The sequence below is a fragment of the Pelomonas caseinilytica genome (assembly GCF_021353235.1).
In the GTDB taxonomy this organism is placed as follows: domain Bacteria; phylum Pseudomonadota; class Gammaproteobacteria; order Burkholderiales; family Burkholderiaceae_C; genus Pelomonas; species Pelomonas caseinilytica.
Genome location: NZ_JAJTWT010000009.1, coordinates 1 through 55718, shown reverse-complemented (window position 1 = coordinate 55718; position 55718 = coordinate 1). Strand labels below are relative to the sequence as shown.

The window sequence follows — 55718 nt, the reverse complement described above, 5'->3', positions numbered from 1 at the left end:
GGACAGTTCGCGCTCGATGTAGAAGCACTCGGGCGCCTTGATGTCCTCGAGGTTGATGCCGCCGAGCGTCGGCTCCATGGCCGCGATGATGTCGACGAGCTTGTCGGGGTCGCGCTCGGCCAGCTCGATGTCGAAGACGTCGATGCCGGCGAACTTCTTGAAGAGGCAGCCCTTGCCTTCCATGACCGGCTTGGCGGCCAGCGGGCCGATGTCGCCCAAGCCCAGCACGGCCGTGCCGTTGGTGATGACGCCGACGAGATTGCCGCGCGACGTGAACTCGGCGGCCTGCGACGGATCGCGCTCGATGTCCAGGCAGGGATACGCGACGCCCGGCGAGTAGGCCAGCGACAGGTCGCGCTGGTTGCTCAGGGCCTTGGTCGGCGTGACCGAAATCTTGCCGCGCGTCGGGCTGCGGTGATATTCGCGGGCGGCGTCGCGCAGCGCGGCTTCGGCAGGCGACAAGGGTGCGTTGTTCTTTTCCATGGCAGCGGGTTTCCAGAGGGGAACCCGCAAGGTTACGCCGCGTTTCAGCGGCCCGCGATGCCGGTTTGCTGGCGATCCATGCCGAGGCCGACATCAGGCGGTTCCCGCGGCGGCGCACAGGGCGCCGCCGTGGGGCTCATGACGCCAGCTTCAGCCGGCCGCGCGCTGGCTCAGGATCTCGAAGGCGGGCAGGGTCTTGCCCTCAAGCACCTCCAGGAAGGCGCCGCCGCCGGTGGAGATGTAGCCCACGTCCTTCTCGATGCCGTACTTGGCGATGGCCGCCAGGGTGTCGCCGCCGCCGGCGATGCTGAAGGCCACGCTCTCGGCGATGGCGCGGGCGATGGCTTCGGTGCCATGGGAGAAGGCCGGGAACTCGAAGACGCCGACCGGCCCGTTCCACACGATGGTGCCCGCGGCCTTGAGCTTGTCGGCCAGCTTGGCGGCGGTCTTGGGGCCGATGTCGAGGATGAGGTCGTCGTCCTCGACGTCGGTGGCCGCCTTCACGGAAGCCGTCGCGCCGGCGGCGAAGGTCTTGGCCGTGACCACGTCCTCGGGGATGGGCACCTCGGCGCCGCGCGCCGCCATCGCGGCCATCACGGCCTTGGCCTGGTCGACGAGGTCGGGCTCGGCCAGCGACTTGCCGATCTTCAGGCCCGCGGCCAGCATGAAGGTGTTGGCGATGCCGCCGCCGACGACGAGGCCGTCGACGTTCTTGGACAGGCTCTGCAGGATGGTCAGCTTGGTGGAGACCTTGGAGCCGGCGACGATGGCGACGAGCGGACGCCGCGGGTTGGCCAGGGCCTTGGTGATGGCGTCGATCTCGGCCGCCAGCAGCGGGCCGGCACAGGCGACCTTGGCGTACTTGGCGATGCCGTAGGTGGTGGCCTCGGCGCGGTGGGCGGTACCGAAGGCGTCGTGCACGAAGATGTCGCACAGGGCCGCGAGCTTCTTCGACAGCTCCTCGCTGCACTTCTTCTCGCCCTTGTTGACGCGGCAGTTCTCCAGCAGCACCAGCTCGCCCGGCGCGACGGCCACGCCATCGACCCAGTCGGCCTTGAGTGGCACCGGCCGGCCCAGCAGCTCGGCCATGCGCTCGGCCACGGGGGCGAGGGAGTCCTCGGGCTTGAACTCGCCCTCGGTCGGGCGGCCGAGGTGGGAGGTGACCATGACGGCCGCGCCGGCGTCCAGCGCCATCTTGATGGCCGGCAGCGAGGCGCGGATGCGGGTGTCCTCGGTGATCTTGCCGTGGTCGTCCAGCGGCACGTTGAGGTCGGCGCGGATGAAGACGCGCTGGCCGGCCACCTTGCCGGCGGCGATCAGGTCGGAGAAGCGGATGACGTTCATGGTCGGGCGGTGCAGTTGAGGAAAACTGCCGCGATTCTCGCCTCTGCTCACCAGCCGAGGCCCAGGCGCAGCGGCAGCAGCACCGCCATGCCCACGAGGATGGTGCCGAGGATGCCCTTGCGCCAGAAGTAGTAGGCCGTGGCGGCGACGGCTGCCGGCCAGCGCGCGTCCTGCCAGGTGGTGATGACGTGGCCCTGGGTCATGAAGACCTCGGGGGCGACGACGGCCACCAGCGCCGCCAGCGGCGCCACCTTGAGCAGCTCGCGCAGCCAGTCGGGGATGGGCAGGGGCTCGTCGCCGATGAGGAAGAACCCGCGCGTCAGCACCGTCACGGCCGCGAGGCCGACGAGGGCGATCCAGGTCATGGGCTCGCTCATGCCCGGCCCCTTCGCGCGTCCAGCCACCAGCCCACCGCACCGGCGGCCACGATGGCGCACAGGATGTTGAGCTTGAGCGGCAAGTTGTAGGTCGCGACGGACACCGCGCCGGCCGTGACCGCCACCCACCAGAGCACGCGTTCGGTCAGCAGCGAGTAGGACAGGCCCAGCAGGGCGAGCACGCCGGCGAAGCCGATGCCCCAGTGGGCCGGGATGCGGTCGGCCAGCAGGATGCCGGCGAAGGAGGCGGCCTGCCAGGTCGGCCAGTTGACCGCCACGCCGCCCCAGAAGTAACGCCGCTGTCCCGGGCCTGGGCGCGGCTCGGGATAACGCCTCACGAAGTAGACGAAGTTCAGGTCCGCGGCGAAATAGCCGTGCAGCAAGCGCTGGAGCCGCGGCAGGTGGCCGAAGTAGTTGCGCCACTGGGCGCTGAAAATGACAAAGCGCAGGTTGACGCAGAAGGCTGTGGCCAGCAGCACCCACAGCGGGGCGCCGGAGGCGATCAGCGGCAGGGCCGTCAGCTGGGCGCTGCCGGCGAACACCAGCAGCGACATGCCCATGGCCAGCGGCAGGGCCAGTCCGCTCTTGATCATGGTCACGCCGGTCACCAGGCCCCAGGCGGCCAGTCCCAGCGATGGCGAAGCCATGTCGCGCGCACCGGTACGGAAATCAGGGTCGGCCGCCAGCGCGCGCAGCCTGCTCGTGAAGCTCATCCCGCCATTGTGGCGGCGTGCTCCCCCCCCCCAAAAAACAGGCGGCGCAACGCGCCCGCCGCCCCTCCAGCGGCCGCCGTGGAACTGGCTTTGCCAGGCCACTGGCGGCGCCCCCTTGAGGGGGCCGGCGAAGCCGGTAGGGGGTGGTCAATTCATCTTCCGGACTTTGCCGCTGCCGGCGATGGAGGAGCTGATCTCGGGCGAACCGACGTACTTCACGTCGCCGCTGCCGGCGATGGACACGTTCAGCCGCTTGGTGGCCTGCACGAGGGCGTCGCCGCTGCCGGCGATGCTGACCTTGACTTCCTCGGCCGCCAGTTCCGCGGCCTTGACGTCGCCGCTGCCGGCGATGGAGACGTTGGCATTGCCGCAGCGCCCGGCGGCGATGATGTTGCCGCTGCCGCTGACCTTCATGCCCAGGCGTTCGGCGTCCAGGCCGGCGAAGCGGATGTCGCCCGAGCCGGCGATGGCGGCGTCGACGCCGGCGGTCTTCATCGCCTCGACCTTGATGGTGCCCGAGCCGGCCACCGAGACGGCGCGCAGGGCCGGCATCTCGATGGTGAAGCTCGGCGTGGTCGAGGTCTGCAGGTTGTAGCCCTTCTTGGGCTGGATCTCCAGCGTGCGCCCCTTGCCGCCGTCGACGACGCGGGTCTCGATGTAGGGCAGCAGGTTGCGGTCGGCCTTGACCTCGACCTTGTTGGACGAGCCTTGGCGGATGACGATGTTGAAGCCGCTGACCGTGGAGACGCCGTCGAAGGCGCCCGGGTCGCGGGCTTCGGTGGCGATGTCGCCGTTGCCCTGGACACGCTCACCGCTGTTCCAGCTCCAGGCCCCGGCGGGGACGGCGAGCACGGCGGCGAGGGTGGCGAGGCCGAAGGCGAAGTGGCGGCGGTTCGGGGTCATGGCGGGCTCCATCGGGATTGCGATGGCCGCATCTTGCCGCCGTTAGGGCGCCGCGCCAGGGCCGACGCGACGATGCGCAGGATCGTGGGGCTGAAATGCAGCTGGCCCGGGCTGCTCAGTGGGCCTTGGGCTTGTCGGCGGCTTTGTCGGCCGGCTTGTCGGCAGGCTTGGCCTCGGCCTCCTCGGCGGCCGGCTTGGCCTGGCCGGGGCGCGGCACGACCGGGGCGATGCCCTCGATCTTGTTCTCGCGCATGTACTCGTCCATCTCCCGCCAGCCGGCGTAGACCGCCGCCTTCTGGGCCTTGGGATTGAGCAGGTAGCAGTCCTCGATCGCCCGCAGGGCGTGCCGACAGGCGCCGCCGATGGCCTTGGCATCGGCCTCCTTGGCGGCGGCAACCTTGACGGGGTCGTCGATGCCCAGCTGCTCGCAGGCCGACAGGACCGCGAGCAGGGGCAGGGCGAGGAGGAGGCGCTTCATCCTGACTGGTATCGGCAGCCCGCGCGGCAACTTGAGTCAGGCCGCCCGGCCCTGGGCCATGGCCATCAGCCGGGCGACGCGTTCCTCGGTGGACGGGTGGGTGGAGAACAGGCCCCGCAAGCCGCCGCCGGACAGCGGGTTCATGATCATCATCTGCGCCGTCTCGGGGTGGGCCTCGGCCGGCGCGAGCGGGATGCCCTGGGCGTAGTGGTGGATCTTCTGCAGCGCCGAGGCCAGGGCCGCCGGGTCGCCGGAGAGTTCGGCGCCCCCGCGGTCGGCCTCGAACTCGCGCGCGCGGCTGATGGCCATCTGGATGAGGCTGGCCGCCAGCGGCGCGAGCAGGGCCACGGCCAGGCCGGCCAGCGGGTTGGCGGGGCGGCCGTTCTCGTCGCGTCCGCCGAAGATCGTGGCGAAGTTGGCCAGCATGGAGATGGCGCCGGCCATCGTGGCGCTGACCGTGCTGATCAGGATGTCGCGGTGGGCGACGTGGGCCAGCTCGTGCGCCATGACGCCGCGCAGTTCGCGCTCGGACAGCAGGCGCAGGATGCCGGTCGTGGCGGCCACGGCGGCATGCTCGGGGTTGCGGCCGGTGGCGAAGGCGTTGGGCGCCTCCTCGTCGATGAGGTAGACCTTGGGCGCCGGCAGGCCGCCGCGCGCGGCCAGCTCCTGCACCAGCCGGTAGAACTGCGGCGCGCTGCCCGCGTCGACCTCGCGGGCGTTGTACATCCTCAGCACCATGTCGGCCGAGAACCAGTAGCTGAAGAAGTTCATGCCCACGGCCAGCGCCAGGGCGACCAGCATGCCGGTACGCCCGCCGACCATGGCGCCGACGGCCATGAACAGCGCCGTGATGGCGGCCATCAGGATGGCGGTCTTCACGAGGTTGAACATCGCGGCGGGCTCCAGGAAATGAGGGTGACGTGGCAGATGGTGCCACGCCCGCGGGGTTTCAAGCCGCGCCGAAGCGTTCGCCCACGGCCATGGGCCGGGACTGCAGGAAGGCCGCCGCCGGGCCGCGCTTGCCACCAGCGCGCTGCAGTTCAGTCAGCCGCAGCGCGCCCTCGCCGCAGGCGACGACCGGTCCCGTGGCGATGACCTCGCCGGGCTGGCCGCGGCCCTCGACGACCTCGGCACGCCAGACCTTGACGGCCTCGCCGGCCAGAGTGGCCACGCCGCCGGGGAAGGGGTCGAAGGCGCGCAGCCGCCGCTCGATCTCGGCGGCAGGCCGCGTCCAGTCGATGGCGGCTTCGGCCTTCTCGATCTTGTGCGCATAGGTCACGCCCTCGGCCGGCTGGGGCGTGTGCGGCAGGCCGCCGCAGGCGGCCATCTCCAGGGCCTCGACGATGAGCCGCCCGCCCAGGGCGGCCAGGCGGTCGTGCAGGGTCGCGGTGGTGTCATCGGGGCGGATGGCCAGGCGCTCGACGACGCACATCGCCCCGGTGTCCAGGCCCGCATCCATCTGCATGATGGTGATGCCGGTCTCGGCGTCGCCGGCCTCGATGGCGCGATGGATGGGCGCCGCGCCGCGCCAGCGCGGCAGCAGCGAGGCGTGGATGTTGAGGCAGCCCTGCGCCGGCAGGTCCAGCACCCACTGCGGCAGGATGAGGCCGTAGGCGGCCACGACCATGAGGTCGGGCGCCGCGGCCTGCAGGGCCTCCCGCGCCGCGGCGGCATCGGCCGCGTACTTGCCGTCGAGCCTGAGCCCCTGCGGCTGCGTCACCGGGATGCCCGCGGCGAGGGCCCGCTGCTTGACCGGCGAGGCCTGCAGCTTCATGCCGCGGCCGGCGGGCCGGTCGGGCTGGGTCAGCACCAACGGAACGGTGAAACCCCCGGCGAGAAGGGCGTCGAGGGCGACGGCGGCGAACTCCGGCGTGCCGGCGAAGACGATGCGCATGGCCCGCTCAGAGGCGCTGCAGGCGCTTGCGCGATTCAGCCTCCTCCTCGCGCGTCTTCTTGATCATCTTGGTCTTGATGCGGTCGCGCTTGAGGGGGCTGAGGTATTCGACGAAGACCTTGCCCATGAGGTGGTCCATCTCGTGCTGCACGCAGACGGCCAGCAGCCCGTCGGCGTCGAACTCGTAGGCCTCGCCGTCGCGGTTGGTGGCGCGCACCGTGACCTCGGCGTGGCGGGGCACCTTGTCGTAGATCTGGGGCACGGACAGGCAGCCCTCCTCGCCCTCGACCATGCGCTCGCTCATCTTGATGATCTCGGGGTTGATGAGCACGCGGGGGGTGTCGCGGTCCTGGGAGGTGTCGATGACGATGACGCGCTCGTGCACGTCGACCTGCGTCGCGGCCAGGCCGACGCCGTCGGCGGCGTACATGGTTTCCAGCATGTCGTCGACGAGCTGGCGGATGCGGGCGTCCACCTCGGCGACGGGCTTGGCGACGGTGTGCAGGCGCGGGTCGGGGTAGCGGAGGATGTGCAGTTGTGCCATGGGTGTGGGCCCGCGGCCACGGCCGATGCTTTGTAAGCACTCGCAAGCGGGGGCCGGCCGGGTTGAATGCGGGCAGAATCACCCGGATTTTCGCCGATCCGGCAATCCCCTCGGAGACCGCGCCCGATGCCCGCAGCACGCCCCGCCCCCCTCGCCGTCACTGCCGTCCTTTCAGCCTGCCTGACCCTCGCGACGGCCACGGCCTGGGCCCAAGCCAGCAAGCTGCCCGTCACCCCCGAGCAGCGCCGGGTGGCCGACCAGGTCGCCGCCGCGGGCGTGCCGCTGTCGGAACTGGCGCCTTCCGCGCCCGACACCTACACCGTCAAGCCCGGTGACACGCTCTGGGACATCTCCAAGCTCTTCCTGAAGAGCCCCTGGCGCTGGCCCGAGCTCTGGGGCATGAACCGCGAGCAGATCCGCAATCCCCACCTGATCTACCCGGGGCAGATGCTGGTGCTGGTCAAGGTCGACGGCCGCGCCCGGCTGGAGTTCGGCCAGCGCGTCGGTGCCGGTGCCGCGAACGACACCGTCAAGCTGAGCCCGCAGATGCGCATCTCGGCGCTGGACGCCAATCCCATCCCGACCATCCCGCTGGCCCTGATCCAGCCCTTCCTGACCGACACGGTCGTCTTCGACACCGACGAGCTGGCCAAGGCGCCGCGCATCGTCGCCGCCCAGGAGGGTCATGTCGTGCTCGGCCAGGGCGACCTGGCCTATGCCCGCGGCGACTTCGGCGGCGCGACCGACTTCCGCATCTTCCGCAACTCCCGCCCGCTGATCGATCCGGCCACCCGCGAGATCCTCGGCTACGAGGCTCCCTACGTCGGCACGGCCGACCTGATCCGCCCCGCCGAGGACCGCCCGCGCGCCGACGGCAACACCGACGTCATCCCGGCCACGCTCAAGATCCGCCTGACCAAGCAGGAGGTCGGCATCGGCGACCGCCTCGCCCCGGCACCGCAGCGCAACCTGGACCGCTACGTGCCGCATGCGCCCGACAAGGCCCTCGCGGGTCAGATCGTGGCGCTCTACGGCGACGCGCTGAACGCGGGCCAGAACCAGATCGTGGCCCTGAACCGCGGCAAGCGCGACGGCGTCGAGCGCGGCCACGTCTTCGCCCTGTGGCGCGACGGCCCGGTCGTGCGCGACACCACGGCCGAGAAGGCCGAGGCCATCAAGCTGCCCGACGAACGCCACGGCATCCTGTTCGTCTTCGAGGTCTACGAGCGCGTGTCCTATGCGCTCATCATCTCCGTGCAGCAGCCGGTCAAGGCCGGCGACCGCTTCACCCAGCCCTGACGGCCGGCGCGCCATGGCGGACCGCGGCGAGCTGGCCGCCTGGCTGCGGCTGACCGAGAGCCTCGGCGCCGGCCCCGTCCGCCGGCTGCTGGCCATGGCGGGCAGCCCCGAGGCGGTGTTCGAGCTGCCTGCAGCCGCGCTCGAGCAGGTGCTGTCGCCCCGGCAGCGCCAGGCCCTGGCTGCACCGCCCGAGCACCTCGCCGAGCTGATGGTTCAGGCCGAAGCCTGGCTGGCCGAGGCGGGCCACGGCCTGCTCGCCCTCGGCGACGCCGACTACCCGGCGCCGCTGCTCGCCACCGCCGACCCGCCGCTGCTGCTGTGGCTGCAGGGCCGAAGGGAGCTGCTGGGCACGCCGTCGCTGGCCATCGTCGGCAGCCGCAACCCGACGGCCCAGGGCGGCGACAACGCCCGGGCCTTCGCCCGTGCCCTCGCCGCGGCGGGCTACACCATCGTCTCCGGCCTAGCCCTGGGCGTGGACGCCGCCGCCCATGAGGGCGCCCTGGACGCCGGCGGCGCCACTATCGCCGTCGTCGGCACCGGGCTGGACCAGGTCTACCCGCGCCGCAACGAGGAACTCGCCGCACGGCTGCTCGCCGCCGGCGGCCTCATCGTCAGCGAGTATTCGCTGGGCACGCCGGTCATGCAGGCCAACTTCCCGCGGCGCAACCGCATCATCGCGGGCCTGTCGCGGGGCTGCCTCGTCGTCGAGGCGGCCGTGCAGTCGGGCTCGCTGATCACCGCAAGGCTGGCCGTCGAGGCGGGGCGCGAGGTCTTCGCCATCCCGGGCTCCATCCATTCGCCGCAGTCGCGCGGCTGCCATGCCCTGATCCGCCAGGGCGCCAAGCTGGTGGAGTCCGCCGAGGACGTGCTGGAGGAGCTGCCCGCACCGGGCACGCCGCGCGCGCCGAAGGCGCCGACGGAGCCCGCGCCAGAGCCGCCCCACGGCCAGCAGGCCCTGCTGGACGCCATGGGCTTCGACCCGGTCAGCCTGGACGCGCTGATGGCCCGCTGCGGCTGGCCGGCAGCCGAGCTGAGCGCCGCCTTGCTCGAACTCGAACTGGAGGGTCGGGTGGCACGGCTGGCCGGCCAGCTCTACCAGCGGCGCGGCCTGGGATAGCGAGCTTAACCGCCGATATCAGAGGCGGAACCGAGGGGTTATTCGCGGCCGATGCCGCTGGATCGCTGGGCTATCATCCCCTCACCATGTTCGATGTCCTGGTTTATCTCTACGAGACCTACTGGCGCCCGGACGCCTGCCCCGACCATGCGCAACTGACGCGCAAGCTGTCGGCCGTGGGCTTCGAGAACGACGAAATCCAGGAGGCCCTCAACTGGCTCGACGGCCTGGCCGCCGCGGGCGACGCCTACCAGGGCGAGCAGGGCGCGCTGTCGATGCGCGTCTATTCCGCTGCCGAGGTGGAGCACCTGGGAGAGGCCTCCATCGGCTTCATCAGCTTCCTGGAATCGGCCGGCGTCCTGCCCGGCCCGATGCGCGAGATGGTGATCGACCGCGCCATGGCCATCGGCGGCAACGCCATGGACCTCGAAGACCTGAAGATCATCGTGCTGATGGTGTTCTGGAGCCTGGGCGAGGAGCCCGACGCCCTCATCCTCGACGAGCTCTTCGTCGCCCCGGAAGACCGGCTGATCCACTAGGGCCGACCGGCCCTGCGGACCACAACGGCGCCACCGGCGCCGTTTGTCATTTCAGCGATCCATCCCGAGTTCACTGCATTCACGGCGCGTGAACCGACTGGGCTTGCCGGCGTTCAGCCGGAGCAAGACCGGGCGAGGGGCTTGTTTCACTTCAGAAGTTGCCCGGGGTCGGCATCCAGCTTGGCCAGGGCCTTGCGGGTGGCCTGCACGGTCAGGGCTTCGTCCTGGGCCGGCAGCAGCAGGCCGGCCTGCAGGAAGGCGGCCATGCGGTTCAGCGAGAACAGCACGCCGCGGCCCTTGGGCGTGACGAACAGGGCCAGCTGCTTGCGCAGACCGCGCCAGGCGAGCTGCACCTGCTCGTTGCGCCCGCGGTAGTCGAGCATGAACCAGCCGCCCACCTGCAGCTCGCGCGCCCAGGCGACCATGGCCGGCGTCGGCGCCGAGCCGCCCTCGGCCACCACTTCCATGCCGTCGGACTCGTGGCCCGAGAGGTCGCGCACCAGCATCTCGTCGACGTGGCTGTCGCCCTCGATGTCCTCGGGCAGCATGGCTTCCAGCGTCTCGAGCTGGTCCATCAGTTCGTCCAGGCGCTCGCGCGGGATGGCCGCCGTCTTGGCGGTGAAGGCCGCCGCCAGGGCGTTGTTGAGCTGGCGCACGTGCTCGTCCTGCTTGTCGATGGCCAGGCCGGCGTGGCTCATGCCGTCGCGCAGGGTCTTGAGCAGGGGCGGCAGGCGGCGGATGACCTCGGCCCGCTCCTCGCGAGATGACTTGGCGCTCGCGCTCCAGATCAGGTCGGCCGCGGCGCGCTTCATGGACTTGGTGACGTCGGCCTGGGCGCCGGAGCGCACGGCCGTGACGGCCAGCACGTCGGCCCAGACGTGGAAGAGGAAGTCGCGCACGCCGTCCTGCACCGGCACCTCGGACAGCATCTTGCGCAGCTCGATGGTGTACTGGATGGCCAGGGTCTCGCGCTGCTCGACCTGCTGGGCCAGGGACACGCCGCGCTTGGAGGCCTGGTTCTCGTTTTCGAAGTAGTGGTCGAGGAACTTCTCGAACTCGGTCAGCACGGTGGCGAAGACGCGCCGACCGGTGTCGGGGTAGGCCTCGACGACCTGCACCACGCGCTTGATCTCGCGCTCCAGCGCGTCGTTGCTGGCGCGCTCGGCGCCGGGGCCGCTGCTCTGGGCGGTGTTGAAGCCCATGACGCAGGCGCCCATGCGGTCGATGAGCCGGCGCGCCGGATGGTCGGCCGCCGCGAAGAAGTCAGGTTCGCTGACGGCCACGCGCAGCACCGGCATCTGCAGCCGCGCGAACCACACCCGGACCGTCGCGGGAATGCGCTCCTCGGTCAGGATGCTCTGGAACATCATCGCCACGATCTCGATGGTGGCGCGTTCGGCCGGCGTGCTGGCCGCCTGCTTCAGGACCTGCTTGAAGGCCTGGTTGCGGGCGCCGATCTCCTCGAGCGCCCGGGGGGCGCTCTGGGCGGTGGTCTCGGCCCCGCTGGCCGAGGCGGCTGGTGCCGGCCGGCGTTGCAGCGATTCCTGGGCGTGCCGGATGGCGCCCATCAGCCGCGGCGAGGCGGGAGCCGACGGAACGGCCGGCGGGGCATCGGCCAGGGAAGGCCGCGCGCCGCCCTCGCCGCCCCCGGTGATCGGCCCGCCGCCCGACCCGCCCGATGCACCGGGCTGGCCGACGCCGGCCAGGCTGGGCTTGCCGCCGCCCGGCCGGGCCGGGACCTGGCTCTTCGTGACGGGAAAGCCCGGCACGTGGCGAGCCAGCACGCGCTGCAGCTGCGCCATGACCTCCTCGGCCTGGCTGCTGGCCTTGCTGCGCGGGGCCTGCACCTCGTCGGGCCCGGCCACGCCCGGTGCCGGCGGCGCGAGCCCCGCGGCGGCGGCGGGCGGCGTGGGCGAAGGCGCGGCCGCAGGCGGCACCGGCACCGCGGGCGCTGCGGCCGGAGCCGTGCGGCGGATGAAAGGGCGCAGGTCGACCTCGGGCAGCACCTTCTGGGCGATCAGCCAACGGTTGGTCTCGTGGTAGGCCTCGCTGATGAGCTGGGCAAACTCCTCGTGCAGCTCATGGTGCAGCAGCTGCCAGATGTTGGCGTCCAGCCCCACGCGCGACCAGGCGTCGAGCGCGATGCGGGCCACGACGTGGGCGCGCAGCAGGTCCAGCGGCTCCAGATCGTCGTGGGCCTCCAGGGCCTGCATGCGGGTGCGCAGGTCGGTGAACTCCCAGGTGGCGCGGTCCATCATGACCAGGGCCAGGCGCGAGCTGGTGATCTCGCGCTCGATGGTCGAGTCATCGACCAGGCTCATCTTCAGCGACGAGGCGGCGGCCGTGTCGTGCTCGCGTCCGCTCTCGGAGACGCCATGGACGGCGGCGTGGCGCAGCGCGCCGACGACGGCCATCTGCCAGTTGGGGCCGAGCTTCTGCCAGGCCTGCACCGCGTCGCGCCGCGCCAGCATGATGGCGTGCGGAGCGCCCTGCGACAGCAACTGGCCGGCGCCCTGGCCGACGGCCGCGACCAGCGGCGTCATGCCGCGCACCAGGGCTTCGAGGTAGACGCGCCGTGCCTGGGTGGCCAGGGCCTGGTTGCGGGCGGCGGTCATGGGAGACAGTGGGCTGCGCGTCGGGAGTTGGGCTTCGCAGTCACTCTACACGACGGCCCCGGCATTCGGGTCGTTGGGGTCGTCGCGATTGACGCCAGTCTTCACCAGGTCCTCGCGCTTGACACCCAGCCACATCGCGATGGCCGCGGCCACGAAGACCGAGGAGTAGATGCCGAACAGGATGCCGATGGTCAGCGCGACGGCGAAGTAGTGCAGCGTCGGGCCGCCGAAGAGCAGCATGGAGATCACCATCAGCTGGGTGCAGCCGTGGGTGATGATGGTGCGGCTCATCGTGGAGGTGATGGCGTGGTCGATCACCTCGTGGGTGTTCATCTTGCGGAACTTGCGGAAAGCCTCGCGCACCCGGTCGAAGATGACCACCGACTCGTTGACCGAGTAGCCCAGCACCGCCAGCACCGCCGCCAGCACCGCCAGCGAGAACTCCCACTGGAAGAAGGCGAAGAAGCCCAGGATGATGACCACGTCGTGCAGGTTGGCGATGATGCCCGCCAGCGCGAACTTCCATTCGAAGCGGATGGCCAGGTAGATCATGATGCCGGCCACCGTGACGGCCAGGGCCTTGGCGGCGTCCTGGGCCAGCTCGGCGCCCACCGCGGGGCCGACCACCTCGGAACGCGACAGCTTGAGGGGCTCCGTGCCGTTGGCCGCCGTGCAGACCTGCTTGCTGACCTGCTCGCCCTGCGGCGTGACCTGCTGCTGCTGGCTGACGGTGCCCGACTCGGCCTTGCACAGCTCGCCGAAGACGCGGCCGACCAGCTCCGTCTGCTTGACGTCGCCGCGCACCGGCAGGCGGATCATGACGTCGCGCGAGGAGCCGAAGTTCTGCACCTGCACCTCGCCGAAGCCCATCTTCTCGACGACCTGGCGGGTCTTCTCGATCTCGGCGGCCTGCGGGTAGGCCACCTCGATGACGGTGCCGCCGGTGAACTCGATGGAGAAATGCAGGTGGCGCGTGAACAGGAAGAACACGGCGGCGGCGAAGGTGATGAAGGAGATGGCGTTGAAGATCAACGCATGCTTCATCAGCGGCAGGTCGCGCTTGATGCGAAAGAGTTCCATCGTTTGCTTTCTCAGGCCTTGGCGGCCACGTCGGTCGTCTCGGCTTCAGGCTTCCAGACCTGGCCGATGGACACGCTCTTGAGCTTCTTCTGGCGGCCGTACCAAAGGTTCACGAGGCCGCGCGAGAACACGACGGACGAGAACATCGAGGTCAGGATGCCGAGGCAGTGCACCACCGCGAAGCCCTTGATCGGGCCGGAGCCGAACACCAGCAGCGCCACGCCGGCGATCAGCGTCGTGACGTTGGAGTCCAGGATGGTGGCCCAGGCCCGCTCGTAGCCGAGGTGGATGGCCTGCTGCGGCGTGGCGCCGCCGCGCAGTTCCTCGCGCACGCGCTCGTTGATCAGCACGTTGGAGTCGATGGCCATGCCCAGCACCAGGGCGATGGCCGCGATGCCCGGCAGGGACAGCGTGGCCTGCATCAGCGACAGCGCCGCCACCAGCAGCAGCAGGTTGAAGCCCAGCGCCAGCGACGAGAACACGCCGAAGAGCATGTAGTAGACGCACATGAACGCCGCCACGGCGACGAAGCCCCAGGTGACGCTGGCGATGCCCTTCTCGATGTTCTCCTTGCCCAGGCTCGGGCCGATGGTGCGCTCCTCGATGATCTCCATCGGCGCGGCCAGCGAGCCGGCGCGCAGCAGCAGGGCCGTGTCGCTGGCCTCCTGCGTCGTCATCGCACCGGAGATCTGGAAGCGGTTGCCGAGCTCGGAGTTGATCTTGGGCGCCGTCACGACCTCGCCCTTGCCCTTCTCGAACAGCAGGATGGCCATGCGCTTGCCGATGTTCTCGCGCGAGGTGTCCTTCATGATCCGCGCGCCCTTGGCGTCGACGGTCAGGTGCACGGCGGGGTTGTGGTTCTCGTCGAAGCCGGGCTGGGCGTCGTTCAGGCTGTCGCCGGTCAGGATGACCTGGCGCTTGACGATGATGGGCCCGAAGCCGCGGTCCATGAAGCGCTCGGTGCCGAAGGGCACGGGGCCGTTGCCCTTGAGGGCCTCCAGCGCCTCGGCGCTGTCGTCCACCATGCGCAGCTCCAGCGTCGCGGTGCGGCCGATGATGTCCTTGGCCTTGGCCGTGTCCTGCACGCCTGGCAACTGCACGACGACGCGGTCCAGGCCCTGCTGCTGGATGACGGGCTCGGCCACGCCCAGTTCGTTGACGCGGTTGTGCAGGGTGGTGATGTTCTGCTTGAGCGCGGCCTCCTGGACGGCCACCTGCGCCTTGGGGCTGAGGGTGCCAGCCAGCTGCAGCTCGCTGCCTTCGCCCTGGGGTGTCCAGGTCACCTCGGGCACCTGGGCCTGCAGCAGCGCGATGGCGGCGGCGCGCTGCTCGGCGTCGCGGAAGGCGATCAGCACCGCATTGCCCTCGCGGGTGATGCCGGCGTGGCGGATGTTCTTCTCGCGCAGCTGGGCGCGCACGTCGCCGGTCAGGGCCTCGGCCTTCTTGGTGAGGGCCGCCTTCATGTCGACCTGCATCAGGAAGTGCACGCCGCCGCGCAGGTCCAGGCCCAGGTACATCGGGTTGGCATGCAGGGCCGACAGCCATTGCGGCGACCGCGACAGCAGGTTGAGCGCGACGATGTAGGTCGGCTCGGCCGGATCGGGATTCAGCGCCTTGTTGATGGCGTCCTTGGCCTTGAGCTGCGTGTCGGTGTCGCCGAAGCGAGCCTTGATGGAATTGCCGTCGAACTGGACGTAGTCCGCCTTGACGCCGGCCTGCTGCAGCGCGGACTCGATGCGGTCCTGCAAGGCGCTGTCGACCTTGACGGTGACCTTGGCGCTGGAGACCTGCACCGCGGGCGCCTCGCCGAAGAGGTTGGGCAGCGTGTAGAGGGTGCCGATCAGCAGCGCGACGAGCAGGATCGCGTACTTCCAGAGCGGATAGCGGTTCATGGGGAAAACGTCCTTGTCGGCGTCGGGCGGCACCCGGAGGTGGCGCCGGGCAGGCTTACTTCAAGCTGCCCTTAGGGAGAACCTGGGTGATGGCGCCGCGCTGGACCTGCAGCTCGACGCCGTTGGCCACTTCGAGGTGCACGAAGTTGTCGCCCAGCTTGCTGATCTTGCCGATGACGCCGCCGGCCGTGACGACTTCGTCGCCCTTGGCCAGGGCCTCGATCATGGCCTTCTGCTCCTTCTGGCGCTTCATCTGCGGCCGGATCATGACGAAGTAGAGGACGACGAACATCAGCACCAGCGGCAGCATGCCGAGGAGGCCGTTCTCGGGGCTGGCGGCGGCCGGGGCGGCCTGGGCGTAGGCGTTGGAGATGAACACGATGATTTCCTAGGGTGGGGGCGGACATGGGCCGCCGCAAAGCAACCTTGAATTCTAGTGCCCGGCCGCCCCGGCACCGGGCAAGGCTGCCCCGCCGCCCGGCGCCCTGATAACCTGCGCCGGCCGCGGCCCGCCGCCGCGGCACGCCCAACCGAGCGGAGCCTTCGATTACGAAATGCCCACGAGGATGCTGCCAGAGCGCCTGACCCTGCGCCGCCTGCTGACCCTGCCCTATGCCGCGCTCGTGCTGGCGCTGGCCTTGCTGATGGGCCTGCTGTCGTGGCGGGCCGGGCGTGACACCGTGGACAGCCTGTCGGCGCAGCTCCTCGTCGAGGCGGTCGGCCGCATCGCGGTCTCGCTGGAACGCCATGTCGGCGGCGCCGACGCCGTGCTGGAGGCAGCCTTCCCGACCGGCGTGGCCGCGCCCGACCGCCTGGACACCGAGGCCGGCGCCCTGCGCGAACGCTTCTGGCTGGCCACCTCGGTGCACCGCGACCCGAACAACTACGTCTACTACGGCAACCGCCAGGGTCAATTCATCGGCCTATGGCGCTTCTCCGAACAAGAGGCCGAGCTGCGCCGGCGCCCCCGCGGCGAAGGCCCGCGCACCCTCTACCGCCTCAGCGGCATCGCCGGCCCGCTGCGCTCGCCGGTCACCGAGGACAAGGTGTTCGAGCCGCGCGAACGCCCCTGGTATGCCACCGCCATGGCCCACCCCTCGGCCCTGGGCTGGACGCCCGTCTACGTGGACTTCCGCACCCAGGACCTCATCGTCACGCGCACCAAGCGGGTGGCCAACGACGTCGGCGAACCGGAGGGCGTCGCGGCGACCGACCTGCCGCTGAGGCAGGTCACCGCCCTGCTGTCGCGGCTGTCGCTCAGCGAGAACGCGGTCGCCATGGTCGTCGAGGCCGACGGGCAGCTCGTCGGCGTGTCGCGCGGCGCCCACCTCAAGGCGCTGGATGCCGCCGGGCACGAGCGGTTGAACGCCCGCCAAAGCCCGGACGGCCTCGTGGCCGCGGCCTACGCCGCCGTGCGCGAGCGCGGCCTCGGCAAGGCCGCCGACGCCGCCGCCACGACGCCGCGCACGCTCAGCTTCAAGGATGGCGACGGCCGCTCGGTGCAGGTCGGCTATGCGCGTGTCGACCCTGTGCTGGGGCTGGACTGGCTCATCATCGCCGCCGTTCCCCGCGCCGACTTCCTGGCCGGCGCGCGGCAGGGCATCGTGCAGGCCGCCGTGCTGGCCGGCCTGGCCACCGTCACGGCCCTGGGGGTGGGCTGGGCGGTGCTCGGCCTCGTCACGCGCCAGCTGCGCCAGCTCGCCGAGGCGGCCCGCCGCGTCGGCGATGGCCAGCCCGCCGGGTCCGCAGAGCCCGTCGAGACCGCGCTGGCGGGCCGGCGCGACGAGATCGGCGAGCTGGCGCGCAGCATCGCCGACATGCAGCGCCGGCTGCTGACCGACCCGCTCACCGGCCTGTCCAACCGGGGCGCCATCGTGCGCCACGTCGACGACCGCATCCTGCAGCAGCGCCGCCGCGGCGACCGCTGGCCCTTCGCCACCCTGGTGGTGGACGTCGTCCGCCTCAAGGACATCAACCACCGTTTCGGCCGGGGCGTGGGCGATGCGGTGCTGAGAGAGGTGGGCCAGCGCCTGCGCGCCGGCGTGCGCAGCGGCGACCTCGTCGCCCGCTACGCCGGCGACGAGTTCGTGCTGCTGCTCGAATCTGTCGAGGACCGGGCCGACGCCGAAGCCGCCCGGCTGCACCTCGAGACCGCCCTGAGCCAGCCGCTCCAGGACATCGCCGCCGGCGCACCGCCCGGACACGCCGTCAGCGTCAGCATCGGCGTGGCCGTCTACCCGGACGACGGCCAGGACAGCGAGTCGCTGCTGCGCCACGCCGAAACCGACATGCTTGCCCGCCAACGAGCCGCCCATGCCCCCGACGCCTGACCTCGCCGACCTGCGCCGCCACGCCGTCGCGCGCAGCCTCTTCACGCCGACGACGCTGATGCAGGCCGTGCAGCGCCTCGGCGGCTTCGTGCAGGCCGACCCGCTGCGTGCCCCGGCACGCGCCCAGGACCTCACGCTGCGCCACCGCGTCAAGGGCTACCGCGCCGGCGACCTGGAGCGGCGCTACCCGCGCCTGCCGCTGCAGGAGGACTTCTTCATCAACTACGGCTTCGTCACGCCCGAGCTGCGCGCGCTGATGCATCCGCGCACGACGCACCGGGTCTGGGACAAGGCGCGCTGGAAGCTCGCCCGCGCCGTGCTGGCCGAGGTGGAACGTCTGGGCGAGGCCCATCCGGCCGAGGTCGACGCGGCCCTGGGCCATGGCCCGGTGAAGAACTGGTTCGGCGGCAACAGCCGGCTGTCCACCGAACTGCTCGACGGCCTGCACTACCGCGGCCACCTGGACGTCGTGCGGCGCGACAGCGGCACGCGGGTCTACCGCCTGGCCCCTGCCTGGGAGCCCCACCCCGACCCCCAGCAGGCCATGGACGCCCTGGCCGACGTGCTGGTGCAGAAGTACGCCCCGCTGCCCGCGGGCAGCCTGTCGCAGCTGATCAACATGCTTTTCCACGGCGCTCACCAGTGGCAGGCGCTGCGCAAGCCCACCTTCGCACGCGCCCGCGAGCGCCTGTCGCACGCGCGGGTCGAGGGCGTGGACTGGTATTGGCCGGCGGGCGAAGACCCGACACGCGGCTGGCGCATCCCCTCGCAGGTGCGGCTGCTGGCGCCCTTCGACCCGGTCGTCTGGGACCGCCGCCGCTTCGAGCTGCTGTGGGGCTGGGCCTACCGCTTCGAGGCCTACACCCCGGCCGCCAAGCGGGTGCGCGGCCACTACGCCCTGCCCCTGCTGTGGCGCGACCAGGTCATCGGCTGGGCCAACGCCGCCGTGCGCGACGGCCGCCTGCAGGTGGACTGCGGCTACGTCGCCGGCCGGGCGCCGCGTGAGGCGGGGTTCAGGGCCGCGCTGGAGGAAGAGGTCGGGAGGATGGCGGTGTTTCTGGGAGCTGAAGTGCCGTGAGCTTGGCAAGGGGCTCACGGTAAGCAGCTGCCGCTGGCTTGCATCCGCTTAAGGGGCGCACTGCGGGCCCAGGGCTATCCTTCGCGTGGTCAGATGTTGGGCAGAAATCGTTAACGTCCGCATACGACACCACGTTAGATTGCTCGTGAACATATACCTACGCTATGTCCTTGCTGGGCTACCTGCCATCGTCACCTTTGGTGGCTGGCAACTGGCGGTGTGGGCCTACGAGCACTTTGGATGTTCCGGCAATCTCAAAGCTCTCGCTCCCTGCTTCGCGGGCGGTGTCAATCTTCTTCCGTTGCTTGGCATCGGCCTTTTCTGGTGTCAATTGCTGCTCTGGGTGGCCGTGCCAATCTCGCTCTGGCTCATGCTTTGGGTCTATTCACGTCATCATGTTCAGCGCCGCGGCTCTCCAAACTAACCATGCTTTCAAGCGGTCGCGCCAACCGCACGCTGCTTAAGTCAAAGGTTGAACGTCGGCTTCGGGGCGCTTCATCAGGCCTTGCGCTGTCTCCGCCCAGGATCGCCCGCCGCCCCGGCGCACTCCCCCAAACACCGCCGCGGCCCGTCGCACCCTCCCCTGGCTACAGTCCGCCGCCATGCTCCTCGACATCGGCCCGCTGCGCCGCAATCTTCCGTTCCGCCGCCTCTTCGCCAGCCAGTTCATTTCGGGCCTGGGCACCATGGTCAGCTATGTGGCCGTGCCCTGGCAGCTCTACGAGCTGACGCGCTCCAACGCCCAGGTCGGGCTGCTGGGACTGGTGCAGTTGATCCCCGTCGTCGTCTGCGGCCTGCTGGGCGGCGCGGTGGCGGACCGTGTGGACCGCAAGCGGCTGCTGCTGGCCTCCGAGGCCTTGATGGCCCTGTGCCTGGCCGGTCTGCTCGCCAACGCGCTGAGCGCCACGCCCAGCGTGCTGGCCATCTACGCGCTGGTGGCCGTGCTCCAGGGCGCCAGCGGCTTCCATCGCCCGGCGCTGGAGGCGCTGACGCAGAAGCTGGCCCGGCCCGAGGAGTTCGCGGCCGTGGCGGCGCTGTCGTCGGTGCGCGGCACGGTGGGCATGGTGGCCGGCCCGGCCCTGGCGGGGCTGATGCTGGCGAAATGGGGCGCCGTGGGCGCCTATGCCTTCGACCTTGCGACCTTCCTGGCCGCGCTGTTCTTCATCTCGCGCATCCCGCGCGAGGCCATAGGCATGGTCGACGCGCCCGCCGACCGGCCCCACCTGCTGGCCGACCTGGCCGAGGGCCTGCGCTTCGCCTGGGCACGGCCCGAGCTGATGGGCACCTACATCGTCGACATCGTCGCGATGGCCTTCGCCTTCCCCGTCGCCCTGTTCCCGGCCATGGCGGCGGCCGACGGGCGCACCGAGTCGGTGGGCTGGCTGCTGTCGGCCATGTCGGTCGGTGCCCTCGTCATCGGCCTGTTCAGCGGCTGGACCGGCAAGGTCGGCCGCCACGGCCGCGCCGTCGTCATCGCGGCGGCCGTCTGGGCCCTGGGCATCGTCGCCCTGGGCGTGGCGCCCAGCCTGCTGCTCGGCCTGGTTTGCCTGGCCGTGGCCGGCGCGGCCGACATGGTCAGCGGCGTGTTCCGCGGCACGATCTGGAACGAGACCATCCCGAACCCGCTGCGCGGGCGGCTGGCCGGCATCGAGATGATCAGCTACCTGACCGGCCCGCTGGTCGGCAATGCGCGGGCCGGCTTCATGGCCGACGCCTGGGGCGTGGCGCCGGCCATCTGGATGGGCGGTGCCATCTGCCTTGCCGGCGTCATCGCCACCGGCTTCCTGCTGCCGCGCTTCTGGGCCTACCGCAGCATGACGGCCGCTAGACGTTGACCGTCTTCATCTGCATCTCGGGATAGCGCGTGCCGGCCACGGCATGGGCTTCCAGCAGCGCGGCCAGGCGCGCGCGCCGGGCGTCGTCGAGATGGATGCGGGCGGCCAGCGCGTTCTCGTCCAGCCGGGCGATGCTGCGCGTGCCGGGGATGGGCACGATGTCTTCGCCCTGGTCAAGCAGCCAGGCCAGCGCGAGCTGGGCCGGCGTGTAACTCCATTCGGCGGCCAGGGCCTTCAGGGCATCGGCCAGCGCGAGGTTGTGCTCGAGGTTGTCGCCCTGGAAGCGCGGATGGATGCGGCGGCGGTCGTCGGGCGCGAGCTGCTCGGCCGAGCGGATGGCGCCGGTGAGGAAGCCGCGGCCCAGCGGGCTGTAGGGCACCAGGGCGATGCCGAGCTGGCGGCAGGTGGGCAGGACCTCGGCCTCGACGTCGCGCGTCCACAGCGAATACTCCGTCTGCACCGCCGCGATGGGGTGCACGGCGTGGGCGCGGCGGATGGTGGCGGCCGAGGCTTCGGACAGCCCCAGGTGCCTGACCTTGCCGGCCTTGACCAGCTCGGCCATGGCGCCCACGGTCTCCTCGATGGGCACGGTCTTGTCGACGCGGTGCTGGTAGTAGAGGTCGATGTGGTCCACGCCCAGCCGGTCGAGGCTGGCGTCGCAGGCCTGGCGCACGTAGGCGGGGCTGCCGTCGATGCGCACGACCGTGCCGTCAGCGGCCCGCACGTGGCCGAACTTGGTGGCGACGACGACCTCGTCGCGGCGCTCGGCCAGCAGCCGCGCCAGCAAGCTTTCGTTGGCACCGACGCCGTACATGTCGGCCGTGTCGAGGAAGTCGATGCCGATGTCCAGGGCATGGTGCAGCACTGCCAGCGACTGGGCGTCGTCGGCGGGGCCGTAGAAATCGGACATGCCCATGCAGCCCAGGCCGAGGGCCGAGACCTCGGGGCCTGCCGAGCCGAGGCGGCGGCGGGGAAGATTCGATGACGTCATGAGGACTCCTTGGATGAAGCGTCGAGGGATGCCGACAGCTTAGGAAAAGGGCGCCGGGCCGCACAGCACGAATCTCGCGCCGTCTTGCCCGATCCTCCGAAACCTGGCCGCGCGCCGGCCCCGCCAAGGCAAAGGGTTTGCACAATGGCCTGCATGCCCACCGACGACGACCTGCCGACCCTGCGCGAACGCGCCATCGCCCTGGCCCTCGCCCGCGCCCCGGGCGACGGCCTGCACGAGACGCCCCTGCCCGGGCTGCGGCTGATCCGCGCCAGCGCGCCGGCGTTGCCGGTGCCGGCAATCTACGAACCCGGCCTCGTCCTCGTGCTGCAGGGCCGCAAGCAGGCCCGCCAGGGCGACCGGGTCGTGCAGTACGACGCCATGCAATGCCTGCTCGTGCCGGTGACGGCACTGCCGCGGGGCCAGGTCGTCGAGGCCAGCCCCGACAAGCCTTACCTCTGCCTGCGCCTGAGCTGCGAGACCCAGGCCCTGGCCGAACTGCTGCTCGATGCCGACCTGCCTTCGGCGGCCGAGGGCGATGCCGGCCTCCAGGTGGCCCCGGTGACCGCGCCGCTGCTGGAGGCCGCGCTGCGGCTGCTGCGCCTGCTGGACACGCCGGCCGACCTGAAGACGCTGGCGCCCCTGGTGCAGCGCGAGATCCTCTACCGCGTGCTGACCGGGCCGCTGGGGCCGCGGCTGCGCGCCCTGGCCCAGGGCGACGGCATGGCCCGGCGCCTGAACCGCGTCATCGAGCAGCTGACCCGCCGCTTCGCCGAGCCGCTGTCCATCGACGAACTGGCCGGCCTGGCGCACATGAGCCCGTCCACCCTGCATCTGCGCTTCAAGCAGCTGACGGCGCTGTCGCCCCTGCAGTTCCAGAAGACGCTGCGCCTGCAGCACGCGCGCCGGCTGATGCTGTCCGACGGGCTGGACGCCGCCAGCGCCGCCCACCGCGTCGGCTACGAGAGCGCCTCGCAATTCAGCCGCGAATACCGGCGCCTGTTCGGCGCGCCGCCGCGTGCAGATTTGGCACGAAAGCGCGAGACGGCCCAGGCCTGAGCGGGCCGCCACGGCGGGTTGACGAGGATCAATTCGGCACCGGCGCCAGGCGCGCAGCATGGCTCCCATGCCGACATCCCGCCCCACCCCTTCCTCGCCCGCCTCGCAACGCAACGCCCGCCGCCCCGCCACGCGCCGTGTGGCCGCCGGCGACACCCCGCCGCGGCTCGACGCCGCCGCCCTCGAGCGCGACCGCGTCGGCCGCGCGCTGGCCCGGCGCGACGCGATCGAGTCCGAGACCCTGGCCGAACTGGTGCGGCGACATCACCAAGCCGAGAGCAGCCCCGACGCCCTGGCCCGCGACCTCGGCACGCTGCTGGACGGCTGCTCCCCCGACGAGCGCCGACACCTGCGCCGCGCGCTGCGCCAGCACGAGGAAGCCGTGGCGCCGCCCGCCGACGTGGACGCCGACAGCGAGCTCAGCCCCGGCTGGCGCCAGGGCGCCTACCCCTACAAGAACCTGCTCTCCCGCAAGGCCTACGAGCGGCAGAAGTACCGGCTGCAGGTCGAGCTGCTCAAGCTGCAGGCCTGGGTCAAGGAGACCGGCGCGCGCGTCGTCATCCTGTTCGAGGGCCGCGACGCCGCCGGCAAGGGCGGCACCATCAAGCGCTTCATGGAGCACCTCAACCCCCGGGGCGCCCGCGTCGTGGCGCTGGAAAAGCCCAGCGAGGTCGAGCGCGGCCAGTGGTACTTCCAGCGCTACGTGAACCACCTGCCCACGGCCGGCGAGATCGTGCTGTTCGACCGCAGCTGGTACAACCGCGCCGGCGTCGAGCGCGTCATGGGCTTCTGCAGCGAGGGCGAATACCAGGAATTCCTGCGCCAGACGCCGGAGTTCGAGCGCCAGCTGGTGCGCTCGGGCATCCACCTCTTCAAGTTCTGGTTCTCGGTCAGCCGCGACGAGCAGCGCCGCCGCTTCAAGGAGCGCAAGCTGCACCCGCTCAAGCAGTGGAAGCTCAGCCCCATCGACATGGCGTCGCTGGACAAGTGGGACGACTACACCCGCGCCAAGGAGGCGATGTTCCTGCACTGCGACACGTCGGACGCGCCGTGGACGGTGATCAAGAGCGATTGCAAGAAGCGCGCGCGCCTCAACGCCCTGCGCTTCGTGCTCAACCGCCTGCCCTATGCCGAACGCGACCTCGAACGCATCGGTGCCGTGGACCCGCTCATCGTCGGCCGGCCGGCGCTGGTGTCGATCGCGGGCGACGATTTGTTGGCACCCGGCGGCGGCGGTTGACCGCCACGGCGGCGGCGGCCGTCGCTAGAATGTGCGGCTTCCGAGGAGCGTTGCAACCTCAGCACCCCGTGAGGCCAGGCTCGGAACCAGACACTTCTGCAACCGCGCTCACCCGCTGACCACTGGTCGGGGTGAGGCCTGAGCCCCATCTCGACCCCGTCAGCGGCTTCACATCCTGAAGGAGCCGACATGACCGCCAACCTGCCCGCCCACATCGTCAAGGACCTGTCGCTGGCCGACTGGGGCCGCAAGGAAATCAAGATCGCCGAGCACGAGATGCCGGCGCTAATGGCCATCCGCAAGGAATACGCCGCCACCCAGCCCCTCAAGGGCGCGCGCATCGCCGGCTCCCTGCACATGACCATCCAGACTGCGGTGCTGGTGGAGACGCTGCAGGCGCTTGGAGCGGAAGTGCGCTGGGCCTCGTGCAACATCTTCTCGACCCAGGACCACGCCGCGGCGGCCCTGGCCGTCAAGGGCACGCCGGTGTTCGCCTACAAGGGCGAGACGCTGGAGGACTACTGGGACTACACCCACCGCATCTTCGAGTTCGGCACCCCGGGCACGGCCGGCGAAGGCCCCAACATGATCCTGGACGACGGCGGCGATGCGACGCTGCTGATGCACCTGGGCCAGAAGGCCGAGAAGGACCTCTCCGTGCTCGCCAACCCTGGCAGCGAGGAAGAGCGCATCCTGTTCGCCGCCATCAAGGCCAGGATCGCCCAGGACCCGAGCTGGTACACGCGCAAGAGCGCCGAGATCATCGGCGTGACCGAGGAGACGACGACCGGCGTGCACCGCCTGAAGGAAATGGCCGCCAAGGGCACGCTGCTGTTCCGCGCCATCAACGTCAACGACTCCGTCACCAAGAGCAAGTTCGACAACCTCTACGGCTGCCGCGAGAGCCTGGTGGACGGCATCAAGCGCGCCACCGACGTGATGGTGGCCGGCAAGATCGCCGTGGTGGCCGGCTACGGCGACGTGGGCAAGGGCTCGGCCCAGGCGCTGCGCGCGCTGTCGGCGCAAGTGTGGGTGACCGAGATCGATCCCATCTGCGCCCTGCAGGCCGCGATGGAGGGCTACCGCGTCGTCACCATGGAGTTCGCCGCCGACAAGGCCGACATCTTCGTGACCACGACCGGCAACAAGAGCGTCATCCGCCACGAGCACATGGCCGCGATGAAGAACAACGCCATCGTCTGCAACATCGGCCACTTCGACAACGAGATCGACGTCGCCTCGCTCGAGAAGTACGAGTGGGAGGAGATCAAGCCCCAGGTCGACCACGTCATCTTCCCCGACGGCAAGCGCATCATCCTGCTGGCCAAGGGGCGCCTCGTGAACCTGGGCTGCGGCACGGGTCATCCGAGCTATGTGATGAGCAGCTCCTTCGCGAACCAGACCATCGCGCAGATCGAGCTCTTCGCCCACAAGGAGCGCTACGCCGCCGGCCAGGTCTACGTGCTGCCCAAGCACCTGGATGAAAAGGTGGCCCGGCTGCAGCTGAGCACGCTGAATGCGCAACTGACGGAGCTGACGGAAGAGCAGGCGGCTTACATCGGCGTTCCGAAGGCTGGCCCGTATAAGCCCGACACTTATCGCTATTAACAAATAGCTACGTCAGCAGGGAGGTCTGCTTGAGCGCTACAACGGCAAGAAAATCAAAGCTCTTAATTGTTCTGGGAAATGGTTTCACGATAGATCTTTTGAGTCATCTTGGATTAAGAGAGAGCATCAATACGCTCAACCTCTTTTCAAGAGGTGCCGAGGTCCCATCGCCTGATGGCCTACCAGTTGGTTTTTTGTCGAGCCGACATTGCCCAGAGCTCTGTGGAGCCTTGGCGCGCGCCCGTACATGGAGCAGGCCGCAGCAATTTCGCTTATCGAACGGATTCTTTGCGCCGCCCAAGCTTTTGTCGCCCACGAAAAAAAAGGCTCATTCCTAGAGCGGGACGCGACGCTTCGCACTAACTTTACATATCTGCGTGCATACTGCGAACTCGCTTACTACTTGCGTCATCTTTTCCTTATGTATGACGCGGAACTGAAGAGCGCCCCGGACGCAAGCAAAATAACATCGTGGCCTTGGGCGGACTTTTTACAGCGCGCCCACAACAATGTCGATATCGAAGAAATCGTAATTGTCACCTTCAACTACGATCTATTCCTTGAACATACACTCGATCTACTTGGCATTTCATACGAGTATGAAGGCATTACCACGACGACACCTTCCAGCGCCAAAGTAAGGTTATACAAACCTCACGGCTCTATCAACTTTGTGGCGCCTCCACTACCGGCAGGAAGCGCAATGCCTCCCAGAGAAATCGACTACAAGCTGGCCGAAGATTTCTCAATCCAGCGCCCGCTAATGGTTGATAATACAAGCCCCCAAAACCACTGGCTTCGGTATTCAATTATTCCGCCGGCAGGCGACAGTGCACGCATAAAGTACACATGGGTGCAAGCGTTACAAGCGAGCCTGCAAGCACGTCTAGCCAGCTTTGCGGATACTGATCGCCTGGTAATCTGCGGCCTTTCTTACTGGCACGTGGATCGTGCCGAGATCGACGGTATGCTTGCAAAGCTGGACTTGAATGTTGATGCAATATCAATCAATCCCAGACCATCAGAGGCACTGGACGGCGTACTCTCCTCCTTGTTTGTAAATTACTCCTGCTTCCCAACGAGCAGCTCTTTAAGGAAGGTAAAGATATGAGCGCACTATTAGCACGCACTTCGAACGCCATGTCGATCGCCGCTTTTTGGGAGCTGCATCAGAATAAAAAATTTAATTTCGATCCCCCTTACCAACGGCGGAGTGTATGGGGTCCAGATAGGCAAGGATTTTTTGTCGATAGCTTGCTTCGAAATTATCCGATGCCGCCGATATTCTTGCATCAGCACATTGACACAATTACCGGCGCCACATCTTATGATGTCGTGGATGGGAAGCAGCGCCTTCAGTCAATCATTCGCTTTATCGAAGGTCTGATCAATGTTATCAATGAGTCAGAACAAGACTCGGATGCAGCATTTGTTGGGCGCTTCTTTTCGGATCTTGATGCGCCGGAATTAATCACATATAAGAAAAACTTTTGGCGATATCAAATTCCGGTCGAGTATATAGACACCGTTGAAGACAACGTATTAAATGAAGTATTCGATCGACTTAATCGCAATGGCGCCCCTCTGAGCAAACAAGAGCTCAGAAATGCAAAATACCATGACAGCGAATTCTCATCGCTAGTTAGAGAGCTTTCCCAGGGCCCATTTTGGGCGCCTTTGCTTAACCCGATAGCGGATAGGAACAGATTTGAGCATGAAGAATTCATATCGGATCTGATCTTTTTGCTATGGAAGGATGGCGTACAAAACACGGAAGGCCAAGCCTTCGACAATCTTTATACCGACGCTGTCAACAGCATTGACGGTCCACAACTACAGACCATCAAACAGGAATTCATCGATCTTACCGATTGGCTCGCCACACTAAACCTTGACTATGACAGTTTAGGAATCAGGGGCATCAGCCATTTGTACGGACTCTGGAGTCTTGGATATACCCTTCAACAGCGGAACGTTCCTGGTTCTACTATTTCCGCACGGCTGGTCACATTCTTACAGCAAGCAAAATCATCAGCACCTTCAGACAACCAAGCGGCAAAAGACTATTTCTACTCCACCAATTCAAGAACCCGTTCCCGAGTTCAACGGCTGAAGAGGCTGAAGGCATTGCTTAACGGAACAGGTCAAGAGTTGGAACAAGCCCAGTTAGTCATTTAGCCGGAACAGAATGCGTGCTGACCAACTCCTCGTCGCCCAAGGCCTGGCGCCCACGCGCTCGGCTGCCCAGCGCCTCATCCAGCACGGCGCGGCCGAATGGGCGTCGCCCATCGGCTGGGCTGCGCTGAAGAAGGCCGGCGAGGACCTGCCCGAGACGGCGCAGCTGCGCGTCACCGACGACGCCGAGCTGCGCTACGCCTCGCGCGGCGGACTCAAGCTGGAAGGCGCGCTGCAGCGCACCGGCCTCGACGTGGCCGGGCACACGGTGCTGGACGTCGGCCAAAGCACCGGCGGCTTCACCGACTGCCTGCTGGCTCATGGCGCCCGCCATGTCGTCGGCGTGGACGTGGGCCACGGCCAGCTCAGCCCGCGGCTGCAGGCCGACCCGCGCGTCACGGCGCTGGAGGGCGTGCACGTGCGCGAGCTCGACGTGCTGCGCCCGCACGCGCCGACCGGCGGCTTCACCGTCATCGTCGGCGACCTGAGCTTCATCTCCATGGTGGCCAGCCTGCCCGAGCTGCTGCCCTGGCTGGAGGTGCACGGCCATCTGCTCGTGCTGGTCAAGCCGCAGTTCGAGCTGGGGCCGCAGGCCCTGGGCAAGGGCGGGCTCGTCAAGGACGAGGCCGACTACGCCCGGCTCGAGGCGCGCGTGCGCCTGGCCTGCACGGCCCTCGGCCTCAAGGTGCTGGACTATTTCGACAGCCCCATCGCTGGCGGCGATGGCAACCGCGAATTCTTCCTGTGGGCGTCCCGATGACCACTCCGATCTCCTTCGAATTCTTCCCCCCCAACACGCCCGTCGGCGTGGACAAGCTCAAGGCCGTCGTGCAGGAGCTCGGCGCCCTGAAGCCGCAGTACTTCAGCGTCACCTACGGCGCCGGCGGCTCCACGCGCGACAAGACTCTGTCGGCCGTGATGGACATCGCCGCGGCGGGCTTCGAGGCCGCACCGCATCTCTCCTGCGTGGGCTCCACGCGCGAGAACATCGCCGAGATCCTGGCCACCTACCGCGCGCAGAACATCCGCCGCGTCGTCGCCCTGCGCGGCGACCTGCCCAGCGGCACGGCCACGGCGGGCGAGTTCCGCTACGCCAGCGAGCTGGTGGCCTTCATCCGCGAGACGCAAGGGCCTGACTGGCACATCGAGGTGGCAGCCTACCCGGAGGTGCACCCGCAGCAGCGTTATGCCGCCCGCGACCTGCAGCACTTCGCCGACAAGATGAAGGCCGGCGCCGACGGCGCCATTACCCAGTTCTTCTTCAACGCCGACGCCTACTTCCACTTCGTGGAGGAGGCGCGCAAGCTCGGCGTCACCCAGCCCATCGTGCCGGGCATCATGCCCTTCCACAACTACGGCCGCATTGCCCAGTTCGCCCAGCGCGACGGCATCGACATCCCCCGCTGGGTGCAGATGAAGATGGAAGGCTTCATGGACGACACGGCCGGCATCCGCGCCTTCGGCCTGGACGTGATCACGCGGCTGTGCGAGCGCCTCATCGACGGGGGCGCACCGGGCCTGCACTTCTACACGCTCAACCAGTCGCCACTGGTGCTGGAGCTGTGCCGGCGCCTGGGGCTGGGCGCCCGCTGAAGGGGCTGGGCGCCGGCCCGCTCAGCGCGTCGCGCGGCCGGGCATCGCCTCCAGCGCTTCCAGCAGCACCCGCACCCGGGGCGGCTGCAGGCGTGAGGTCGGCAGTACGACGCTGATGGGCATGGCCGGCGGCCGGTTCCGGGGCAGCAGTTCCACCAGCTCGCCCCGCGCGATGGCGTCGACCACCATGTTGTCGGGCACCTGGGCCAGGCCCAGGCCCAGCACCGCCGCGGCGACGATGCCTTCGCCGTCGTTGACCTCCACGCTCGGCGTGGGGAGCAGGCTGACGGCCTGACGGCCGTTGCGGAACTGCCAGGGCCGCTGCCGGCCCGAGCTCGGCAGCCGGAAGACGATGGCCCCGTGGCCGGCCAGCTGGTCCAGGCGCAGCGGCTCGCCGCGCTCGGCCAGGTAGGCGGGGCTGGCGACCAGCAGCAGGTGCTGGGCGTCGAAGCGGCGGGCCACCAGGCGCGAATCCTGCAGCTCGCCGACGCGGATGGCCGCGTCCAGCCCGTCGCGCACCAGGTCGGCATAGCTGTCCTGCAGGCGCAGGTCCAGGCGCAGCTCGGGATGCCGGCGCAGCAGGGCATTGAGCACCGGCATCAGCACCTTGCGGCCGTAGGTGACCGGCGCGTCCAGGCGCAGCGTGCCGCCCACCGTCGCCCGCGTGCCCGCGGCATCGGCCTGCAAGTCGTCCAGCTCCGACAGCACGCGCTCGCAGCGGCGGAACAGGCGCTCGCCGTCGGGCGTCAGCGTCACCTGCCGCGTCGTCCGGTGGAAGAGGCGCACGCCGAGCGACGCCTCCAGCCGAGCCACGCTCTTGGCCACGGTGGACGGCGTGCCGCCGAGGTCGCGGGCCGCGGCGGCGAAGCTGCCGCGCCGGGCGGTCTGGGCAAAGGCGATCAGGGGCTGGAGGCCTTGCATGCGTGGTGATTGAGGAAATCTTGTCCTCAATGTTAGTCAGTTCGCGCCACTTCTCGCCGCAGTCGGCGCTGCGCACACTGCGGCTCCCTGACCACCCACTCCGACGGAGCCCACATGTATGTCGCTGAACAGACCCCTCCCCGCCCGACCGAACTCCCCGGCATCGCCCATGTGACCTGGGCCGGCATCGACGACGGGCTCGAACAACTCTCCGTGTGGCGGCAGAGCATGGCTCCCGGCACCGCCACGCCGCCGCACGTGCACGACTGCGACGAGGTCGTGTTCTGCCTGGGCGGCAGCGGCGAGCTGCACATCGACGGGCAGGCCCTGCGCATCGATGCCAGCAGCGTCCTGCGCCTGCCCGGGGGCCGGCCTCACCAGATCTTCAACACCGGCAGCGTGCCGCTGGAGACGCTGGCCGTCTTCGCCCGGACGCCCGTCCCCACGCGCTGGCCCGAAGGCGGCGAACTGCCCCTGCCCTGGCGCAGCTGAAGGCCCGCGCGGCGCTGTTGCCGCCACGCCGCGCCGATTCCACATCTTCTTGACCCAACACAAAGCGGCCCTCGAGCGGGCCGCAGGCCACCAGCCAAGTTGAGTTGCATCAAGTCCGCGGGGGCCCGGCGGGCTTGCAATGGCGTCCATCGGGGCACGTCCCCATCCACAGGAGCCTTAGATGTTCAAGAAGATCGCCATCCTTGCCGCCGCCGTCGCTGCCTTCGCCGCCCCCACGCTCGCCTCCGCCGAAGAAGGCCCGCTGCTCGTCCGCGTGCGCGCCCTCAACCTGCACTCGGCCAACAAGGACAGCACGGGCCTGGGCCTGACGGTCAACAACAAGACCTTCCCCGAGATCGACTTCAGCTACTTCATCACGCCCAACGTCGCGGCCGAGCTGATCCTGACCTACCCGCAAAAGCACACCGTCTACTCCAACGGCACCGAGATCGGCTCGCTCAAGCACCTGCCGCCCACGCTGACGCTGCAGTACCACTTCCTGCCCACCGGCACGGTCCGCCCCTACGTCGGCGCCGGCGTCAACTACACCAACTTCTCCGGCGTCCACTTCGCACCGGCCGTCGAGACCGCCCTGCACCCCGGCATCAAGCACAACAGCTGGGGCCTGGCCTGGCAGGCCGGCCTGGACATCGCCATCGCCAAGAACACCTACCTGAACCTCGACGTCAAGAAGGTCGACATCCAGACGACCATCTACTCCAGCGGCGCCGAAGCCGGCAAGTTCAAGGTCAACCCGACCCTGGCCAGCGTCGGCCTGGGCTGGCGTTTCTGAGCAAGGGGCGGCCACCCGCCGCCTCCTGCCCGGGCGCTGGCCTACCAGCCAGTGCCTGATCCGACGAAGCGGCGACCATCCTCGCCGCTTCGTTTCCTTTTGGACGCTTCGCCTCGGACAGTCCGGCCGCGAACGCCTCAATAGCGCTGATCGCGCCCCAGTCGCCGCAGCGTCGATTTCTGCAGGCGCCCGTCCGCCCCGAAGAGGCTGACCAGCTCCAGGCGCTGCGGCCCCGCCCGCTGGGTCGTGACGTGCAGATGGCGCAGCAGGCGCCGCCCCGAGTCGAAGCGGGTGTCGTCGTCGGCGCGGCCGACGCGGGCCTCGACGTCGGCCACCGTCAGGCCGGGCGCCAGCGCCAGGGCTGCATGCACCCAGTCGTCATGCAGTTCGCGCAGGCCCGGCTCGGGCGGCGCGGGCGGGTCGTCCATGGCTTCGAGCAGCACGCGCGTGTCGTCGGGCCAGCTCGCGTCGCCCAGCGGCACCCGGAACATGCGCTCGCGCAGGGCGAAGCCCCAGTCGTAGTCCTGGCCGCCGCCATCGCGCAGGCCGTGCAGCAGGCCCGCGCTGACGCTCAGCCAGCGCTCGCCGTGCATCAGGGTCACGGCGAACACCGGCCGGTCGGCGAAGTTGCTCGGGCTCCACTCCGGGTCGTCGCACTCATCGAAGGCGAAGGACAGCAGCCGGGCCAGGCCGACGAGGCCGCGCGCGACGCCGCTGTCGAAGCCGACGCGGCACTGCAGCCTCAGGTCGCCCAGGCGGCGCTCGCCGGGCGGCAGGCCAGGCGTGCGGATGTCCGGCCGCCAGGTCACGCGGCCATCCGGCAGGCGGCTGCGCACTTCGGTGCGCGGGTCCAGCGCATGCCAGGCGGGGTCGATGACGAAGCGGTCTTCTTCGTCCAGCGGCACCGGCAGGCGCCCCGCCGGCGTCACCAGGGCCAGGTCCAGCTGCGCCGCCTGCTCGGCCCGGGTGCGCGCATAGACGCGGATCTTCAACGGCGCCGCGGGCGCGAGGGCGTGGAACTTCTCGAACAGCGTCTCGGCCTTGAAAAGCTGGGCCAGCGTCTTCTTCTCGCGGGCGATGGCCGATTCGCCCTGCACCTGCACGCGGCCGAGCTCGGTCTCGGGAGGCGGGGCGCTCGCCGGGAGGGCCAGCGCACCGGCCAGCACGGCGAGCGCCCACACCGCCACGCAGGCTCCCCGTCAAGCCGCCGCGAAGGCGTCCCGCGTCAGGTTCTCGGGCGCCTGGCCACCGGCCCGGCAGGCCACGTCGTCCTCGATGCGCACGCCGCCATAACGCGACAGCCGCTCGACAGCGTCCCAGTCGACCTGGGCCGCGTGCGGCGACGCGCGCAGCTCGCGCAGCAGCATCGGGATGAAGTACAGGCCCGGCTCGATGGTCACCACCATGCCGGGCTGCAGGCGGCGCGTCAGGCGCAGGTAGCGGTGGCCCTCGGGCTTGTCGGCCACGCCGCCTGTCTCGCCGGCCATGAAGCCGCCGACGTCGTGCACCTGCAGGCCCAGCAGGTGGCCGATGCCGTGGGGGAAGAAGGCGTGGGTCACGCGCTGCTCGACCATGGCCTCCTCGCTCATCTTCACGAGGCCTGCGCCACGCAGCAGGCGGGCCGTGCGGCGGTGGGCGCTGAGGTGGATGTCCCGATAGTCCACGCCCTCGCGGACTTCGTCGACGAGGCCGAGCTGCTCGGCCTCCATGGCCGCGACGAGGGCGGCGAACTCGTCGTGCCCGGGCGCCGCCCAGGTGCGGGTGATGTCGCTGGCATAACCGTTCACCTGCGCACCGGCATCGATGAGGAAGCTGCGCGCCTCCGCCGGCGGGCTCTCGTCCTGGTACTGGTAGTGCAGCACCGCCGAATGCTCATTGAGGCCGACGATGTTGCCGTAGGGCAGGTCGCGATCGGTGTGGCCGCAGGCGACGAGGTAGGCCCGGTGGATGGCAGCCTCGCTCTCGCCGCGCAGGAAGGCCGCGCGGGCCGCCAGGTGCCCGGGCACGGCGCGGCGCTGGGCGGCGCGCATCTGCTCCAGCTCGTAGGGCGTCTTGGTGCCGCGGGCCCAGTGCAGCAGGTTGAGCAGCGGCTCGGGGTTGTTCGGCGCCAATCCGGGCAGGGCCGCATCCGCCTCGCCGAGGATGGCGGTACGCGGCGTGACGCAATCGGCCAGGGCCGCTGCGGCCTGGCCGGGCTCGCGGATGACGACCAGCTCCACGGCATCCACCCACTCGCCGCCGGGCGCGCTCGGCGGCACATGCCAGTAGTCGTCGGGCTGGTGGTAGACCACGCGCGGCCGCTTGCCGGGCCGCACGGCCAGCCAGCAGTGCGGGTGCTGGGTCAGCGGCAGCCAATGCTTGAAATGCGGATTGGGCTGGAAGAGATAGGGCCGGTCGTCGAGGAAGGCGTACTTCTCGATGCCGGCGGCGACCAGCAGCGTGTCGTGGCCCGTGCGCTCGAGGGCGGACTCGGCCTGGCGCTGCAGCGTGCCAAGGTGGTCGGTGTAGAGGCTCATGTGCCGCTCCTCGCGCTCACTTGCGGACGTAGGTGAGCTTCCTGGTGCCCCCATCACAGCTGCCGATGACCTTCGCCTCGCCCACCTTGTCGTTCTCGACGGCCGCGATCTCGTAGCCCTTGACGCCCTTCTCGTCGAGCTTGGCCGCAATCTCGGCCTTGAGTTCGTCGCAGGGCTTGGGAGCGGCGTGGGCGGCTGAGCCCAGCAGGGCGGCGGCGGAGAGGATCAGCGAGGCGGGCTTGGACATGGGATGAGGGCGGCTCGTGGAGGTGGAGTCGGGATTGTGGGGTAGCCCTGTGACCCGGCGGGTTGTGTTGTCAGTTGCTTTTGCCGAGAGCCTCAGGACTCGCTGCAAAAGCTACCAACAGCGTCTCCTCGACGCACCCGTCCCCTCCAGCCCCTCAACGCAGCCCGCTCACCTGCGCCTCCTTCGGCGCACTGATCACATACTCCGCCGTGAACCGCAGGCTCTGTCCCGCCGCGAGCGGCAGCTCCCACATCACCAGCCCGGGCTGCTTGCGCCAGGCCTGCGTCGCGGGCGCCGGGCTGAACTGGGTCTGCACCTTGATGTCCTCGTGCTGGGACACCGGCGCGGCCTCGACAAGCTGCAGCGTGATCGGCGACGACCCGGCGGCGTGCCGGTTCTCGACCATCCAGGCCCGGGCATAGCGGTGCTCGGCGCGGGCGCCGATGAAGCCGGTGTTGCCGGCATTGCGCTGCTCGGGTTCCACCTGGACCCGCACCGCCTCGTCCCGGCCGAAGGGCAGTTCCAGCCGCTCGTCACTGCCTGCGACATCGAGCGTGCTGCCGCCCACCAGCGCGCCGTCGCGCACCAGCTGCAGCGCGCCGCGCGGCCAGGCGCCGGCGGGCTTGGGGGCGTCCGCCACCAGGTAGGCCGCGGCCTCGCCCTGCGGTTGCACCCGCGTCAGCACCCGGGCCTGGATCTTCTCGCTGCCGAGGCCCAGGCTGGAGCGCTGGGTGCCGCTGTCGACGGTCACGCGCAGCGGCAGCATGAACTCCGTCGCGAAACTGCCCTGGAAGACGCTGAGGTCGAAGCGCTCGGGCTCGGCTTCGGCGACGCGCGAGGCGGCGAGGGACATCAACCCGGGCTTGGCTGGGACCGGGGCCGGCGCCGCGCGCATCTCCATGGCCGGAGCGGCGGGCATGGCCACGGGCCGGGCGATGTCCAGGGTCCACGGCCAGACCGGGTTCGGGCCGACCTTGGACGACGGCTGGGCCGTCGACAGGCGCAGCTTCACGTTCTTCCAGTCCTCGCCGCTTTGCTGCGACACCTGGGCCAGGCGCTCCAGCGTCACGGCGCCAGTGGCCGTGTCGAGCATGGCGCGGTAGCTCGGCGCCCAGCCGGCCTGGGTGAGGCGGTAGTGCAGCTTCAGCTCGGCCTCGCGGGTCGTGGACAGCCGCAGCCGCAGGCTGCGCCACTGCGGGTTGGCCGTGGCCAGGCGGTCGCGCTCGCCCTGCAAGGGGGCGAGCTGCTTGTCGAGGTCTTCGAGCTGGCGCTTGAGCTGGGCCTGGCGCAGCAGGGCCTCCTGGGCGGCCTTGCGGATGCTGTCGGCCGTCGCGCCGATGCCGGTGGCCGGCGTGGCGCGGGCCTCGCCCGAGCCCAAGGCCTTGAGGTAGCCGAGGCTGGCGTCGAGTGCGCTCGATTCGGCGGTCAGCTGGTCGCGCTGCTGCTCGAGCTTGCGAAGCTGCTCGTCGAGCGGGCCGTGGGCGCACTCCGGCGCGCGCTCGCGCGGCAGCGTCTCCAGCTGCACCGGACCGAGGTTGACGCCGGCCGGCGCCTCGACCTGCAGGGAGTCGGGGTCGAAGCGGGCCGACAGGCAGTTCAGCACCAGCTCGCGCGCACCGGCGGCGACGGTGGCCAGCCGGGTGACCTGGGCCCCGCCCGGGTAGACGAGGACTTCGTCGATGCGGCTGGACGATGGCGACTGGGCCAGCGCCAGCGCGGGCAGCAGGGTGGCGATCGACAGGAACTTGCTCTTCATGGGGCGGCCTCCGGTCCGCGTGGGCAGATGGGCGAAGGTAGCATCCCGGGCATGACCGACAACCGCAAAGCGCTGGTGCTTTTTTCCGGCGGCCAGGACTCCAGCACCTGCCTGGCCTGGGCCCTGGACCGTTACGCCGAGGTCGAGACCCTGGCCTTCGACTACGGCCAACGCCACCGCATCGAGCTGGACTGCCGGAATACCGTGCGGGCGGAGATGGCCCGCCGGTTCCCGCACTGGGCCGGCCGGCTCGGGGCGGACCACCTGCTGGACCTGTCCCTGCTCGGCCAGATCAGCGACACGGCGCTGACGAGCGAGCGTGCCATCGAGCTGCAGGCCAACGGGCTGCCCAACACCTTCGTGCCGGGGCGCAACCTGCTCTTCCTGACCTTCGCCGCCACGCTGGCCTACCGGCGCGGTGCCTCGGTGCTGGTGGGCGGCATGTGCGAGACCGATTTCTCCGGCTACCCCGACTGCCGCGACAACACGATGAAGGCCCTGCAGGTGGCGCTCAGCCTGGGCCTGGATGCGCCGATGACGCTGGAAACGCCGCTGATGTTCCTGACCAAGGCCGCCACCTGGCGCCTGGCCGAGCAACTGGGCGGCGAAGCGCTGGTGCAGCTCATCGTCGAGGACACCCACACCTGCTACCTCGGCGAACGCGGCGAACTGCACGACTGGGGGCATGGCTGCGGGCACTGCCCGGCGTGCGAACTGCGGGCCAAGGGATTTGCGGCCTACCGCGCCGGCACGGCATGACGACCTGGATGAACTGGCTGAACTGGCAGACCGCCGGCATCGCCGGCGCCGCCCTGCTCTTCTTCTGGGGCGTGGGCGCCTACAACCGGCTGATGGCGCTGCGCAATGCCATCGGCGAGGCCTTCACCCAGCTCGACGCCCACCTCAAGGATCGCGGCGAGGTCTGCGACAAGCTGCTGGCCGCCGTGGCGCCGCGGCTGCCCAGCGAGCAGGCCACCTTCGATGCCCTGGCCACCGCGCAGGCGGAGTCGCGCGCGGCGGCCCAGGCCTCGCGGGCCAAGCCCTGGGCGCCCGACCCGGTGGGCAGCCTGGCCGTCGCCAGCGCCCTGCACGCGGCGGCGCTGACGCGGCTGCTGTCGCTGCTGGACCACCAGGCCGAACTGCGCAGCGAAGCGGAGATCGACGCCCTGGTCAGCGAGCTCAAGCTCATCGAGCGCCAGCGCGCCTTCACGCGCCAGGTGTTCAACCAGGCCGTCGGCCAGTACAACGAGGCCCTGCAGCAGTTCCCGACGCGGGTGCTGGCCAACCTCTACGGCTTCCGCGAGGCCCGCTCGCTCTGACGCGCGGCGGCGCTCAGGCCACCTCGATCGCGCCGGAGGCGCACATCTCGCGGAAGAGCGCAGCCATGGCGGCGCCGCTCATGGCGTAGGGGTCGAGCCGGCCGGTCTCGGAGTACTTCAGCAGCAGGGCGTGGTTGAGCCGCTGCAGGTTGACCTGGCCCATGGTCCAGCCGGGGAAGTCGCGCTCCGCGATCTCTTCGTAGCCGAGCAGGGTGACGGCCTCGTGGCGCCTGTCCTCGACGATGCGCTTGTAGCGGGCGTTGATGGCGTCGCGGCCACCCTCCAGCACCTGGACGAAGACGCCGTCGGAGAAGCACAGCAGGCCGGTGATGCCCTCGGCCGGGTTGTGCTCGCGCGAGGCCTTGAGGATGGCGGCGAAGTCGCCGTCGCTCAGCCCCGCGGTCGCGCGGCTGGCGTACATGAGGCGGACAAGCATGGTTCAGCCCTTCGCAATCAATGACAGGAATTCGCGCCGCAGGCTCGCATCCTTGAGGAAGGCGCCGCGCATGACGCTGTTGGTCATCTTGGACTCGCTGTCCTTCACGCCGCGCCAGTGCATGCAGAAATGGTCGGCCTCCATGACGAGGGCCAGGCCGTCGGGCTGCACGCGCTCCTGCAGGGCGTTGGCCAGCATGGTGACCGCCTCCTCCTGGATCTGCGGCCGGCTCATGATCCAGTCGGTCAGGCGCACGTATTTGGACAGGCCGATGAGGTTGGAATGCTCGTTGGGCAGCAGGCCGATCCAGACCTTGCCCATGATGGGACAGAGGTGGTGGGAGCAGGCGCTGCGCACGGTGATCGGCCCGACGATCATCAGCTCGTTGAGCCGGCTCACGTTGGGAAACTCGGTGACCGGCGGCGGCGGCGCATAGCGGCCCGCGAACACCTCGCGCACGAACATCTTGGCCACGCGCTTGGCGGTCTCCTGGGTGTTGTGGTCGCTTTCGGTGTCGATGACCAGGCTCTTCAGCACCTCCTGCATCCGCGCCTGCACCTCGTCCTGCAGGGCGTCCAGCTCGCCGGGCTGGATGAAGGCGGCGATGTTGTCGTTGGCGTGGTGGCGGCAGCCGGCCGACACGAGGCGGTAGCGGATGCGCTCGGAGACCGGCAGGCCGGCGTCGTCGGGGGCAGGGGCGTTCATGGCAGCGGATTTTGCTGCGGTTGCCACTTCTACACTGGCGCCATGTCCCAAAGCCCCTCGAGTGCCGGTCACGGCGCCCCCCTGCACCGGCTGCTGCTGCAGGCCGCCGACGCGGTGCAGGGCGTGCGCGAAGGCAGGTCCCTGACCGACCTGCTGGCCCGCGTGCCCGCCGAACTGCGCCCCGGCACGCAGGCCCTGGCCTTCGCCGCGCTGCGCCGCCTGGGCAGCGCCGAGGCCGCGCGCCAGCAACTCGCCCCCAAGGCGCCGCCACCGCGCGTCGATGCGCTGCTGCTGACGGCGCTGGCCCTGCTGTGGCCCGACGCCGACCCGGCGGCGACGCCGATGTATGCCGACCACACCCTCGTCGACCAGGCCGTGAACGCCGCCAAGCAGCGCGCCCCGGCCAGCGCCGCCTTCGTCAACGCCGTGCTGCGCCGCTTCCTGCGCGAGCGCGAGGCCCTGGTCGCGGCGGCCGAACGCAGCCCGCTGGGCGCCTTCAACCACCCGGCCTGGTGGATCGAGAAGCTCAAGCAGGACTGGCCCGCGCAGTGGCAGGCCATCCTGGCGGCGAACAACCGGCCGCCGCCGATGACGCTGCGGGTACACGCCCAGCGCGCCACGGCGGCCGACTACGTGGAGCGCCTGGCCGCCCTGGGCATCGCGGCGCGGGCCACGGGCGCGCCCACGCCCCAGGCGGTGGTGCTGGACAAGCCCATGCCGGTGTCGGCCCTGCCGGGCTTCGCCGAAGGGCTGGTCTCGGTGCAGGATGCGGCCGCCCAGCTTGCCGCGCCGCTGGTCGTCGGCGCGGGCCTGCGGCCGGGCGCCCGGGTGCTCGACGCCTGCGCCGCGCCCGGCGGCAAGACGGCCCACCTGCTGGAGCTGCAGCCCGACCTGCAGCTCACCGCCCTGGATGCCGACGCCCAGCGCCTCACCCGCGTGCAGGACAACCTCAACCGCCTGGGCCAGAAGGCCACGCTGAAGGCGGCAGACGCCCGCCAGACCGCCGCCTGGTGGGACGGCCAGCCCTTCGACGCCATCCTGCTCGACGCCCCCTGCAGCGCCTCGGGCATCGTGCGCCGCCACCCCGACGTGCGCTGGCTGCGCCGGCCCGACGACGTCACCGCCCTGGCCCGGGTCCAGGCCGAACTGCTGGACGCCCTGTGGCCCCTGCTGGCGCCCGGCGGGCGCCTGGTCTATGCGACCTGTTCGGTCTTCCGCGCCGAAGGCCAGGCCCAGCTCGACGCGTTTTTGCAACGCCAAGCTGACGCGAAGTCCCACGCCGTGCCCGGCATCACGGGCCACCTGCTGCCCCTGGCCGACAATGGAAACGCCGTCTCGCCCCCTGACGGCTTTTTCTACGCCCTGTTGACCAAGCGCTGATTTGTTGTTCGCCCGCCTCGCCATCGCCAGCTTCCTCGCCGTGCTGCTCGCCCTGTTGCCGGGCGCCGCGCGGGCCGACGGCGTCGAGCTCGTGCAGCTGTCGACGCAGCGCTCCGAAGACGGGCTCGACCTCAGCTTCACGACCCGCTTCGAGCTCAGCCGCGCCGCGGAGGACGCGCTGCACAAGGGCGTGCCCCTGTACTTCGTGGCCGAGGCGGCCGTGCTGCGCAGCCGCTGGTACTGGCGCGACGCCCGCATCGGCCGCGTCGAGCGCGTCTGGCGCCTGTCGTGGCAGCCGCTGTGGCGCCAGTACCGGGTCTCCAACGGCGGGCTGCACCAGAGCTTCGCGACGCTGGAGGAGGCCCTCGCCTCTCTGCGCGGCGTCAGCGGCTGGCGCATCGCCGAAGCCAAGGACCTCGAGGACGGCGGCGGCTACTACCTCGAGTTCAGCTACAGGCTCGACGTCACCCAGCTGCCCCGGCCCATGCAGATCGGCCCGCAGACCGGCTTCGCGCTCGGCGTCGAGCAGAAGCGCAACTTCGCGGCCGACTTCAGCCTCAAATGACGAAGACGGCGCGCTGGGGCTGGGTCATCACCCTGGTGACTCTCACCGGCGTGGCCGGCGTGCTGGCCTTCGTGCTGATCGTCGGCACGACGTCGGAACGCCGCTTCTTCGAGCGCCACTACGAGTGGCTGTTCTGGGTCAATGTGGCCGTCGCAGCGGTGCTGACCCTGGTCATCCTCGTGGCCGCGGTGCGCCTGGTCGTGCGCGTGCGGCGCGGGCGCTTCGGCAGCCGGCTGCTGTTCAAGCTGGCCGGCATCTTCGCGCTGGTCGGCGTGGTGCCGGGGCTGATGATCTACGCCGTCTCCTACCAGTTCGTGAACCGCAGCATCGAGAGCTGGTTCGACGTGCGCCTGGCCAGCGCGCTGGAGGCCGGCCTCAACCTCGGCCGCGGCACGCTCGACGCCATGGTGGCCGACCTCGGCACCCGCACCCGCGACGCCGCCGACCAGTTCGCCGACAGTAGCGCGCCGGAGCTGCTCGCGCTGGAGCGCGTGCGCGACAAGCTCGGCGCGCGCACCGTCGCCATCGTCAGCGGCAAGGGCCAGATCCTCGTCGAGAGCGGCGGCGACACCCGGCAGCTCACGCCCGACCGCCCCAGCGACAGCATGCTGATCCGCGCCCGCGGCGGCGCGCCGGCCAGCCAGCTCGAAGGCCTGGAGGACGAGGCCGAGGCCCTGCAGGGCGGCGCCCAGATCCGCGCCCTGGCCCTGCTGCCCAACACCGAGCTGCGCCTGGGCCTGGGAGAGCGCTACCTGATGGTCATCCAGCGCATTCCGGCGGCCATGCTGTCCAACGCCCTGGCCGTGCAGGCCGCCAACAACGAATACCAGCAGCGCTCGCTGGAGCGGGTCGGCCTGCGGCGCATGTACCTCGGCACGCTGACCCTGGTGCTCATCCTGGCCGTGTTCGGCGCCCTGCTGCTGGCGGTGACCCTGGGCAACCAGCTCGCGCGGCCGCTGCTGCTGCTGGCCGACGGCGTGAGGCAGGTGGCCCAGGGCGACCTCTCGGTGCGCCCCGTGCTCGCCACGCGCGACGAACTCGGCGGCCTGACGCGCTCCTTCGCCGACATGACGGGCCAGCTGGCCGACGCACGCGCCCAGGTGTCGCGCACCGTGGCCGAGCTCGACGCCGCCCGCACCCACCTCCAGACCATCCTCGACAACCTCACCGCCGGCGTCCTCGTCTTCGATGCCGACGGCCGGCTCGAGACGGTCAACCCCGGCGCCACGCGCGTGCTGCGCCTGCCGTTGTCGGCCTACGTCGGCCAGCCGCTGGCCGAGGTGCCGGGTCTGGCCGACTTCTCCGCCGCGCTGGACCAGCGCTTCGACCAGAGCGCCGGCAACGAGGGCGAGCGCGGCATGGACCGCGAGCTCTGGCAGGAGTCCTTCGAGCTGCAGCTCGACCCCCGCCACGACCCGCTGACCCTGCTCGTGCGCGGCGCGCCGCTGCCGCAGGGCGCCCGCCTCGTCGTCTTCGACGACATCTCCGAGGTGGTCTCCGCCCAGCGCTCGGCGGCCTGGAGCGAGGTCGCGCGCCGCCTGGCCCACGAGATCAAGAACCCGCTCACGCCCATCCAGCTCTCGGCCGAGCGGCTGCAGCACAAGCTGGAGGCCAAGCTCGAAGGGACCGACCAGGCCATGCTCGTGCGCTCCGTCGCCACCATCGTCAACCAGGTGCAGGCGATGAAGCAGCTGGTCAACGAGTTCCGCGACTACGCGCGGCTGCCCTCGGCGCAACTCAAGCCCCTGGACCTCAACGCCCTCGTCCACGAGGTGCTCAGCCTCTACGCCGAGCCCCAGGACCGGGGCCGCCTGGCGGCCGAGCTGGCGCCGCAGCTGCCCTGCATCAAGGGCGATGCCAGCCAGCTGCGCCAGGTCATCCACAACCTCGTGCAGAACGCCCTCGACGCCGTGCACGACCGCCCCGACGGCCACGTCGTCGTGCGCTCTTCGCTCGCGCTGAGCGAGACCGGCGCGCCGCGCGCCGTGCGCTTGCACATCGTCGACAACGGCCCCGGCTTCGCCGAGAAAGTGCTCAAGCGCGCCTTCGAACCCTACGTGACGACCAAGACCAAGGGCACGGGCCTCGGCCTTGCCGTGGTCAAGAAGATCGCCGACGAGCACGGCGCCCGCATCGCGCTGCGCAACCTCCATCCCGCTTCCGATGCGGGTTCTCCCCCTGACAGCGGGCCCGAGGCCGCCGTGATCGGCGCACAAGTTTCGCTATCATTTTCCAACCTGGCGCCAGCCACCGAGCCCGGTGCGGCCGGCGCCAAGACCTAAGGATTCATGGCCACCATTCTTGTTGTCGACGACGAGCTGGGCATTCGCGCCCTGCTGTCCGAAATCCTCAGCGACGAGGGGCACACCATCGAGCTAGCGGAGAACGCCACCCAGGCGCGGGCGGTGCGCGACCGCATGCGGCCCGACCTGGTGCTGCTCGACATCTGGATGCCCGACGTCGACGGCGTCACCCTGCTGAAGGAATGGGGCGGCGCCGGCCTGCTCACCATGCCCGTCATCATGATGAGCGGCCACGGCACCATCGACACGGCGGTCGAGGCCACCAAGTTCGGCGCCATCGCCTTCCTCGAAAAGCCCATCACGCTGCAGAAGCTGCTGCGCGCCGTCGAGCAGGCCCTGGTCAAGACCGCGCCGCCGCGCCCCGCGCCGGCGGCCCCCGGCCTGTCCAGCTACGTGCGGCCCGAGCCGGGCGTGCTGCCCGCCGCGCCCGTCCACGCCGCCAGCCTGACGAGCCATCTGCCGGCCGGCAACAGCAACGTGCTGGCCTCCGAGCAGAGCTTCGAGCTCGACCGCCCGCTGCGCGAGGCGCGCGACGCCTTCGAGAAGAGCTACTTCGAGTTCCACCTCGCCAAGGAGAACGGCTCCATGACCCGCGTGGCCGAGAAGACCGGCCTGGAGCGCACCCACCTCTACCGCAAGCTCAAGCAGCTCGGAGTCGACCTGAGCCGCAACAAGCGCGGCGCCGGGGGCTGACGAGGCCCCGCGGCTTGTGCTACAGTCGCGGACTTCGCTGGGCGGCCCCAAGCCGCTCAAGTGAGCAGAACATGGCCAAGTAGCTCAGTTGGTAGAGCAGCGGATTGAAAATCCGCGTGTCGGTGGTTCGATTCCGCCCTTGGCCACCATCTAGCTGTCCCGCGTGGACCCTGAAAAGCTCAAAACCCTTTACGCATCAAAGGGTTAGCCAGAAAGAGGCGGCTCAGGAAGTCCCGGGAAATCCCCGGAAATCTCGTCGTTGCGTGTACCCGTTGGTGTACCCCAGACTGCCTCTCAACCGCAGTCGATTTTGGGTACACCATGGGCCAACTGAACGAGCTCCAGATCAAGGCGGCACAGCCGCGCGCTACCGAATACCTCCTCGCCGATGGTGAGGGGCTGTACCTTCGTGTACGGCCCACCGCCAAGGTGTGGGTCTACCGCTACAAGCGCGGTGGCAAGGAGGCCAAACTGAGCCTGGGGCACTACCCCGCACTGTCGCTGGCCGCGGCCCGGAAGAAGTCTCGGGAAGAGGCAGAGAAGCTGGCCGGCGGCACAGATCCTCGGGTTGCGCGCCGTGAAGAGCACGAGCGGCAACGTGTCGCCCACCTCAGCACGTTTGAGCGGACCGCTCGCGCCTGGCACTCGCAGGCATGGAAGGACCGTAAGTGGTCAGTGAGCGTCCAGTCCGACCATCTTGAAGACCGGGTAGGCGCATAGGAGCCTCGTGTCCACCTCAACTTTGGTGGACACGTATGACCTTGCCTGATCAGCCCGTTGGCACCCGGCGTCGCCGCCGTCTGCACAGCGACGAATTCAAGGCCAATGCCGTTGCGGCCTGCATGCAGCCCGGGGTGTCGATGGCCGCCGTGGCGATGGCTCATGGCATCAACGCCAACTTGCTGCGCCGCTGGGTGCGGGAGGTGGAGATGAAGATACCCCCGGGTGCGCCCGGCAAGAGCGTGCGCAACGTAGAAGCTCCGTCTGTGAAGTCCGTGTTCGTGCCGCTGGCGCTGCCCGCGCCTGCGGCGCCGACGCCACCACCGACGGCCGACATCCGCATCGAGCTGCAGCGCGGCGCGACAGCCGTCACGGTGACGTGGCCGGCTACTGCGGCCAGCGAGTGCGCGGCGTGGATGCGCGAGCTGCTTCGATGATCCGTATCGACGCCATGTGGCTGTCGGCCGAGCCCATCGACATGCGCGCCGGTACCGAGCGGCTGCTCGCCCGCGTCGTGCAGGTGTTCGGTGTCGCCCAGGCCCATCACGGCTACCTCTTCGCGAACGCCCGCGGCACGCGCATCAAGCTGCTCGTGCACGACGGCTTCGGCGTGTGGTGCGCCGCCCGTCGGCTGAACGTCGGTCGCTTCGTCTGGGCAGCGGGTTCCACGCCATCCCTGGCGCTCACCGCCGCTCAATTCGACGCCCTGGTGCTGGGCCTGCCGTGGCAGCGCCTGCCCGAGCTCAGCAGCATCACGCGAGCCTGAGCGCGGCCGGCATGCCGACCCTGAATCGGTTGACAGTGCATGTGCTCATGGGCCTTGTTGGTCAGCTCTGGCACGATGCCACGCATGCTCGGCATGCGTGGTCTTCCCTCCACTGATCCTCAGGGCCTCTCGCCCGAGGTCGCCGCGCTGATTGCCCAACTGCAGCAGCAGGTGCAGGACCAGGCGCAGCAGCTCGCCGAGCGTGACGCGCAATTGCTGCGCAAGGACCGCGAGATCGCGCTGCGCGAAGCCAAGATCGAGAAGATCCAGTTCGAGCTCGCGCGCCTGAAGCGCTGGACGTACGGGGTGAAGTCCGAAGCGATGAACGCCGACCAGCGTCGCCTGTTCGAAGAGACGCTGGCCGAGGACGAGGCCGCGCTGCAAGCCCAACTCGAGCGCCTGCGCCGTGAGGCCGAGGCCGCTGCAGCGGCGGCCGGAACGAAGCCCAAGGCCCCGCCGCGCAAGCCCCGCCGCAATGCATTGCCCGAGCACCTGCGCCGCGTGGAGCACCGCCATGAGCCCGACAGCACCGACTGCCAGGAGCCCGGTTGCGGGCGCCCCATGAAGCGCATCGGTGAGGACGTCACCGAGCGGCTGGACATCGTGCCGGCCGAGTTCTTCGTGCACCGCCACATCTACGGCAAGTGGGCCTGCCGGCACTGCCAGGTGCTCAAGCAGGCCCCGAGCGTGCCGGAGATCGTCGAGGGCGGCATCGCCGCCAGCGGGTTCCTTGCGCACACGGCGATCAGCCGCTTCGTGGATCACCTGCCGTACTACCGGCAGGAGAGCATCAACGCCCGCTCGCGTGTGCACACCCCACGCTCGACCTTGGCGGCCGGCACGGGCCAGGTCGGCGCGGCGCTGGAGCCGCTGTACGACCTGCACAAGCACTTCGTCCTCGCGTGCGCCGTGCTGCACGCTGACGAGACGCCGGTGGCCCTACTGGACCCTGGCGCAGGCAAGACCCGCCGGGCCTACATGTGGGCCTACGCGCGAAGTTGGCACGATGCGGTGCCAGGCGTCATTTACGACTTCTGCCGGGGGCGCGGGACGCAGTACCCCGTGGCGTTCCTCAACGGCGACGACAGACTTGGCCTGCGACGATGGACCGGGACGTTGCTCACCGATCGCTACGGGGCGTACGACACCGTGGCCGACCCGCAGCATTACCCCGGCCGCATCAGCGCTGCCTGCGCAGCGCATGCACGCCGGAACTTCGACGAGCTCACGCACGACGGCACGAGTCCCATCGGACTGGACGCGCTGCGGCGGTTCGCGCGCATCTACGAAGTCGAGGGCGAGCTCAAGGGCCTCAGGGATGACGAACGCAGAGCGCAGCGGCAGCGGCTGGCCAAGCCGCTGTGGGAGGAACTGCAGCAATGGCTCAGCCTGGAGCGACGGCTCGTCCCCGATGGCGGCGCCGCGGCCAAGGCGATCGACTACACGCTGGGGCACTGGGTGGCGCTGACGCGGCACCTGGAGGACGGGGCTGTGGCCATCGACAACAACCACCTGGAGCGGCAGATCAAGCCCTGGGCGATGGGACGCAAAGCATGGCAGTTCGTGGGCAGCGAGCTCGCCGGCCAGAGGGCCGCCATCATCATGAGCCTGGTGCAGTCGGCGCGGCTGAACGGGCACGACCCCTGGGCCTACCTGCGCGACGTGTTGGAGCGACTGCCGACGCTGCCCTACAGCCGACTCGAGGAGCTCCTGCCTCACCGCTGGACTTCACCGCTGACTTGAGCAACTGGCCGCCGTCAAGGTGGCTCGGCCAGACGCTCACAGTGGTCAGCCTCCTATGCCGAGAAGGTGATCCGCCACTTGGAATTGCACGTCTTTCCGTGGCTCGGTGAACGGGAGATGGTGTCCCTGCTTGGCCGCAACCTCGCGTAGCGCGTCCAGGCCGCCCGCGCGATTGCGTATGAGCCCACCGTCCCACAGCGAATGAAGGTTGTAGCCGCGACCGAAGGCCTGAACCTGATACAGGTTGCCGCCTTTGTCCCCTTTGAAGCCAGCATGCAGCGGCTGGTGCAGGTCGCCTAGCGCAGGGTGCTGGCGCTCATGCCCACCAGCTTGAGGGCTCGGCGTTCGCTCAAGCCTTTGTCCTGCAACTGCCGCACGACCTCGCGCCGCGCCGCCACGGCCATCACTTTCCCTTGAGCACCTCGCGCATCGCGTCGATCTCGAGCATCGAGTTGGCCAGCAGCTTCTTGAGCTTCGTGTTCTCGGCCTCCAGCGTCTTCAGCCGCTGCGCGTCCGACACGTTCATGCCGCCGAACTTGGCCTTCCAAGCGTAGTAGCTCGGCTCGCTGAAGCCATGCTTCCTGCACAGCTCCTTGACCGGCAGGCCAGCATCGGCCTCACGCAGGAATCCAATGATCTGTTCCTCGGTGTATCGCTTCTTCATCGGTCCGATCTCCGTCTCGGGTTGATCGGACTCTAGAACTACCTGCTGCGAATCTCAGGGGGCAGCGCATATTCACTCCGATCAGGGCTGGCACTATCAGATGCCCGCGTACCGCAAACAACTCAGCGCACACGGGCTGACGCAAAGCATGTCTCGAAAGGGCAATTGCCTGGACAACGCGGCCATGGAGAGCTTCTTCGGCACCCTCAAGTCAGAGTTCTTCTACCTCAACAAGTTCATTGGCGTCGCAGACCTGAAGTCAGGCTTGCGCCGCTACATTCGCTACTACAACCATCAGCGCATCAAGCTCAAGCTCAACGGGTTGAGCCCGGTGCAGTACCGGCTGCTGGGCATGAACGCCTAGCGTCCGACCGTCCAACTTCTGGGGGTCAGTTCAAACCCGGGGCGGTTCAGTCTCGCGCCGGCTGCGGCTTTGTATGCGGACGGCCACGCCAGTCGCCGACAACCGTGGAGGTTTGGAACCGGAAGATCGCGTAACCGGATTGGCCCGTTTCAGTGTTGTTTGAGCAGGCCGAGCGCAGCCGCGAAGGGCGGTACGGAGCGTGGCCGGTAATCGCTGCCCTCGGCGACCACGAAGACAGATTATCCCTGTAGACCTTTTGCCCCTCAGTCCCGCTATGCTGCCAATCTTGAGCGCCGGCCGCGCTATGTCGCGTGTTACGGAATCGAGCCAGCGTAGCAGTCGCTCGCCAACCGGTCTGGATGTCGTGATGTGTGAGGCGGGGCCGAGCGGTGCTAACACTTAGAAGGAACAATGACGAAAGTTGCTATGTTATCGCAGAAGGATCGAGTTAGAGCGCATATCGCCGAAACGTGGAGCTACTTACATGGTGACGTTTTTGTTCAATTGTTGACGCTCACGGAGGGATGCTATGCGTCAGGCGCACCTTCGGTCGCAGCTGTGATGGCACTCTTCCTCGATGACGGAACAATGTTGTCACGGCTGCGATGTGCGGGATTAAGAGGCTCAAACGTCCAAGACGTTAAAGACCATATCGCAAAACATCTCGGATGCCTGGATTCGTGGGATGCCGAAATCCTCGTTGAGTCTTGCGCAGCACTAGTGCCATCGCCTGGCGCCGCTATTGCTGTGCCGGAGTTGCTCGGTATCATTGTCTTGCGTAGCGCGAACCGCCTGCCTTTGGCCCCGGTGATGGCGGTACTCGGCCGAGAAGAATGCTTAGATCGGATCGCGCATGCGCTAACCGTATTCCGCCTTGCGGAGACTATTGGCTAACCGGGATAGCCAGCACCTTCAGCTTTTGATTCGGCGAGTGGATGCCGTTGTGAGGTTGCGAGCCTTCGCTGGCTGGCATCAGCACTGTGGCGTATGCAATGGCGACTTCCGAAGTAGGCTGCGCGAGTTTGGACGTGATGCTTTGCCAAGCACTCCAGCTTGCTCACAGCCATGGTCATAAACTGAGTTGATTAGTTTATAGCGGGCTGTATTGACCCAGTGAAAGCCTGCTCAGGTGTTACCGTCGAAAGGAAGACACCGTGAGTACGTTGATGGACGAAGAGATCAAGCGCTGGACGGCCAAGCGCAAGACGGCGTTGGTGCTGGAGATCATCCAGGGCAAGACCAGCGTGTCGGAGGCAAGCAGGACATATGACCTGCCGCCATCGGAGATCGAGAGCTGGATGGAAGACGGCCGCCGGGGCATGGAGAACGCCCTGAAGGCCAACCCGCAGGATGTGCGCGAGCAGTACGAGCGCCAGCTCAAGGAGCTGCAGGAGGCGTACGGCGAGGCGATGCTGGAGCTGCGCGCCAGAAAAAAATTGCAGTCCCTGCTGGGCGAGGACGAGAAGTGATCGAGACGATCCGCCAGGGACTGCAAGCCGACGGCATCACCGTCTCGATCAGCAAACTGTGCAAGTGGTTTGAGGTGCCCAGGCGCACGGTGTACTACCGGCCCGTCAAAGCCAGCCCGTCGCTGCAGGAGCGCTTCGTCACGCCCATCAAGGCCATGATCGAAGAGAACCCGTCGTTCGGTTACCGGACGGTGGCGCACCTGTTGGGGTTCAACAAGAACACGGTGCAGCGCATCTTCCAGCTCAAGGGCTGGCAGGTGCGCAAGCGGCCCGTGGGCTTCAGGCCGAGGATCCAGTCGCTGCCGTCGGTGGCCAAGGCGCCCAATGAGCGCTGGGCGACGGACATGTGCCGGGTCTGGGCGGGGCGTGACGGCTGGACGACGCTGGCGCTGGTGATCGACTGCCACAGCCGTGAGCTGCTGGGCTGGCACCTGTCGCGCAGCGGTCGATCCAAGACGGCCGAGTCGGCACTGGAGCAGGCGCTGATCGCGCGGTTCGGCACGCTGGGCCGAGTGCCGGCGCCGTTCCTGCTGCGCTCGGACAACGGCCTGGTCTTCACCAGCCGCAGCTTCACAGCGCTGGTCAGGAGCTATGGGATGCAGCAGGAGTTCATCACGCCGCACAACCCGGAGCAGAACGGATTGGTTGAGCGGGTGATCCGCACGCTCAAGGAGCAGTGCGTGCACCGCCACCGCTTCGAGTCGCTGCAACACGCCAGTCGCCTGATCGGCGACTGGATTCACTTCTACAACCACCAGCGCCCACACCAGGCGCTGAACATGAAGACCCCCGCTGAGGCATTCGCATTAGCGGCCTGACCTGTGCAGGTTCTGCTGGGTCAATACAGCTACGGCTATCGGCGCATCACTCACGAGTTGCGTCAGGGAGGCCAGGCGGTGAATCACAAGACCGTGCAGCGGCTGATGAACAGCCTCGGCCTGAAGTCACTGGTTCGGCCGAAGCGATATCGCTCCTACCAGGGCGAGCTGGCCCCATCGCCGAACTTGCTCGATCGCCAGTTCAGCGCAGCACGGCCGAATGAGAAGTGGGTGACCGACGTGACCGAATTTAACGTCCGCGGCGCCAAGCTCTACCTGTCGCCTGTCATGGATCTCTACAACGGAGAAATCGTGACCTTCGAGATGCAGGAGAGGCCCCTGTACTCTCTTGTTGGGAACATGCTCAAGAAGGCGCTCTCGAAGCTGCAGGGCTGCAGAGCAGCACCGCTTATTCACTCCGATCAGGGCTGGCACTATCAGATGCCCGCGTACCGCAAACAACTCAGCGCACACGGGCTGACGCAAAGCATGTCTCGAAAGGGCAATTGCCTGGACAACGCGGCCATGGAGAGCTTCTTCGGCACCCTCAAGTCAGAGTTCTTCTACCTCAACAAGTTCATTGGCGTCGCAGACCTGAAGTCAGGCTTGCGCCGCTACATTCGCTACTACAACCATCAGCGCATCAAGCTCAAGCTCAACGGGTTGAGCCCGGTGCAGTACCGGCTGCTGGGCATGAACGCCTAGCGTCCGACCGTCCAACTTCTGGGGGTCAGTTCAAACCCGGGGCGGTTCAGCGCGCTCGAAAGCATGAGTTATGCTCAGATCAGGGAGGGAATAGCGCTCCAGGCAGGGGCGAAGAGGCAGCAAAGCGCCCATGCCGGCCGCTAATGGCAATTGCTCGCGTGCGATCTTAAGTCTGGACCGCACCGCCGGCAGTGCAGATAAGGCGATTCGATCACAGGTCCTGTTGCTCACAGCCTCGAACACTTAGGTTAGGGCCCCGGTGGCGTCGCCAGACTGCTTCGTTACAAGTTCGGGACCGCTTCGTCATGAGTTTAGCCCGACGGCAGCTATTTTGCCGAGGGCGCTCTCCAGCATTCATTCTTCCGCATGACAGTTGGCGATTTCTGAGGTCCGACTTTTCTCGCCCAATTAGCTGTGTTGGTGTGGAGCTGTTCTCCTTGAACGGTGGTCCGCCTCAGAAGACTAGCGTCGTGTTGCACCGCAAGTTCCCGCGTTCTCTGTCGTGTGGGTTTGCCTACGCGGGTGTTTGTGAACTGTCGGACCGCAACGCAGCTCGGGCGGTGATAGCGGCGACATCTGACGCGTTGAATTGCCTTGACAACGCATCCAACTCCGCCGCCCTGCTCAGCTGATCGCGACGGCTAGCCTTTGGTGGTCCATCGCTTTGACAGGCGCAACTCATACGCTGCGAAAAATCCAGACTCAGCTCCGTGGCGGGTACTCTGCAACGTGAATTTGCACCGAAATTGTGTAAAAAACATGGTTGATCGAAAAAGAATCCCGGGCTTGACTGATGCGAGGCGATGGCTATTGCCCGCTCCGGACGGCGGCATCGTTGACGCATATCTGATTCGATACGATTTGGAGAAGTTTAATCCCATCGCATTTGAAGTTGGTGATATTCACCTGCCTTTGGAGGTCGGGCGCAGTGTGGTCAAGCGTCAAGCTGAGTTCTTTTTTGGACGGTTGGCTGCTAAACGTGCGCTTGAGAATTTAGGCAGTGAGCAGTTGGATGTTTCAATCGGTTCTCACCGACAACCCTTGTGGCCCGACGACTTTGTGGGAAGCATCACGCATAGCGCAGGTCATGCTGCTGCATTGGTATTGCGGAAAGGGCGTTGGAATGCAGTGGGGATCGATATAGAAAATGTCTCGGAGACTTCTTTGCAAGGGCTTATCGACGTAGTAGTCGATCATCTGGAACTAAGTTATCTGCAGACAATAAGGGCTGCCCTCCCAATCTCAACCTTAGTTTTGCTCGTCTTTTCGGCCAAGGAGGCTTTCTTTAAAGCGGCTTTTTCTAGCGTGGGACGCTATTTTGACTTTTCTTCAGTGCGCGTCACTGGCATTGATTTTGCGGGTGGCCAGCTAATTCTTCAGTTGCAAGAGTCGTTGGCGAAGAATCTTATTGCGGGCGCGATTTGCACTATCAATTTCGGTTTTCTTGATTTTAATATATTATTTTCTGTTTGTATTTGGTAGTATGTTTGTGGGTCAGGCCTTGATTTGCGATTGGCAGGTTTTCTCAAAGCATACCTATTCTTGCTATGTTGGGTATATCAAGTGCTGCGCATGAATTTGTGGCACTTGTGTACTAAAATAAAGCGGTGTCGCCATGTCAGAGTTTGGTGAAGACGATGGAAATGAGGATGGTGTCGATAGGGTTCAGAATCGGCGCCTTTTTCCAGAGTTGCTTAAGTTTCGTGCTCAGAATGAACCGATGGGCTTGGCTTATCGTTTTTTTAACGGCCAATCAATTCCGAAAACCCTAACATTTTTAGAGTTGCATGAACAATGTAATAAACTCGCCAGTATTCTGGTCGAGCGTGGGTGGGAAGCTCAGCGAGTCTTGTTGGTATGCAAAAGTGAATTCAATTTTGTAGTCGCATTCCACGCTTGCCTGCTCGCAGGCGTTGTCGCAGTTCCAACTGCACCGCCGCGCCGCCAGATGTTGCATCAGCGGTTGGAACTCTTGGCCGCGGATTCCTCAGCTGTGGGAATACTGTGCGATTTTGATGAGATTGCGCAGACTGATTTTCGAGCCCGAGATCGCGCTTGGCATGCGATTGATCTTCGCACCTTGCGTTTGGATGTTGGGGCTAGCGCTTTAAATGCTCGAAGCGCGAAACCACAAGACATTGCTTTTCTTCAGTACACCTCTGGTTCGACGGGCGCTCCTAAAGGGGTGGCTGTGAGCCATTTTAACCTCATTGATAACAGCGAGCGCATTCGGCTTGCCATGGGCGTTAAGCCAACGTCCGCGGTATTGGTCGGGTTGCCTCTATTTCATGACATGGGGTTGGTGGGCGGGGTGTTGCAATCTCTCTTTGCGGGTTGCTCAGCCAGCTTTTTGCGCCCTGCGGAATTGGTTCAGTATCCTGAGCGTTGGCTTGAATTAATCTCTCGATACGGCATCACAATCAGCGGCGGCCCCAATTTCATGTACGAACTTGCTACTCGTGAAGTTCGACCGGAGTCTATGAGAGGACTTGATTTGAGTTCATGGATGGTGGCCTTTTGCGGGGCTGAGCCTATCCGAGCATCTACTGTCCGCAACTTCAGTGAGAAATTTGCAAGTGTCGGGTTTGATTCACGCGCTTTTTTCCCATGTTACGGTATGGCAGAGGCAACGCTGCTAATCACGGGTGGCCCCGCGAGGCAGATGCCGGTGGTAACTAAGCGCGAAGAAGTTGATATTGTTGGGTGTGGTCATGCAACGCCTGGGCTGCTGGTGTGTGTTGTAGATCCGGATTCGCGGCGGCTTTTGCCAGATGGACAGGTGGGCGAAATTTGGGTCGCCGGGCATAGCGTCGCCAGAGGTTATTGGCAGAACGAGCCCCAGACTGAGCGTACTTTTCATGCTCAGCTGACGCAATTTCCTGGCCGGAATTTTTTGCGCACCGGTGATTTGGGTTGGTTGGAGAGCGGCCAGCTATTTGTGAGTGGTCGATTGAAGGACCTTATCATTATTAATGGCCGCAAGTATTTCCCTCATGACATCGAAGAAACGGTCGAGCGGTATTGCACGCCTATACGGCGAGGGGGCGTAATTGCCATCGGGGTGGCGGCTCCTGGGGGTGAGGAGGAGCTGGTTGTAGTTGCCGAGCTGGACCGAATGGCTCTTCGAAAAACGGAGAGTTGGGTAGATCAAAAGGCGATGATTCGACGAGCTGTTCAGGTTGAACATGGCCTGCCCTTGGCAGATGTTGTGTTTCTGCGGCCGGGTGAACTGCCGCGTACCTCCAGTGGAAAGCTTCGCCGCTCACAGTGTCGTGATGATTATCTTTTGCGAAGTAAATCGTAATGGTGTCCGGGCTGGTGGGCGCGGAATTCCTGTGAAGGAGCGGTGCTTTCGCTGTTTTGTATTGGATATTGCTCGTTAATCATGAATGACTTGGATACGCTGATTCAAATTCTTTCAGCCCATATGGATTCAAGATCTACCGTCGTGACAGCGCAAACGCACTTGGATGACTTGGGTATGGACTCGCTAATGAGCTTGCGATTTGCTCGCGCCGTTCAGGACCGTCTAGGCATTGTCATTGAGCTCGAAGATCTGTTTGATTGCTTGACGGTTGAAGATTTGGCTGCGCATTTGCGCTCGCGAAATTCCTGAGTTACGCGGCATTGCCCGAGGTATAGATATGTCCACTGATGATCGTGTGCAATGGTTTCCCCTGTCTCAGGCGCAGCGCAGCCGTTGGTTCCAGTATTGCTTGGATCCGGCGGGCCGGGGGCGGCATAACAATATCTTCACCTTACGCCTGCATGGAGAATTCAACGAGGTTTGCTGGCATGCGGCGTTGTTGACCGTTGTGCGGCGTCATCCCATGCTGCGTGCGCGATTTTCCGACGAGAGCGGTGAGCCGTTGCAGTGTTTTGGAAAGAGTGCGCGGGTTTGTTGGCAAGTTGTGGATGCGCGCGGTTTAAATCAAGTTCAGCTTGAGCAGGCGGTTGCGGGAGAGGCGGTGAAACCTTTGGACCTTTCAGCAGAAGGGAGTCCTTTGAGGGTCACTGTCTTTAAATGTGAAACCACCACAGTTCTGTTGCTAGCGCTGGATCATCTTGTGAGTGACGGCTGGTCATACTGGATGCTCGTTTCGGAGTGGGGGGCTGAAGTGACGGGCGCGAAGGAGGTAAAAGCTTCTACTTTAAATTATGCCGATTACGTTAGTCGGCAGAAGAAATGGCTTGAGGGAACGGAGGCGCAGTCGCAATTGGCTTATTGGCAAGATGCTCTGCAAGGATCTTTGCCGGTTTTGCGCCTCCACTTCGCTGAGCGTGCGCAGGCTTTAGCGCCTAACCCTCAAGTTTTAAGCCTGACCTTGCCTAGGAGTCTGGTGCAAGGCTTGTCAATCAGTTCTGGAAAGTCAAGAAATTCATTATTCGTTAGTCTTTTACTCGCATATAAGTTGGCGTTATGGCGATTTACTGGTCAGAGTGACTTGATTATTGGCTGCCCAATGCCCGCTCGCGGAGATGGTGAATGGGATGCCGTTTGTGGTGATTTTGTTAATGTTATTCCGCTGCGGAGTTTTTTTGATGGTAAGGAGCGTCTTAATGAGGTGATGCGTGCAGTTCGCCGCACAGCGCTGCGCGGTATGACTGCCCAAGACTATCCTTTCGCACTCATGGTAGAGCGATTGGGTTTGTCCAGAGGCGTCCATCATCCTGTATTTCAAGTCATGTTTGCCTTTCAGAAGGCGCGTCACGATGGCGGTCTTCACAAACTGTGGCAAATAGATGGTTCTTGTGGCCCCGAGTTGGCATGGGGAGGTGTGAAGGCTTCTGCATTCCCATTCGCACAAGGTATGGGTGCCCATGGCCTCGAAATGACGCTCCAGACGTTGGAGATAGATGGTGAGGTGCGTTGCGATTTTTGTTTTGATGCCGGTCGACATGAGCTAGTTGGCATCAAGCGGCTGGCTGATGCCTTTGTTAGCTTCCTAACGCTCATGATTGATGGGGATGATCAGGCGCCGTTAGATGAGTTGAGTGTGTTGAGAGAGGGAGAGCGCGAGCAAGTGCTGTTCGGCTTCAACGCGACGCAGGCCGAGTATCCGCAGCAGGCGCTGATTCAAGAGCTGTTTGAGGCGCAGGTTAAGCGCAGCCCGCAGGCCACGGCGCTGGTGTATGAAGAGCAAAGCCTGAGCTAT

54 protein-coding genes, 1 tRNA gene, 3 pseudogenes and 1 riboswitch (1 of these 59 running past the window's edge) are annotated in these 55718 nt (G+C 67.4%); of the genes and pseudogenes, 35 read left to right on the top strand and 23 right to left on the bottom strand.

Annotation, left to right across the window (positions count from 1 at the left end):
* From LXT12_RS19605 to def, 9 genes are all read right to left on the bottom strand, one after another.
* On the bottom strand, positions 1–483 hold the beginning of the coding sequence (locus LXT12_RS19605) for an NADP-dependent malic enzyme (RefSeq protein ID WP_233393983.1). Its footprint begins 1845 nt before the window's first position; only the first 483 of its 2328 coding nucleotides appear in the window; it begins with the start codon at positions 481–483; its stop codon lies beyond the left edge, outside the window.
* Between the two features lie 150 nt (positions 484–633).
* The gene (locus LXT12_RS19600; protein WP_233393982.1) at positions 634–1827 is read right to left on the bottom strand and encodes a phosphoglycerate kinase; all 1194 of its coding nucleotides are present in this window, start codon (positions 1825–1827) and stop codon (positions 634–636) included.
* A gap of 47 nt (positions 1828–1874) precedes the next feature.
* The gene (locus LXT12_RS19595) at positions 1875–2192 is read right to left on the bottom strand and encodes an AzlD domain-containing protein (protein ID WP_233393981.1); all 318 of its coding nucleotides are present in this window, start codon (positions 2190–2192) and stop codon (positions 1875–1877) included.
* A gap of 8 nt (positions 2193–2200) precedes the next feature.
* Positions 2201–2917, bottom strand: a complete 717-nt coding sequence (locus tag LXT12_RS19590) for an AzlC family ABC transporter permease (RefSeq protein ID WP_233393980.1) — start codon at positions 2915–2917, stop codon at positions 2201–2203.
* A 147-nt stretch (positions 2918–3064) separates the two neighbouring features.
* A complete protein-coding gene (locus tag LXT12_RS19585; RefSeq protein WP_233393979.1) occupies positions 3065–3820 on the bottom strand; it encodes a head GIN domain-containing protein in 756 nt (251 codons plus the stop codon).
* A gap of 115 nt (positions 3821–3935) precedes the next feature.
* Positions 3936–4298, bottom strand: coding sequence for a hypothetical protein (locus LXT12_RS19580; RefSeq protein ID WP_233393978.1), 363 nt, complete (start codon positions 4296–4298; stop codon positions 3936–3938).
* A gap of 36 nt (positions 4299–4334) precedes the next feature.
* Positions 4335–5189, bottom strand: a complete 855-nt coding sequence (htpX, locus tag LXT12_RS19575) for a zinc metalloprotease HtpX (protein ID WP_233393977.1) — start codon at positions 5187–5189, stop codon at positions 4335–4337.
* 58 nt (positions 5190–5247) lie between these two features.
* Positions 5248–6192 carry a methionyl-tRNA formyltransferase gene (fmt, locus tag LXT12_RS19570; RefSeq protein ID WP_233393976.1) on the bottom strand — a complete coding sequence of 315 codons (945 nt, stop codon included), beginning with the start codon at positions 6190–6192 and terminating at the stop codon, positions 5248–5250.
* A gap of 7 nt (positions 6193–6199) precedes the next feature.
* Complete coding sequence (def, locus tag LXT12_RS19565; RefSeq protein WP_233393975.1) at positions 6200–6736, bottom strand: peptide deformylase; 537 nt, start codon at positions 6734–6736, stop codon at positions 6200–6202.
* Positions 6737–6862: 126 nt separating this feature from the next.
* Here def and LXT12_RS19560 point away from each other — a divergent pair, with 126 nt between their 5' ends.
* The 3 genes from LXT12_RS19560 to LXT12_RS19550 all read left to right on the top strand — a co-directional run bounded on the left by LXT12_RS19560 (position 6863) and on the right by LXT12_RS19550 (position 9691).
* Positions 6863–8035 carry a LysM peptidoglycan-binding domain-containing protein gene (locus LXT12_RS19560; protein ID WP_233393974.1) on the top strand — a complete coding sequence of 391 codons (1173 nt, stop codon included), beginning with the start codon at positions 6863–6865 and terminating at the stop codon, positions 8033–8035.
* A 13-nt stretch (positions 8036–8048) separates the two neighbouring features.
* Positions 8049–9152 (top strand): DNA-processing protein DprA, encoded by a 1104-nt coding sequence (dprA, locus tag LXT12_RS19555; RefSeq protein ID WP_233393973.1) that lies wholly within the window; start codon positions 8049–8051, stop codon positions 9150–9152.
* An 86-nt stretch (positions 9153–9238) separates the two neighbouring features.
* A complete protein-coding gene (locus LXT12_RS19550) occupies positions 9239–9691 on the top strand; it encodes a Smg family protein (protein ID WP_233393972.1) in 453 nt (150 codons plus the stop codon).
* A gap of 146 nt (positions 9692–9837) precedes the next feature.
* Here LXT12_RS19550 and LXT12_RS19545 read toward each other — a convergent pair whose 3' ends face one another.
* The 4 genes from LXT12_RS19545 to yajC are packed head-to-tail and all read right to left on the bottom strand — an operon-like array spanning position 9838 to position 15657.
* Positions 9838–12306, bottom strand: a complete 2469-nt coding sequence (locus tag LXT12_RS19545; RefSeq protein WP_233393971.1) for a DUF1631 family protein — start codon at positions 12304–12306, stop codon at positions 9838–9840.
* A gap of 45 nt (positions 12307–12351) precedes the next feature.
* The gene (gene secF / locus LXT12_RS19540) at positions 12352–13386 is read right to left on the bottom strand and encodes a protein translocase subunit SecF (RefSeq protein ID WP_233393970.1); all 1035 of its coding nucleotides are present in this window, start codon (positions 13384–13386) and stop codon (positions 12352–12354) included.
* An 11-nt stretch (positions 13387–13397) separates the two neighbouring features.
* Positions 13398–15278 carry a protein translocase subunit SecD gene (gene secD, locus LXT12_RS19535; protein ID WP_233393969.1) on the bottom strand — a complete coding sequence of 627 codons (1881 nt, stop codon included), beginning with the start codon at positions 15276–15278 and terminating at the stop codon, positions 13398–13400.
* A gap of 55 nt (positions 15279–15333) precedes the next feature.
* Positions 15334–15657 (bottom strand): preprotein translocase subunit YajC, encoded by a 324-nt coding sequence (gene yajC / locus LXT12_RS19530; RefSeq protein ID WP_233393968.1) that lies wholly within the window; start codon positions 15655–15657, stop codon positions 15334–15336.
* A gap of 175 nt (positions 15658–15832) precedes the next feature.
* On the opposite strand from yajC, the gene LXT12_RS26950 reads away from it, so the two are divergent.
* The 4 genes from LXT12_RS26950 (at position 15833) to LXT12_RS19510 (ending at position 20521) form a co-directional block, all read left to right on the top strand.
* Positions 15833–17608, top strand: a complete 1776-nt coding sequence (locus LXT12_RS26950; RefSeq protein ID WP_304622775.1) for a diguanylate cyclase domain-containing protein — start codon at positions 15833–15835, stop codon at positions 17606–17608.
* Positions 17592–18686: a DNA glycosylase AlkZ-like family protein gene (locus LXT12_RS19520; protein WP_233393967.1), complete on the top strand. Its 1095-nt coding sequence runs from the start codon at positions 17592–17594 to the stop codon at positions 18684–18686. The genes LXT12_RS26950 and LXT12_RS19520 overlap by 17 nt, the downstream gene beginning before the upstream one ends.
* Before the next feature lie 145 nt (positions 18687–18831).
* The gene (locus tag LXT12_RS19515; RefSeq protein ID WP_233393966.1) at positions 18832–19110 is read left to right on the top strand and encodes a hypothetical protein; all 279 of its coding nucleotides are present in this window, start codon (positions 18832–18834) and stop codon (positions 19108–19110) included.
* A 178-nt stretch (positions 19111–19288) separates the two neighbouring features.
* The gene (locus tag LXT12_RS19510; protein WP_233393965.1) at positions 19289–20521 is read left to right on the top strand and encodes an MFS transporter; all 1233 of its coding nucleotides are present in this window, start codon (positions 19289–19291) and stop codon (positions 20519–20521) included.
* On the opposite strand, the gene LXT12_RS19505 is transcribed toward LXT12_RS19510, so the two are convergent.
* Complete coding sequence (locus LXT12_RS19505) at positions 20511–21512, bottom strand: aldo/keto reductase (RefSeq protein WP_233393964.1); 1002 nt, start codon at positions 21510–21512, stop codon at positions 20511–20513. The two genes, LXT12_RS19510 and LXT12_RS19505, sit on opposite strands and share 11 nt — an antisense overlap.
* A 153-nt stretch (positions 21513–21665) precedes the next feature.
* On the opposite strand from LXT12_RS19505, the gene LXT12_RS19500 reads away from it, so the two are divergent.
* The 7 genes from LXT12_RS19500 (at position 21666) to metF (ending at position 29187) form a co-directional block, all read left to right on the top strand.
* Positions 21666–22571: an AraC family transcriptional regulator gene (locus LXT12_RS19500; RefSeq protein ID WP_233393963.1), complete on the top strand. Its 906-nt coding sequence runs from the start codon at positions 21666–21668 to the stop codon at positions 22569–22571.
* A 67-nt stretch (positions 22572–22638) separates the two neighbouring features.
* A complete protein-coding gene (gene ppk2 / locus LXT12_RS19495) occupies positions 22639–23811 on the top strand; it encodes a polyphosphate kinase 2 (protein WP_233393962.1) in 1173 nt (390 codons plus the stop codon).
* A gap of 36 nt (positions 23812–23847) precedes the next feature.
* Positions 23848–23928: riboswitch (S-adenosyl-L-homocysteine riboswitch) on the top strand.
* 72 nt (positions 23929–24000) lie between these two features.
* A complete protein-coding gene (gene ahcY, locus LXT12_RS19490) occupies positions 24001–25419 on the top strand; it encodes an adenosylhomocysteinase (RefSeq protein ID WP_233393961.1) in 1419 nt (472 codons plus the stop codon).
* 247 nt (positions 25420–25666) lie between these two features.
* Positions 25667–26530, top strand: a complete 864-nt coding sequence (locus tag LXT12_RS19485; protein ID WP_233393960.1) for an SIR2 family protein — start codon at positions 25667–25669, stop codon at positions 26528–26530.
* Positions 26531–26559: 29 nt separating this feature from the next.
* Positions 26560–27597 carry a DUF262 domain-containing protein gene (locus tag LXT12_RS19480; protein WP_233393959.1) on the top strand — a complete coding sequence of 346 codons (1038 nt, stop codon included), beginning with the start codon at positions 26560–26562 and terminating at the stop codon, positions 27595–27597.
* 10 nt (positions 27598–27607) lie between these two features.
* Positions 27608–28354 (top strand): TlyA family RNA methyltransferase, encoded by a 747-nt coding sequence (locus tag LXT12_RS19475; RefSeq protein WP_233393958.1) that lies wholly within the window; start codon positions 27608–27610, stop codon positions 28352–28354.
* A complete protein-coding gene (gene metF, locus LXT12_RS19470) occupies positions 28351–29187 on the top strand; it encodes a methylenetetrahydrofolate reductase [NAD(P)H] (protein ID WP_233393957.1) in 837 nt (278 codons plus the stop codon). The genes LXT12_RS19475 and metF overlap by 4 nt, the downstream gene beginning before the upstream one ends.
* 21 nt (positions 29188–29208) lie before the next feature.
* Here the strand turns inward: metF and LXT12_RS19465 are convergent, their stop codons facing one another.
* Entirely contained in the window at positions 29209–30108 is a 900-nt protein-coding gene (locus LXT12_RS19465; protein ID WP_233393956.1) for a LysR family transcriptional regulator, read from the bottom strand.
* Between the two features lie 114 nt (positions 30109–30222).
* Between LXT12_RS19465 and LXT12_RS19460 the strand changes: the two genes are divergently transcribed.
* Both LXT12_RS19460 and LXT12_RS19455 read left to right on the top strand, forming a co-directional pair.
* The gene (locus tag LXT12_RS19460; protein WP_233393955.1) at positions 30223–30600 is read left to right on the top strand and encodes a cupin domain-containing protein; all 378 of its coding nucleotides are present in this window, start codon (positions 30223–30225) and stop codon (positions 30598–30600) included.
* Positions 30601–30781: 181 nt separating this feature from the next.
* On the top strand, positions 30782–31393 hold the full coding sequence (locus LXT12_RS19455) for an OmpW/AlkL family protein (protein WP_233393954.1): 612 nt from the start codon (positions 30782–30784) through the stop codon (positions 31391–31393).
* A gap of 137 nt (positions 31394–31530) precedes the next feature.
* Here the strand turns inward: LXT12_RS19455 and LXT12_RS19450 are convergent, their stop codons facing one another.
* From LXT12_RS19450 to LXT12_RS19435, 4 genes are all read right to left on the bottom strand, one after another.
* Positions 31531–32580, bottom strand: coding sequence for a DUF4314 domain-containing protein (locus tag LXT12_RS19450; protein WP_233393953.1), 1050 nt, complete (start codon positions 32578–32580; stop codon positions 31531–31533).
* 12 nt (positions 32581–32592) lie between these two features.
* The gene (pepQ, locus tag LXT12_RS19445; protein WP_233393952.1) at positions 32593–33909 is read right to left on the bottom strand and encodes a Xaa-Pro dipeptidase; all 1317 of its coding nucleotides are present in this window, start codon (positions 33907–33909) and stop codon (positions 32593–32595) included.
* Positions 33910–33925: 16 nt separating this feature from the next.
* Positions 33926–34156 (bottom strand): DUF1161 domain-containing protein, encoded by a 231-nt coding sequence (locus tag LXT12_RS19440; protein ID WP_233393951.1) that lies wholly within the window; start codon positions 34154–34156, stop codon positions 33926–33928.
* 154 nt (positions 34157–34310) lie between these two features.
* Complete coding sequence (locus LXT12_RS19435) at positions 34311–35912, bottom strand: DUF4139 domain-containing protein (RefSeq protein ID WP_233393950.1); 1602 nt, start codon at positions 35910–35912, stop codon at positions 34311–34313.
* 51 nt (positions 35913–35963) lie between these two features.
* On the opposite strand from LXT12_RS19435, the gene queC reads away from it, so the two are divergent.
* Together queC and LXT12_RS19425 are read left to right on the top strand one after the other, a co-directional pair.
* Positions 35964–36671 (top strand): 7-cyano-7-deazaguanine synthase QueC, encoded by a 708-nt coding sequence (gene queC, locus LXT12_RS19430; protein WP_233393949.1) that lies wholly within the window; start codon positions 35964–35966, stop codon positions 36669–36671.
* Positions 36672–36679: 8 nt separating this feature from the next.
* Positions 36680–37231 (top strand): LemA family protein, encoded by a 552-nt coding sequence (locus LXT12_RS19425; protein ID WP_233393948.1) that lies wholly within the window; start codon positions 36680–36682, stop codon positions 37229–37231.
* A gap of 13 nt (positions 37232–37244) precedes the next feature.
* Here the strand turns inward: LXT12_RS19425 and LXT12_RS19420 are convergent, their stop codons facing one another.
* Both LXT12_RS19420 and folE read right to left on the bottom strand, forming a co-directional pair.
* On the bottom strand, positions 37245–37667 hold the full coding sequence (locus LXT12_RS19420) for a BLUF domain-containing protein (protein ID WP_233393947.1): 423 nt from the start codon (positions 37665–37667) through the stop codon (positions 37245–37247).
* A 3-nt stretch (positions 37668–37670) separates the two neighbouring features.
* Positions 37671–38372 carry a GTP cyclohydrolase I gene (gene folE, locus LXT12_RS19415; protein WP_233393946.1) on the bottom strand — a complete coding sequence of 234 codons (702 nt, stop codon included), beginning with the start codon at positions 38370–38372 and terminating at the stop codon, positions 37671–37673.
* Positions 38373–38414: 42 nt separating this feature from the next.
* On the opposite strand from folE, the gene rsmB reads away from it, so the two are divergent.
* The 9 genes from rsmB to tnpC all read left to right on the top strand — a co-directional run bounded on the left by rsmB (position 38415) and on the right by tnpC (position 46542).
* A complete protein-coding gene (gene rsmB, locus LXT12_RS19410; RefSeq protein WP_233393945.1) occupies positions 38415–39752 on the top strand; it encodes a 16S rRNA (cytosine(967)-C(5))-methyltransferase RsmB in 1338 nt (445 codons plus the stop codon).
* 4 nt (positions 39753–39756) lie between these two features.
* A complete protein-coding gene (locus LXT12_RS19405) occupies positions 39757–40317 on the top strand; it encodes a DUF4390 domain-containing protein (protein ID WP_233393944.1) in 561 nt (186 codons plus the stop codon).
* On the top strand, positions 40314–42599 hold the full coding sequence (locus tag LXT12_RS19400) for a sensor histidine kinase (protein ID WP_233393943.1): 2286 nt from the start codon (positions 40314–40316) through the stop codon (positions 42597–42599). Before LXT12_RS19405 ends, LXT12_RS19400 begins: the two co-directional genes overlap by 4 nt.
* Positions 42600–42605: 6 nt before the next feature.
* On the top strand, positions 42606–43313 hold the full coding sequence (locus tag LXT12_RS19395) for a response regulator (RefSeq protein ID WP_233393942.1): 708 nt from the start codon (positions 42606–42608) through the stop codon (positions 43311–43313).
* 73 nt (positions 43314–43386) lie between these two features.
* Positions 43387–43462: transfer RNA gene (locus tag LXT12_RS19390), tRNA-Phe, on the top strand.
* 172 nt (positions 43463–43634) lie between these two features.
* Positions 43635–44033, top strand: coding sequence for an Arm DNA-binding domain-containing protein (locus LXT12_RS19385; protein ID WP_233393941.1), 399 nt, complete (start codon positions 43635–43637; stop codon positions 44031–44033).
* Between the two features lie 35 nt (positions 44034–44068).
* Entirely contained in the window at positions 44069–44470 is a 402-nt protein-coding gene (gene tnpA, locus LXT12_RS19380; protein WP_233393940.1) for an IS66-like element accessory protein TnpA, read from the top strand.
* On the top strand, positions 44467–44799 hold the full coding sequence (gene tnpB / locus LXT12_RS19375) for an IS66 family insertion sequence element accessory protein TnpB (protein WP_233393939.1): 333 nt from the start codon (positions 44467–44469) through the stop codon (positions 44797–44799). The genes tnpA and tnpB overlap by 4 nt, the downstream gene beginning before the upstream one ends.
* 84 nt (positions 44800–44883) lie before the next feature.
* Entirely contained in the window at positions 44884–46542 is a 1659-nt protein-coding gene (gene tnpC, locus LXT12_RS19370) for an IS66 family transposase (RefSeq protein WP_233393938.1), read from the top strand.
* A 45-nt stretch (positions 46543–46587) separates the two neighbouring features.
* Here tnpC and LXT12_RS27150 read toward each other — a convergent pair whose 3' ends face one another.
* Entirely contained in the window at positions 46588–46785 is a 198-nt protein-coding gene (locus tag LXT12_RS27150; RefSeq protein ID WP_419964785.1) for a hypothetical protein, read from the bottom strand.
* A 56-nt stretch (positions 46786–46841) separates the two neighbouring features.
* A pseudogene (locus LXT12_RS19365) lies at positions 46842–47206 on the bottom strand (transposase); the annotation flags it as partial.
* Positions 47207–47276: 70 nt separating this feature from the next.
* On the opposite strand from LXT12_RS19365, the pseudogene LXT12_RS19360 reads away from it, so the two are divergent.
* From LXT12_RS19360 to LXT12_RS19325, 8 genes and pseudogenes are all read left to right on the top strand, one after another.
* Positions 47277–47570, top strand: a pseudogene (locus LXT12_RS19360) (IS3 family transposase); the annotation flags it as partial.
* Positions 47571–48724: 1154 nt separating this feature from the next.
* Positions 48725–49039 carry a DUF1153 domain-containing protein gene (locus LXT12_RS19355; protein WP_183106904.1) on the top strand — a complete coding sequence of 105 codons (315 nt, stop codon included), beginning with the start codon at positions 48725–48727 and terminating at the stop codon, positions 49037–49039.
* Positions 49036–49857, top strand: coding sequence for an IS3 family transposase (locus tag LXT12_RS19350; protein ID WP_233393937.1), 822 nt, complete (start codon positions 49036–49038; stop codon positions 49855–49857). The genes LXT12_RS19355 and LXT12_RS19350 overlap by 4 nt, the downstream gene beginning before the upstream one ends.
* Before the next feature lie 30 nt (positions 49858–49887).
* Positions 49888–50562 (top strand): annotated as a pseudogene (locus tag LXT12_RS19345) (IS3 family transposase); the annotation flags it as partial.
* Between the two features lie 759 nt (positions 50563–51321).
* Positions 51322–52044: a 4'-phosphopantetheinyl transferase family protein gene (locus LXT12_RS19340; RefSeq protein WP_233393936.1), complete on the top strand. Its 723-nt coding sequence runs from the start codon at positions 51322–51324 to the stop codon at positions 52042–52044.
* 133 nt (positions 52045–52177) lie between these two features.
* Positions 52178–53866: a fatty acyl-AMP ligase gene (locus LXT12_RS19335; RefSeq protein WP_233393935.1), complete on the top strand. Its 1689-nt coding sequence runs from the start codon at positions 52178–52180 to the stop codon at positions 53864–53866.
* Between the two features lie 81 nt (positions 53867–53947).
* The gene (locus tag LXT12_RS19330; RefSeq protein ID WP_233393934.1) at positions 53948–54178 is read left to right on the top strand and encodes an acyl carrier protein; all 231 of its coding nucleotides are present in this window, start codon (positions 53948–53950) and stop codon (positions 54176–54178) included.
* Positions 54179–54206: 28 nt separating this feature from the next.
* On the top strand, positions 54207–55718 hold a 1512-nt coding region (locus LXT12_RS19325), incomplete at its 3' end, for a condensation domain-containing protein (RefSeq protein ID WP_233393933.1).

Excerpts from the sequence above, each read along its gene's own strand:
- LXT12_RS19600 (WP_233393982.1), bottom strand. The coding sequence starts at position 1,827 with ATGAACGTCATCCGCTTCTCCGACCTGATCGCCGCCGGCAAGGTGGCC.
- LXT12_RS19595 (WP_233393981.1), bottom strand. The coding sequence starts at position 2,192 with ATGACCTGGATCGCCCTCGTCGGCCTCGCGGCCGTGACGGTGCTGACG.
- LXT12_RS19590 (WP_233393980.1), bottom strand. The coding sequence starts at position 2,917 with ATGAGCTTCACGAGCAGGCTGCGCGCGCTGGCGGCCGACCCTGATTTC.
- LXT12_RS19585 (WP_233393979.1), bottom strand. The coding sequence starts at position 3,820 with ATGACCCCGAACCGCCGCCACTTCGCCTTCGGCCTCGCCACCCTCGCC.
- LXT12_RS19580 (WP_233393978.1), bottom strand. The coding sequence starts at position 4,298 with ATGAAGCGCCTCCTCCTCGCCCTGCCCCTGCTCGCGGTCCTGTCGGCC.
- htpX (WP_233393977.1), bottom strand. The coding sequence starts at position 5,189 with ATGTTCAACCTCGTGAAGACCGCCATCCTGATGGCCGCCATCACGGCG.
- fmt (WP_233393976.1), bottom strand. The coding sequence starts at position 6,192 with ATGCGCATCGTCTTCGCCGGCACGCCGGAGTTCGCCGCCGTCGCCCTC.
- def (WP_233393975.1), bottom strand. The coding sequence starts at position 6,736 with ATGGCACAACTGCACATCCTCCGCTACCCCGACCCGCGCCTGCACACC.
- LXT12_RS19560 (WP_233393974.1), top strand. The coding sequence starts at position 6,863 with ATGCCCGCAGCACGCCCCGCCCCCCTCGCCGTCACTGCCGTCCTTTCA.
- dprA (WP_233393973.1), top strand. The coding sequence starts at position 8,049 with ATGGCGGACCGCGGCGAGCTGGCCGCCTGGCTGCGGCTGACCGAGAGC.
- LXT12_RS19550 (WP_233393972.1), top strand. The coding sequence starts at position 9,239 with ATGTTCGATGTCCTGGTTTATCTCTACGAGACCTACTGGCGCCCGGAC.
- LXT12_RS19545 (WP_233393971.1), bottom strand. The coding sequence starts at position 12,306 with ATGACCGCCGCCCGCAACCAGGCCCTGGCCACCCAGGCACGGCGCGTC.
- secF (WP_233393970.1), bottom strand. The coding sequence starts at position 13,386 with ATGGAACTCTTTCGCATCAAGCGCGACCTGCCGCTGATGAAGCATGCG.
- secD (WP_233393969.1), bottom strand. The coding sequence starts at position 15,278 with ATGAACCGCTATCCGCTCTGGAAGTACGCGATCCTGCTCGTCGCGCTG.
- LXT12_RS26950 (WP_304622775.1), top strand. The coding sequence starts at position 15,833 with ATGCCCACGAGGATGCTGCCAGAGCGCCTGACCCTGCGCCGCCTGCTG.
- LXT12_RS19520 (WP_233393967.1), top strand. The coding sequence starts at position 17,592 with ATGCCCCCGACGCCTGACCTCGCCGACCTGCGCCGCCACGCCGTCGCG.
- LXT12_RS19510 (WP_233393965.1), top strand. The coding sequence starts at position 19,289 with ATGCTCCTCGACATCGGCCCGCTGCGCCGCAATCTTCCGTTCCGCCGC.
- LXT12_RS19505 (WP_233393964.1), bottom strand. The coding sequence starts at position 21,512 with ATGACGTCATCGAATCTTCCCCGCCGCCGCCTCGGCTCGGCAGGCCCC.
- LXT12_RS19500 (WP_233393963.1), top strand. The coding sequence starts at position 21,666 with ATGCCCACCGACGACGACCTGCCGACCCTGCGCGAACGCGCCATCGCC.
- ppk2 (WP_233393962.1), top strand. The coding sequence starts at position 22,639 with ATGCCGACATCCCGCCCCACCCCTTCCTCGCCCGCCTCGCAACGCAAC.
- ahcY (WP_233393961.1), top strand. The coding sequence starts at position 24,001 with ATGACCGCCAACCTGCCCGCCCACATCGTCAAGGACCTGTCGCTGGCC.
- LXT12_RS19485 (WP_233393960.1), top strand. The coding sequence starts at position 25,667 with ATGGAGCAGGCCGCAGCAATTTCGCTTATCGAACGGATTCTTTGCGCC.
- LXT12_RS19480 (WP_233393959.1), top strand. The coding sequence starts at position 26,560 with ATGTCGATCGCCGCTTTTTGGGAGCTGCATCAGAATAAAAAATTTAAT.
- LXT12_RS19475 (WP_233393958.1), top strand. The coding sequence starts at position 27,608 with ATGCGTGCTGACCAACTCCTCGTCGCCCAAGGCCTGGCGCCCACGCGC.
- metF (WP_233393957.1), top strand. The coding sequence starts at position 28,351 with ATGACCACTCCGATCTCCTTCGAATTCTTCCCCCCCAACACGCCCGTC.
- LXT12_RS19465 (WP_233393956.1), bottom strand. The coding sequence starts at position 30,108 with ATGCAAGGCCTCCAGCCCCTGATCGCCTTTGCCCAGACCGCCCGGCGC.
- LXT12_RS19460 (WP_233393955.1), top strand. The coding sequence starts at position 30,223 with ATGTATGTCGCTGAACAGACCCCTCCCCGCCCGACCGAACTCCCCGGC.
- LXT12_RS19455 (WP_233393954.1), top strand. The coding sequence starts at position 30,782 with ATGTTCAAGAAGATCGCCATCCTTGCCGCCGCCGTCGCTGCCTTCGCC.
- pepQ (WP_233393952.1), bottom strand. The coding sequence starts at position 33,909 with ATGAGCCTCTACACCGACCACCTTGGCACGCTGCAGCGCCAGGCCGAG.
- LXT12_RS19440 (WP_233393951.1), bottom strand. The coding sequence starts at position 34,156 with ATGTCCAAGCCCGCCTCGCTGATCCTCTCCGCCGCCGCCCTGCTGGGC.
- LXT12_RS19435 (WP_233393950.1), bottom strand. The coding sequence starts at position 35,912 with ATGAAGAGCAAGTTCCTGTCGATCGCCACCCTGCTGCCCGCGCTGGCG.
- queC (WP_233393949.1), top strand. The coding sequence starts at position 35,964 with ATGACCGACAACCGCAAAGCGCTGGTGCTTTTTTCCGGCGGCCAGGAC.
- LXT12_RS19425 (WP_233393948.1), top strand. The coding sequence starts at position 36,680 with ATGAACTGGCTGAACTGGCAGACCGCCGGCATCGCCGGCGCCGCCCTG.
- LXT12_RS19420 (WP_233393947.1), bottom strand. The coding sequence starts at position 37,667 with ATGCTTGTCCGCCTCATGTACGCCAGCCGCGCGACCGCGGGGCTGAGC.
- folE (WP_233393946.1), bottom strand. The coding sequence starts at position 38,372 with ATGAACGCCCCTGCCCCCGACGACGCCGGCCTGCCGGTCTCCGAGCGC.
- rsmB (WP_233393945.1), top strand. The coding sequence starts at position 38,415 with ATGTCCCAAAGCCCCTCGAGTGCCGGTCACGGCGCCCCCCTGCACCGG.
- LXT12_RS19400 (WP_233393943.1), top strand. The coding sequence starts at position 40,314 with ATGACGAAGACGGCGCGCTGGGGCTGGGTCATCACCCTGGTGACTCTC.
- LXT12_RS19395 (WP_233393942.1), top strand. The coding sequence starts at position 42,606 with ATGGCCACCATTCTTGTTGTCGACGACGAGCTGGGCATTCGCGCCCTG.
- LXT12_RS19385 (WP_233393941.1), top strand. The coding sequence starts at position 43,635 with ATGGGCCAACTGAACGAGCTCCAGATCAAGGCGGCACAGCCGCGCGCT.
- tnpA (WP_233393940.1), top strand. The coding sequence starts at position 44,069 with ATGACCTTGCCTGATCAGCCCGTTGGCACCCGGCGTCGCCGCCGTCTG.
- tnpB (WP_233393939.1), top strand. The coding sequence starts at position 44,467 with ATGATCCGTATCGACGCCATGTGGCTGTCGGCCGAGCCCATCGACATG.
- tnpC (WP_233393938.1), top strand. The coding sequence starts at position 44,884 with ATGCTCGGCATGCGTGGTCTTCCCTCCACTGATCCTCAGGGCCTCTCG.
- LXT12_RS19340 (WP_233393936.1), top strand. The coding sequence starts at position 51,322 with ATGGTTGATCGAAAAAGAATCCCGGGCTTGACTGATGCGAGGCGATGG.
- LXT12_RS19335 (WP_233393935.1), top strand. The coding sequence starts at position 52,178 with ATGTCAGAGTTTGGTGAAGACGATGGAAATGAGGATGGTGTCGATAGG.
- LXT12_RS19330 (WP_233393934.1), top strand. The coding sequence starts at position 53,948 with ATGAATGACTTGGATACGCTGATTCAAATTCTTTCAGCCCATATGGAT.